Annotated in this window: 48 protein-coding genes and 1 pseudogene (1 of these 49 running past the window's edge); 22 read left to right on the forward strand and 27 right to left on the reverse strand. The window is 66.7% G+C overall.

Translation table 11 applies throughout. From position 1 onward, the window contains the following. Window positions 1-897: the 5' portion of an isovaleryl-CoA dehydrogenase gene (locus OCW50_RS06365; protein ID WP_262296853.1), read on the reverse strand. 738 nt of this gene lie to the left of the window's left edge; 897 of the gene's 1635 nt are visible here — the first part of the coding sequence; it begins with the start codon at window positions 895-897; the stop codon falls past the left edge of the window. Between the two features lie 109 nt (window positions 898-1006). Here OCW50_RS06365 and OCW50_RS06370 point away from each other — a divergent pair, with 109 nt between their 5' ends. The 4 genes from OCW50_RS06370 to dprA are packed head-to-tail and all read left to right on the forward strand — an operon-like array spanning window position 1007 to window position 5059. After that, the gene (locus OCW50_RS06370; protein WP_262296854.1) at window positions 1007-1954 is read left to right on the forward strand and encodes an aspartate carbamoyltransferase catalytic subunit; all 948 of its coding nucleotides are present in this window, start codon (window positions 1007-1009) and stop codon (window positions 1952-1954) included. A gap of 8 nt (window positions 1955-1962) precedes the next feature. Then, a complete protein-coding gene (locus OCW50_RS06375) occupies window positions 1963-3255 on the forward strand; it encodes a dihydroorotase (protein ID WP_262296855.1) in 1293 nt (430 codons plus the stop codon). A gap of 10 nt (window positions 3256-3265) precedes the next feature. Further along, on the forward strand, window positions 3266-3868 hold the full coding sequence (gene plsY, locus OCW50_RS06380; RefSeq protein WP_262296856.1) for a glycerol-3-phosphate 1-O-acyltransferase PlsY: 603 nt from the start codon (window positions 3266-3268) through the stop codon (window positions 3866-3868). A gap of 3 nt (window positions 3869-3871) precedes the next feature. Next, a complete protein-coding gene (gene dprA, locus OCW50_RS06385; protein WP_262296857.1) occupies window positions 3872-5059 on the forward strand; it encodes a DNA-processing protein DprA in 1188 nt (395 codons plus the stop codon). A gap of 104 nt (window positions 5060-5163) precedes the next feature. Here dprA and OCW50_RS06390 read toward each other — a convergent pair whose 3' ends face one another. Together OCW50_RS06390 and OCW50_RS06395 are read right to left on the reverse strand one after the other, a co-directional pair. Next, on the reverse strand, window positions 5164-5406 hold the full coding sequence (locus tag OCW50_RS06390) for a hypothetical protein (RefSeq protein ID WP_262267851.1): 243 nt from the start codon (window positions 5404-5406) through the stop codon (window positions 5164-5166). A 94-nt stretch (window positions 5407-5500) separates the two neighbouring features. Then, the gene (locus tag OCW50_RS06395; RefSeq protein WP_262296858.1) at window positions 5501-6427 is read right to left on the reverse strand and encodes an AEC family transporter; all 927 of its coding nucleotides are present in this window, start codon (window positions 6425-6427) and stop codon (window positions 5501-5503) included. A gap of 160 nt (window positions 6428-6587) precedes the next feature. Here OCW50_RS06395 and arfB point away from each other — a divergent pair, with 160 nt between their 5' ends. Then, window positions 6588-7010 (forward strand): alternative ribosome rescue aminoacyl-tRNA hydrolase ArfB, encoded by a 423-nt coding sequence (arfB, locus tag OCW50_RS06400; RefSeq protein WP_262267849.1) that lies wholly within the window; start codon window positions 6588-6590, stop codon window positions 7008-7010. 207 nt (window positions 7011-7217) lie between these two features. Here the strand turns inward: arfB and OCW50_RS06405 are convergent, their stop codons facing one another. The 4 genes and pseudogenes from OCW50_RS06405 to epmA form a co-directional block, all read right to left on the reverse strand. Continuing rightward, complete coding sequence (locus OCW50_RS06405; RefSeq protein ID WP_262296859.1) at window positions 7218-7580, reverse strand: hypothetical protein; 363 nt, start codon at window positions 7578-7580, stop codon at window positions 7218-7220. Between the two features lie 241 nt (window positions 7581-7821). Then, window positions 7822-8082, reverse strand: a pseudogene (locus tag OCW50_RS33650) (SPW repeat domain-containing protein); the annotation flags it as partial. 89 nt (window positions 8083-8171) lie between these two features. Continuing rightward, window positions 8172-9221, reverse strand: coding sequence for a lysine-2,3-aminomutase-like protein (locus OCW50_RS06410; protein ID WP_262296860.1), 1050 nt, complete (start codon window positions 9219-9221; stop codon window positions 8172-8174). After that, window positions 9218-10282 carry an EF-P lysine aminoacylase EpmA gene (gene epmA, locus OCW50_RS06415; protein WP_262296861.1) on the reverse strand — a complete coding sequence of 355 codons (1065 nt, stop codon included), beginning with the start codon at window positions 10280-10282 and terminating at the stop codon, window positions 9218-9220. The genes OCW50_RS06410 and epmA overlap by 4 nt, the downstream gene beginning before the upstream one ends. Window positions 10283-10387: 105 nt before the next feature. Here epmA and efp point away from each other — a divergent pair, with 105 nt between their 5' ends. The 5 genes from efp (at window position 10388) to OCW50_RS06440 (ending at window position 15218) form a co-directional block, all read left to right on the forward strand. Further along, window positions 10388-10990, forward strand: coding sequence for an elongation factor P (efp, locus tag OCW50_RS06420; protein WP_262267844.1), 603 nt, complete (start codon window positions 10388-10390; stop codon window positions 10988-10990). 140 nt (window positions 10991-11130) lie between these two features. Then, window positions 11131-12315 carry an aminotransferase gene (locus OCW50_RS06425; protein ID WP_262267843.1) on the forward strand — a complete coding sequence of 395 codons (1185 nt, stop codon included), beginning with the start codon at window positions 11131-11133 and terminating at the stop codon, window positions 12313-12315. A gap of 115 nt (window positions 12316-12430) precedes the next feature. Beyond that, window positions 12431-13546, forward strand: a complete 1116-nt coding sequence (locus tag OCW50_RS06430; RefSeq protein WP_373371318.1) for a Ppx/GppA phosphatase family protein — start codon at window positions 12431-12433, stop codon at window positions 13544-13546. Then, entirely contained in the window at window positions 13543-14241 is a 699-nt protein-coding gene (locus OCW50_RS06435; RefSeq protein WP_262267842.1) for an RlmE family RNA methyltransferase, read from the forward strand. Before OCW50_RS06430 ends, OCW50_RS06435 begins: the two co-directional genes overlap by 4 nt. A gap of 41 nt (window positions 14242-14282) precedes the next feature. After that, window positions 14283-15218 carry a Gfo/Idh/MocA family protein gene (locus OCW50_RS06440; RefSeq protein ID WP_262267841.1) on the forward strand — a complete coding sequence of 312 codons (936 nt, stop codon included), beginning with the start codon at window positions 14283-14285 and terminating at the stop codon, window positions 15216-15218. A 118-nt stretch (window positions 15219-15336) separates the two neighbouring features. Here the strand turns inward: OCW50_RS06440 and OCW50_RS06445 are convergent, their stop codons facing one another. Together OCW50_RS06445 and OCW50_RS06450 are read right to left on the reverse strand one after the other, a co-directional pair. Continuing rightward, the gene (locus OCW50_RS06445) at window positions 15337-16194 is read right to left on the reverse strand and encodes a dienelactone hydrolase family protein (RefSeq protein WP_262296862.1); all 858 of its coding nucleotides are present in this window, start codon (window positions 16192-16194) and stop codon (window positions 15337-15339) included. Window positions 16195-16257: 63 nt separating this feature from the next. Next, a complete protein-coding gene (locus tag OCW50_RS06450) occupies window positions 16258-17694 on the reverse strand; it encodes a DHA2 family efflux MFS transporter permease subunit (protein ID WP_262296863.1) in 1437 nt (478 codons plus the stop codon). Window positions 17695-17982: 288 nt separating this feature from the next. On the opposite strand from OCW50_RS06450, the gene guaB reads away from it, so the two are divergent. Beyond that, entirely contained in the window at window positions 17983-19476 is a 1494-nt protein-coding gene (gene guaB, locus OCW50_RS06455; protein WP_262267838.1) for an IMP dehydrogenase, read from the forward strand. A 21-nt stretch (window positions 19477-19497) separates the two neighbouring features. Beyond that, window positions 19498-19929 carry an MAPEG family protein gene (locus OCW50_RS06460; protein WP_262267837.1) on the forward strand — a complete coding sequence of 144 codons (432 nt, stop codon included), beginning with the start codon at window positions 19498-19500 and terminating at the stop codon, window positions 19927-19929. 43 nt (window positions 19930-19972) lie between these two features. Here the strand turns inward: OCW50_RS06460 and OCW50_RS06465 are convergent, their stop codons facing one another. Beyond that, entirely contained in the window at window positions 19973-20122 is a 150-nt protein-coding gene (locus OCW50_RS06465) for a hypothetical protein (RefSeq protein ID WP_262267836.1), read from the reverse strand. A gap of 122 nt (window positions 20123-20244) precedes the next feature. Between OCW50_RS06465 and OCW50_RS06470 the strand changes: the two genes are divergently transcribed. The 5 genes from OCW50_RS06470 to OCW50_RS06490 all read left to right on the forward strand — a co-directional run bounded on the left by OCW50_RS06470 (window position 20245) and on the right by OCW50_RS06490 (window position 24899). Further along, window positions 20245-21543 carry an RsmB/NOP family class I SAM-dependent RNA methyltransferase gene (locus tag OCW50_RS06470; RefSeq protein WP_262296864.1) on the forward strand — a complete coding sequence of 433 codons (1299 nt, stop codon included), beginning with the start codon at window positions 20245-20247 and terminating at the stop codon, window positions 21541-21543. Window positions 21544-21596: 53 nt separating this feature from the next. Next, window positions 21597-23153 carry a glutamine-hydrolyzing GMP synthase gene (gene guaA, locus OCW50_RS06475; RefSeq protein ID WP_262296865.1) on the forward strand — a complete coding sequence of 519 codons (1557 nt, stop codon included), beginning with the start codon at window positions 21597-21599 and terminating at the stop codon, window positions 23151-23153. A 192-nt stretch (window positions 23154-23345) separates the two neighbouring features. Beyond that, window positions 23346-23636 (forward strand): DUF1330 domain-containing protein, encoded by a 291-nt coding sequence (locus tag OCW50_RS06480; protein WP_262296866.1) that lies wholly within the window; start codon window positions 23346-23348, stop codon window positions 23634-23636. Window positions 23637-23787: 151 nt separating this feature from the next. Next, complete coding sequence (locus tag OCW50_RS06485; RefSeq protein WP_262296867.1) at window positions 23788-24135, forward strand: ArsC family reductase; 348 nt, start codon at window positions 23788-23790, stop codon at window positions 24133-24135. Between the two features lie 23 nt (window positions 24136-24158). Beyond that, window positions 24159-24899, forward strand: a complete 741-nt coding sequence (locus tag OCW50_RS06490) for a hypothetical protein (protein ID WP_262296868.1) — start codon at window positions 24159-24161, stop codon at window positions 24897-24899. A 30-nt stretch (window positions 24900-24929) separates the two neighbouring features. Here the strand turns inward: OCW50_RS06490 and OCW50_RS06495 are convergent, their stop codons facing one another. The 3 genes from OCW50_RS06495 to OCW50_RS06505 form a co-directional block, all read right to left on the reverse strand. Continuing rightward, window positions 24930-26336, reverse strand: coding sequence for a sodium:proton antiporter (locus tag OCW50_RS06495; protein WP_262296869.1), 1407 nt, complete (start codon window positions 26334-26336; stop codon window positions 24930-24932). A 155-nt stretch (window positions 26337-26491) separates the two neighbouring features. Next, window positions 26492-28387: a TRAP transporter large permease gene (locus OCW50_RS06500; RefSeq protein WP_262296870.1), complete on the reverse strand. Its 1896-nt coding sequence runs from the start codon at window positions 28385-28387 to the stop codon at window positions 26492-26494. Window positions 28388-28428: 41 nt separating this feature from the next. Continuing rightward, the gene (locus OCW50_RS06505; protein WP_262267828.1) at window positions 28429-29058 is read right to left on the reverse strand and encodes a TRAP transporter small permease subunit; all 630 of its coding nucleotides are present in this window, start codon (window positions 29056-29058) and stop codon (window positions 28429-28431) included. Between the two features lie 408 nt (window positions 29059-29466). Between OCW50_RS06505 and OCW50_RS06510 the strand changes: the two genes are divergently transcribed. The 3 genes from OCW50_RS06510 to der all read left to right on the forward strand — a co-directional run bounded on the left by OCW50_RS06510 (window position 29467) and on the right by der (window position 32181). Then, window positions 29467-30057: an NnrU family protein gene (locus OCW50_RS06510; protein WP_262296871.1), complete on the forward strand. Its 591-nt coding sequence runs from the start codon at window positions 29467-29469 to the stop codon at window positions 30055-30057. A gap of 83 nt (window positions 30058-30140) precedes the next feature. Then, a complete protein-coding gene (locus OCW50_RS06515) occupies window positions 30141-30815 on the forward strand; it encodes a tetratricopeptide repeat protein (protein WP_262296872.1) in 675 nt (224 codons plus the stop codon). A gap of 22 nt (window positions 30816-30837) precedes the next feature. Beyond that, window positions 30838-32181 (forward strand): ribosome biogenesis GTPase Der, encoded by a 1344-nt coding sequence (der, locus tag OCW50_RS06520; RefSeq protein WP_262296873.1) that lies wholly within the window; start codon window positions 30838-30840, stop codon window positions 32179-32181. A 6-nt stretch (window positions 32182-32187) separates the two neighbouring features. On the opposite strand, the gene OCW50_RS06525 is transcribed toward der, so the two are convergent. Together OCW50_RS06525 and OCW50_RS06530 are read right to left on the reverse strand one after the other, a co-directional pair. Beyond that, window positions 32188-34587, reverse strand: a complete 2400-nt coding sequence (locus tag OCW50_RS06525) for a bifunctional diguanylate cyclase/phosphodiesterase (protein ID WP_262296874.1) — start codon at window positions 34585-34587, stop codon at window positions 32188-32190. Between the two features lie 236 nt (window positions 34588-34823). Continuing rightward, window positions 34824-36809: a sensor histidine kinase gene (locus tag OCW50_RS06530; RefSeq protein ID WP_262296875.1), complete on the reverse strand. Its 1986-nt coding sequence runs from the start codon at window positions 36807-36809 to the stop codon at window positions 34824-34826. Window positions 36810-37130: 321 nt separating this feature from the next. Between OCW50_RS06530 and OCW50_RS06535 the strand changes: the two genes are divergently transcribed. After that, window positions 37131-38321 carry a helix-turn-helix transcriptional regulator gene (locus OCW50_RS06535; protein ID WP_262296876.1) on the forward strand — a complete coding sequence of 397 codons (1191 nt, stop codon included), beginning with the start codon at window positions 37131-37133 and terminating at the stop codon, window positions 38319-38321. A 112-nt stretch (window positions 38322-38433) separates the two neighbouring features. Here the strand turns inward: OCW50_RS06535 and OCW50_RS06540 are convergent, their stop codons facing one another. The 6 genes from OCW50_RS06540 to OCW50_RS06565 form a co-directional block, all read right to left on the reverse strand. Next, complete coding sequence (locus OCW50_RS06540) at window positions 38434-39222, reverse strand: LysE family translocator (RefSeq protein ID WP_262296877.1); 789 nt, start codon at window positions 39220-39222, stop codon at window positions 38434-38436. A gap of 54 nt (window positions 39223-39276) precedes the next feature. Next, the gene (locus OCW50_RS06545) at window positions 39277-40020 is read right to left on the reverse strand and encodes an SDR family NAD(P)-dependent oxidoreductase (protein ID WP_262296878.1); all 744 of its coding nucleotides are present in this window, start codon (window positions 40018-40020) and stop codon (window positions 39277-39279) included. An 8-nt stretch (window positions 40021-40028) separates the two neighbouring features. After that, window positions 40029-41516 carry an amidophosphoribosyltransferase gene (gene purF / locus OCW50_RS06550; protein ID WP_262296879.1) on the reverse strand — a complete coding sequence of 496 codons (1488 nt, stop codon included), beginning with the start codon at window positions 41514-41516 and terminating at the stop codon, window positions 40029-40031. A gap of 472 nt (window positions 41517-41988) precedes the next feature. After that, window positions 41989-42594: a CvpA family protein gene (locus OCW50_RS06555; protein ID WP_262267818.1), complete on the reverse strand. Its 606-nt coding sequence runs from the start codon at window positions 42592-42594 to the stop codon at window positions 41989-41991. 137 nt (window positions 42595-42731) lie between these two features. Then, the gene (gene curA / locus OCW50_RS06560; RefSeq protein ID WP_262296880.1) at window positions 42732-43748 is read right to left on the reverse strand and encodes an NADPH-dependent curcumin/dihydrocurcumin reductase; all 1017 of its coding nucleotides are present in this window, start codon (window positions 43746-43748) and stop codon (window positions 42732-42734) included. Window positions 43749-43934: 186 nt separating this feature from the next. Continuing rightward, window positions 43935-44801 (reverse strand): calcium-binding protein, encoded by an 867-nt coding sequence (locus OCW50_RS06565; RefSeq protein ID WP_262296881.1) that lies wholly within the window; start codon window positions 44799-44801, stop codon window positions 43935-43937. A 182-nt stretch (window positions 44802-44983) separates the two neighbouring features. Between OCW50_RS06565 and OCW50_RS06570 the strand changes: the two genes are divergently transcribed. After that, complete coding sequence (locus OCW50_RS06570; protein ID WP_262267815.1) at window positions 44984-45211, forward strand: hypothetical protein; 228 nt, start codon at window positions 44984-44986, stop codon at window positions 45209-45211. Here OCW50_RS06570 and OCW50_RS06575 read toward each other — a convergent pair. The 6 genes from OCW50_RS06575 to OCW50_RS06600 all read right to left on the reverse strand — a co-directional run bounded on the left by OCW50_RS06575 (window position 45204) and on the right by OCW50_RS06600 (window position 52551). Beyond that, complete coding sequence (locus OCW50_RS06575) at window positions 45204-46406, reverse strand: putative Ig domain-containing protein (RefSeq protein ID WP_262296882.1); 1203 nt, start codon at window positions 46404-46406, stop codon at window positions 45204-45206. The two genes, OCW50_RS06570 and OCW50_RS06575, sit on opposite strands and share 8 nt — an antisense overlap. A 123-nt stretch (window positions 46407-46529) precedes the next feature. After that, window positions 46530-47930, reverse strand: coding sequence for a DNA repair protein RadA (gene radA, locus OCW50_RS06580; protein ID WP_262267813.1), 1401 nt, complete (start codon window positions 47928-47930; stop codon window positions 46530-46532). After that, on the reverse strand, window positions 47930-49096 hold the full coding sequence (alr, locus tag OCW50_RS06585; RefSeq protein ID WP_262296883.1) for an alanine racemase: 1167 nt from the start codon (window positions 49094-49096) through the stop codon (window positions 47930-47932). Before alr ends, radA begins: the two co-directional genes overlap by 1 nt. Continuing rightward, complete coding sequence (locus OCW50_RS06590; RefSeq protein ID WP_262267811.1) at window positions 49093-50586, reverse strand: replicative DNA helicase; 1494 nt, start codon at window positions 50584-50586, stop codon at window positions 49093-49095. The genes alr and OCW50_RS06590 overlap by 4 nt, the downstream gene beginning before the upstream one ends. A 412-nt stretch (window positions 50587-50998) precedes the next feature. Further along, window positions 50999-51565, reverse strand: coding sequence for a 50S ribosomal protein L9 (rplI, locus tag OCW50_RS06595; RefSeq protein WP_262296884.1), 567 nt, complete (start codon window positions 51563-51565; stop codon window positions 50999-51001). Window positions 51566-51588: 23 nt separating this feature from the next. Next, window positions 51589-52551: a DUF2232 domain-containing protein gene (locus OCW50_RS06600; RefSeq protein ID WP_262296885.1), complete on the reverse strand. Its 963-nt coding sequence runs from the start codon at window positions 52549-52551 to the stop codon at window positions 51589-51591. Between the last annotated feature and the right edge of the window lie 155 nt (window positions 52552-52706).

The following is a 52706-nucleotide window of genomic DNA, read 5'->3' on the forward strand; positions in this document are numbered from 1 at the left end:
CCGGGTCAGCTGCACCATGTCGATGATGGTGCGCACCCCGCGACCCTCCTCGCCGATCCGCCAGCCGAAGGCCTCCTGGAACTCGACCTCGGAGGAGGCGTTCGAGCGGTTCCCGAGCTTGTCCTTCAGCCGTTGCAGCCGCAGGGCGTTGAGGGAGCCGTCAGGCCGGAAGCGGGGGGCGAGGAAGCAGGTGAGCCCGCCGGGCGCCTGGGCGAGCACGAGGAAGGCGTCGCACATGGGGGCAGACATGAACCACTTGTGACCGGTCAGCTCGTATTCGTCTCCGGCTTTGGGTTCGGCGCGGGTCGTGTTCGCCCGGACGTCGGTGCCGCCCTGCTTCTCGGTCATGCCCATGCCAAGCGTGACGGCCTGCTTCTCCCAAAAGGGGATGAAGCGGGAATCGTATGCGCGCGAGCGGATTTTCGGCAGCCACTCGGCGAGCCGGTTCGGCGAGGCGGCGAGCGCCGCGACCGACGCATGGGTCATGGTGATGGGGCAGACATGCCCGCTCTCGACGCCTGCCGCCGTATGGAGCCGCGCGGCCCGCGCCACATGGGCATGGCCGGTCCGCGGCTCGTCCCAGGTCGAGGCGTGCAGGCCGTCCTCCATGCTGGCCCGCATGAGCAGGTGATAGGCCGGGTGGAACTCCACCGCGTCGATCCGGTAGCCCCGCGAATCATGGGTGTGCAGCTTGGGCGGGTTCTCGTTGGCGAGCCGGCCGATGTCGAGCCGCTCCGCCGATCCCCAGGCCGCGCCGAAGTCCAGGAGCCGCTCTCCCTCCATTGCGACGCCGCTGGCCGTCAGGGCGTCGAGCAGGGGCCGGTTGGCGGCGATCAGGTTCACGTCGCCGAACGGGGGCGGCTGATTGATGACGTCGTGGGTCTCGAACGCGTGCATGGTGACCGCCCTTCAGCACAATCCCTGATGATTCTAGGGTTGAAGCGCGTCCCGCGTAGAGACCCTGCTTGCGGCGGTTTCCCGGAGCGCCTATAGCCATCGCTTTAAGATGACTGACGCCCCCCGATCCGTTTTTCCCCACCGGCATCTCCTCGGCATCGAGGGGCTGTCTCCCCTGGACATTCAGGCGCTGCTCGATCTGGCCGACGAACAGGTCGAGGTGAGCCGCCAGATCGAGAAGAGCAAGTCGACCCTCAGGGGCCGGACGCAGATCAACCTGTTCTTCGAGGCCTCCACCCGCACCCAATCGTCCTTCGAGATCGCCGGCAAGCGGCTGGGCGCCGACGTGATGAACATGCAGGTGGGCTCATCCTCGGTGAAGAAGGGCGAGACCCTCATCGACACGGCCGTGACCCTGAACGCCATGCGGCCCGACATCATCGTCGTGCGCCACCATGCGGCCGGCGCGGTGCATCTTCTCGCCCAGAAGGTGGATTGCGCGGTGGTCAATGCGGGCGACGGCGCCCACGAGCATCCGACGCAAGCTCTGCTCGACGCTCTCACGATCCGCCGCAACAAGGGACGGATCGAAGGCCTGACCGTGGCGATCTGCGGCGACATCCTGCATTCCCGCGTCGCCCGCTCCAACATGATCCTGCTCGCCGCCATGGGCGCGCGGGTGCGCCTCGTGGCGCCCTCGACCCTGCTGCCGCCCGGGATCGCCCGGCTCGGGTTCGAAACCTTCACCAGCATGGAGAAGGGGCTCAAGGATGCGGACATCGTCATGATGCTGCGCCTGCAGCGCGAGCGCATGAACGGGTCCTTCGTCCCCTCCGTGAAGGAGTATTTCCGCTTCTACGGCCTCGATCAGGAAAAGCTTGCCTTCGCGAAGCCCGATGCGCTGGTGATGCATCCCGGCCCCATGAACCGGGGCGTGGAGATCTCGTCGGACGTCGCGGACGGCGCGCAGTCGCTCATCCGCGAGCAGGTCGAAATGGGCGTCGCCGTGCGCATGGCGGTGCTGGAGGCTCTGGCGAGCCATCTGCCGAACCGGTGAGGCGCGTCATGAGCAACCAACCCGTCCTCTTCAAGAACGCCCGTCTCATCGATCCCGCCCGCGACCGCGAAGAGCGGGGAGGCGTGCTGGTGCGCGATGGCCTCATCCAGGCGGTCGGACCGCAGGTGAGCGAGGCTTCCGACGCGCAGGTGATCGATTGCGGCGGGCAGGTGCTGGCCCCTGGCCTCATCGACATGCGCGCCTTCATCGGCGAACCCGGAGGGCCGTACCGCGAGACGCTCAAGAGCGCCGGCGAGGCGGCGGCGGCCGGCGGCGTGACCACGGTCGTGTCCATGCCCGACACCAGCCCTGCGCTCGACGATCCGGCCGTCATCGACTTCATCGTGCGCCGCGCACGGGACACCTCCATGGTCAATATCCGCCCCGCGGCGGCGCTGACGAAAGGGCTCGAGGGGCGGGAGATGGTCGAGATCGGCCGCCTCAGGGAGGCCGGCGCGATCGCTTTCACGGACGGTGCCCGCTCGGTCACGAACGCCCAGGTGATGCGGCGGGCCCTCACCTATGCGGGCGATTTCGACGCGCTGATCATCCATCACGTCGAGGATCCCGACCTCGTCGGGCAGGGAGTGATGAACGAGGGCGAGTTCGCCTCGCGGCTGGGGCTCCCGGGCATCCCGCGGGAGGCCGAGACGGTGATGCTCGAACGTGACGTCCGGCTCGTGCGCCTCACGGGCGGGCGTTACCACGCGGCGATGATCTCCTGCGCCGATTCGGCCGAGATCATGCGCCATGCGAAGGATCGGGGGCTGCCGGTGACCTGCGGGGTCTCGATCAACCATCTGGCGCTCAACGAGAACGATATCGGCGATTACCGCACCTTCCTGAAGCTCTCGCCGCCCCTGCGCCACGAGGACGACCGCCAGGCCGTGATCGACGCCCTGGCCGACGGGACCGTCGACGTGATCGTCTCCGACCACAATCCACAGGATGTGGAAAACAAGAGGCTGCCCTTCGCCGAGGCGGCCGACGGGGCCGTGGGGCTGGAAACGCTGCTCTCGGCGGCCCTTCGGCTCGTCCATTCGGGCCGGCTTTCCCTTCCGAGGCTGCTGCGGGCCATGTCCTTGCGGCCCGCTGAAATCCTGGGGCTTCCGTCCGGCCGGCTTTCGGCGGGCGCTCCGGCCGATCTGTTCGTCTTCGATCCGGACGCGCCCTACGTGCTCGACAAGCGCCACCTCAGGTCCCTGTCCAAGAACACACCCTTCGACGAGGCGCGGCTGGAGGGGCAGGTCTCGACCACGATGGTTGGGGGCAGGGTGGTCTTTCGGCGCGATACGATGTAACGAGAAGAGAATGTCCGACGAAGTCAACCTCCTCCACCTGCTGGCCGCCCTGCTCTTCGGCTATCTTCTGGGCTCGATTCCGTTCGGCCTGATCTTCACCCGCATGGCCGGCCTGGGCGACGTGCGCAAGATCGGCTCCGGGAATATCGGCGCCACCAACGTGCTGCGCACGGGCCGCAAGGGTCTCGCCGCGGCGACGCTCGTAGCCGACGCCCTCAAGGGCACGGTCCCGGTGGTGATCGCCGCGCAGTGGGGGCCGCAATTTGCGACGGTCGCCGCCCTCGGCGCCTTTCTGGGCCACCTTTTTCCCGTCTGGCTCGGGTTCAAGGGCGGCAAGGGCGTGGCCACCTTCATCGGCGTGCTGATCGGCCTGAAGCCGCTGGCGGCGCTCATCTTCTGCCTGATCTGGCTCGGAGTGGCATTCGCCTCCAAGTACTCCTCGCTCTCCGCTCTGATCGCCAGCGCGGCCACCCCGATCGTCCTGTGGCTGCTGGGCGAGCCCGGCATGGCCGGGATGGCGGTCATCCTCGTGGCGCTGCTGTGGTGGAAGCACAGCCAGAACATCAGCCGCCTTCTGGCCGGGACAGAAGGCAAGATCGGCCAGAAGGGATAACCCATGATTCTCACGGATGAGCAGCGGCTCGATTGGCTTCGCCTCATCCGCTCAGAGAAGGTCGGACCGCGCACCTTCCGCGCGCTGATCAACCAATACGGGGGCGCCGCCGGCGCCCTGGAGGCCTTGCCCGATCTCGGACGTCGCAGCGGAAGCCCGGGCCTGAAGGTCTGCACCCGGGCGGAGGCCGAGACGGAGATGGCCGGGGCGGCGCGCCTCGGCGTCCGCTTCATCGCCATGGGCGAGCCCGATTACCCGAAGACCCTTCAGGCCGTGGATACCGCGCCGCCGCTGATTGCGCTCCGGGGTTCGGCCGGGATTCTGGCCAAACCTTCGGTCGCCGTCGTGGGATCGCGCAACGCGTCCGCGTCGGGCCTCACCTTCGCTGAGCGCCTGGCGCGGCAGCTCGGCGAAGCCGGCTATTCGGTCGTGTCGGGCCTGGCGCGCGGCGTCGACACGAGGGCCCACAGGGCGAGCCTGGCAACCGGCACCGTCGCGGTGCTGGCCGGCGGACATGACCGGATCTACCCGGTTCAGAACGCACCGCTCGTCGAGTCCATCGTGGAGCAGGGCGGGGCCGTGCTCTCCGAGATGCCCATGGATTGGGAGCCTCGCGGGCGGGACTTTCCGCGCCGCAACCGGATCGTGTCGGGCCTCTGCTACGGCGTGGTGGTCGTCGAGGCGGCGCGGCGCTCGGGTTCTCTTATCACGGCCCGGTTCGCCCTGGAGCAGGGACGCGAGGTCTTCGCCGTGCCGGGTTCACCCCTCGATCCCCGCGCGGAGGGAACGAACGATCTGATCCGCGAAGGTGCCACCCTGTGCGCCAGCGTCGAGCATGTGACGAGCGTCCTGGAGCCGCTGATCGCATCCGGCCCCCGCCTCGATCAAGGTGCGGAGGAGCCGATCCATGTCCTCGGTTCGGAAGAGCTCTGGGACGAGCTGGATCTTCCCGACGTCCTCCGAGCGCCCGTGCGCCCGATCATGCCCGAGGCCGGGGCGGACGATGCAACCGGTGACGTCCAGTCCGACCTGGTGGCGTTTCTCGGCCCTTCGCCGGTGACGGTTGACGATCTGGTCCGGCAATCCGGCCTGTCGATCCGCAACGTTCAGATGGCTCTCCTGGAACTTGAGATCGCCGGACGGCTCGAGCGGCACGGCGGCAACGCGGTCTCGTTGATCGCCAGCCCCTAGCGCATCGATCCCGAAAGTGCGGCCACTTTTGCGCCCGATGCTTTTGGCTTTTGCCTGAAGCATCTTTTCACGCAAAACCGGTTCCCACTTTTGCGCCCGATGCTCTAGCGGTCCTCGCCGGGAGCCTCGCGAACGCGGACGGCTTCCAATCTGGCCATGTCCAGCAGGTAGGCCAGGAGATCGAGCTTCGCCTCTCGGGCGAGGGAAGAGAGCACGGCGGAAAACTCCGAAATGTACTCGGCCGTCTCGGTGACCGACATCTCCGGCCGGCCCGCATCGGCCGCCTGGCCTCCGGGCTGTTCGTTCGCCAGGGAGGGGAGGAAGGATCGGTGCGGAGGTTTGGCCATCGATGCCGACGCTGTCTCTATGTTTCACTGGCTCTAGATAGCAGCACAACCAAAAATAAGACAAGGCCGTTTAATTAAGCTGCAAGTTGTATCATCAACCGAGCACTGAAATCAGGAGTGGCATCGAGATCAGGGCCAGCAGGGTCTGCAGGGTCAGGATCTCGGCCATGAGGCCTGCATTGCCGCCCATCTGGCGTGCCAGCACGAAGGCGGCGCTGGCCGAGGGTACGGACGATGCGACGATGGTCACCGTCAGGTCGTCGCCTTCCACGCCGATGAAACCCGCGTAGGCGACGGCCATCACCGGCATCAGGACGAGCTTCAGGCCGGCTGTCAGCAGGTGCGGGATTCCGGGACGGGCGAGCCTGCGGATGTCGAGGCCCGCGCCGACGATCAGCAGACCGGCCGCGAGCGCCGCGCGCCCCATGACGTCGATATACGCGGCCAGAGGCTTGGGCAGCGGCGGCACCAGGACGTTCAGCAGAAGGCCGATGGCGCAGGACCAGATGAACGGATTGGTGACGAACGAGCGCAAGATGTCCCAAGGGCTTTGCTTGGGCCTGCCGGCGAAACGGATGAAGACGTAGAAGGCGAGCAGGTTGAGGAGCGGCACCATGGCCGCGATGGCAACTGCGATCAGGGCGATCCCCCGCTGGCCGTAGAGACTTCCCGCGACCGCCAGCCCGACGAAGGTGTTCCAGCGGGTCGCGCCCTGGAAGATCGACGTGAAGCTCGGGCCGTCGATCCCGAGCCTGCGCTCGAGGATGGGGCGCAGCCCCAGGACCAGCACGGCCATGGTCAGGATGGCGCCGACCAGCGCACCGCCGACACCGAGGACGGGGACCGAGGTCAGATCGGCCCGGGAGAGGGTGTCGATGATGAGGGCCGGGAAGAAGATCACATAGGTGGCCCGCTCGAGACCGGCCCATTGCGGCTCACTGACGAAATTCGTCACCCGGCAGAGCCATCCGGTGGCGATGATCAGGAAGGTGGGGATCAGGCTGGCGAGAATGGCAGACATGGAGAGCCATGGGAGAGGCCGGACCTTGCGATCCGGAAAAGCGGGGTGCATGAGGCGCTTAAGACGTCTCGAGCCCATCGACAAGCGCCGGATAAGCTTGCATTGGAATTCCGCTCCGATGCTCCACTTGTCCTAATCCGCGTCCGGTCCGAGGCCCTTGATGATCCAGGTGACGAATTCCATTGCCCTCGACGAGGCGGAACTCCAGGAAAGCTTCATTCGCGCGTCCGGACCGGGAGGCCAGAACGTCAACAAGGTCGAGACCGCGGTCCAGTTGCGCTTCGACGTTCGCCACTCTCCTTCGCTGCCGGATTTCGTGAAGGAGAAGCTGGAACGGCTTGCCGGGAAGCGCATGACCAACGACGGTGTTCTCGTGATCACGGCCCAACGCTTCCGCAGTCAGGACCGCAACCGCGAGGATGCGGTCGCGCGTCTGGTCGAACTGATCCGGCAGGCGACGGAGCGCCCCAAGCCGCGCCGGCCCACCCGCCCGACCCTGGCTTCGAAGAAGCGCAGGCTCGAGGCGAAAGGGCGGCGGTCCGAGATCAAGAAAGGGCGCAGCGGCAAGCCGGGCTTCGACTGAAGCATCGGACGTGAAAAGTGGACTTGCACTTTTGGGATCCATCCGATGCTTTCTTCTTGAATGAGAGCATCGGTCAGAACGGACCCAGCGGGCCGCGCCAGCGACCCGAAGGGCCACGTCAGTGAAAACCGGATCCACTTTTCCGTCCGATGCTCTAGAGGACTGGACCCAGAGAAGGTTTCACTTTTGGGTCCGGTGCTCAGGCCGTCATCCCTGAAGGACGATGCCGCCGAATCCGAGCAGGTCGGCGAAGACGGCCAGCACCACGCCCAGGCCGACCAGGCCGAGACCGGTCAGAAAGTACCGGACCGAGCGGTTGTACCGCTTGAGCTGGAGCGACGAGACAAGGAGCAGGTCGGCCAGGGCCTTGACCTGAAGGGCCAAGCCGACCGTGATCAGCGCGACCGACACCAGATCCGAATGGGCCCATTCGCCGGGCAGCGCCGACCAGCGGCTCAGAAAGCTCAGAGAGAATCCGACGACCACGCCGATCGCCGTGATCGAGCCGTTGCGGAATGTGGAATCGACGCGCTGGTGCTCTTCGGCCGGCTTGGCCGCATCGTTCGCCATCGTCGGGCTCCGCCTCCGGCAGGTTCCGATGAACCCGCTTCGCGGCGATCTTAGCGCACTTTCCCGCGAGGGTCCTCCCGCGACGGCCGAACCGGGTCTCAGTCGTAGTCGCGGGTCACGCCGATTTCCGTCGTTCCGGCGACGGGGTTCGTCGTGAGGGCGACGGCGATCTCGAACACGCCGAGGATGAGATGGGGCCAGGACACCTGATCGGAAAAGCCGAAGAGCCAGGGGAGGCCGCCAGAAGCAGTCCGCCGGCCCCGTCGACCCCAAGATGAGCCCGCATGGGGATCAGCCGTCCCGGCGACAGCTCGTCGTCCGTTATGGGGCTCATGACCAGGATGGCCGCCCCGAGGATCATGGGCACCCATCGGGCCGGCCCATTGTCGGCGAAGCCGAGCACGAAGGGCGCCATGATCAGGGCGAGCCCGGTCGGGCAGTCGATGGCAGCGTGGATACGGGTCGGGATGAAAGGCACGAATGAACGATCCTCATCCGGCATGGCCGCACAGGTGCAAGGGCGCGGCGATCAAAGCACGCCCGCCTGAAATGTTCTCGGGCTGAACGGATAAGTCTATGAATGGACTTATGTTATCGGTCCGGCGGATAGGTGTGCTCGCGGCCCCTGTAGTCCGAGACCGAGTAACAGCCCTCTCGGCCCTGGATCGCATCGGGACCGATGACCGCCTTGCCGTGACCGCCCGGGATGTCGAGGATGTAGGTCGGCTGGCACAGTCCCGAGATTCGACCTCGCAGACCGGCGACGAGGGCCCGGCCTTCCTCGATCGTCAGGCGGAAGTGGCTCGTCCCGGGGGCCAGGTCCGGATGATGCAGGTAATAGGGCTTTACCCTCGTCTCCACGAAGGCGCGCATGAGGGCCGCGAGCGTATCGGGATCGTCGTTGACCCCTCTCAGCAGCACGGACTGGCTGATCATGACGATGCCTGAATCGACGAGCCGCGCGCAGGCGGCCCGGGCCTCGGCCGTTAGCTCGCGCGGGTGATTGGCGTGAAGGGCCACGTAGGTTGTCTTGCTGCTCGCCTTCAGGGCCGCGATCAGGGCTTGGTCGACCCGCTCCGGCTCGACCACGGGCACGCGGGTATGGAAACGAACGATCTTCACGTGATCGATGGCGGAAAGCCGCTCCATGATCTCCGCGAGACGACGAGGGGACAGAACCAGCGGATCACCCCCGGTCAGGATCACCTCCCAGATCTCCGGGTTGCCGGCGATATAGGCGAAGGCTCGGTCCATGGCGTCCGGCGACAGGGTGCCGAGCCCCTGGGGCCCGACCATTTCGCGGCGGAAGCAGAAGCGGCAATAGACCGGGCAGACATGCACGGCCTTGAGCAGGACCCGGTCCGGGTAGCGGTGAACGATGCCTTCGACGGGGCTGTGCGAAAGATCGCCGATCGGATCGGCACGCTCGTCCGGCATGATCGTCAGTTCGGCGGCATCCGGCACGAACTGACGGGCGATCGGGTCCTGCGGATCGCCCCGGTCGATCAGCGCGGCCATGGCGGGGCTGATCGCGATCGCGTAGCGCTCGGCCACGGCTTCGATCGCCGCGCGCTCGTCCGGACCGACGAGGCCCGCCTCGGTGAGTTCGACAGGGGTGCGGATGGGGCGGATCGCGTTCAACGGCCCGTCTCCGGCACGGGCGCCCAGAGCACCTGGTCGATGCGCGCGGCCCCGGTGGCGAGCATCACGAGGCGGTCGAAGCCAAGAGCAATGCCGCTCGCCTCGGGCATTCGGGCCAGCGCTGCCAGGAAATCCTCGTCCACCGGATAGCTCTCGCCGTAGATCCGCATTTTTTCCGCCATTTCCGCCCCGAAGCGCCGCCGCTGCTCGGCCGCGTCCGTCAGTTCGCCGAACGCGTTGGCGAGCTCGACCCCGCAGGCATAGAGCTCGAACCGCTCCGCCACCCGCCGGTCGCGGGCGCTCGGGCGGGCGAGGGCCGCTTCCGCGACCGGGTACTCGTCCAGGATCGTGGCGCGACCGAGGCCGAGATGGGGCTCGACACGCTCCACGACGACGCGGCTGAACAGGTCCGCCCAGGTGTCGTCCCCGGCCACCCGAATGCCCGCCGCCTTCAGGCCGGCGGCCAAGTGGTCCCGATCCGTCGCGCCGCTCGCGTCGATGGAGGCGAGGAGGTCGATTCCGGCAAAGCGGTCGAACGCCTCGGCCACGCTCAGGCGCTCCGGCTCACGGAACGGATCGGCCTCGCGGCCGCGCCAGGCGAGGGTGCGGGTTCCGGCGGTTTCCGCCGCCAGGCGCAGGATCTCTACGCAGTCGCGCATGAGAGCCTCGTAGCCTTCGCCTGCGCGGTACCATTCGAGCATGGTGAATTCCGGATGGTGCAGGGGGCCGCGTTCCCGGTTGCGGTAGACATGGGCGAAGCAGGCGATGCGGGTCTCGCCGGCCGCCAGGAGCTTCTTGCAGGCGAATTCCGGAGAGGTGTGCAGGTAAAGGGGCGCCCGCGAGCCGTCGAGGCCGACGGCCTCCGTGACGAAGGCGTGAAGATGCGCCTCGTTGCCCGGCGAGGTCTGGAGCGTAGCCGTGTCGACTTCCACGAAATCCCGTGAGGCGAAGAACGCCCGGACGCCGGCCTGGATCCGATTCCTGCTCAGAAGGAAGGGCCGGCGGTCCGCATGGACGTGGGGCATCCACCAGGGAGAGGGGGAAGGTACGGGTCGATCCATTCCAGAGGGCTCATCAAGGTCGGACTGGCGATTTTCGCGAAGATAGGCTACTGCGGCTCGGAAAACCGGTTTCGGTGCTCCTGAAGGCTCGGCGACCCGACCCTCATGACGCGCCCCTATCTGTCACAAGGAAAGCTTCCCGTGAAGGTCATCGCCTCAACGCTCCGCAAAGGCAACGTCGTCGACATCGACGGCCGACTCTATGTGGTTCTCACCGCTCAGAATATCCACCCCGGCAAGGGAACGCCGGTCACCCAGCTCGACATGCGCCGCATCTCCGACGGCGTGAAGGTGTCCGAGCGCTACCGCACCACCGAGCAGGTCGAGCGGGCCTTCGTGGAGGACCGCGAGCACACCTTCCTCTACGAGGACGGCGAGGGGTTCCATTTCATGAACCCGGAGACCTACGACCAGGTGACCGTGCCCGAGGACATCATCGGCGACCAGAAGGCCTATCTCCAGGAAGGCATGGCCGTGATGCTCTCGACCCATAACGGTGTTGCCATCGCCATCGAGCTGCCGGCCCGCGTCACCCTCGAGATCACCGACACGGAGCCGGTGGTCAAGGGTCAGACCGCGTCGTCGTCCTACAAGCCCGCCATGCTGTCCAACGGCGTGCGCACCCTGGTGCCGCCCCACATCACGGCCGGCACCCGCGTCGTGATCATGACGGAAGACGGTTCCTACGTGGAGCGTGCGAAGGACTGATCCTTCGCTCCTGGCCTCGTGGCCGGCATCCGCCGGCCGAGGAGGCAGGCGGACCAATCAGGTCTTGAAGGGCAGGACGTTTGGGTGAACCCTCACCGGACATCCTGCCCTTTTCTCTTTTGTCGGAATCGGATGGCCTCATGACCCGCGGTCTCGCGAACCCCATCAACCCTCTCGTCGCCGATGTCGGCTCTCCGCCGATTCCCGAGGCTCAGGCCTGGACGAAGCGCTATGACGGCTCCCTGGGTCCGCTGATCAACCTGTCGCAGGCCGTCCCGGGCAATCCGCCCCATGCCGAGCTGCTCGCCCGGATGGGGGCTGCCGCGGGCTCTGCGGCCGGCTCGCAATATGGGCCGATCAATGGGGACGCGGATCTGCGACAGGCCTACGCGGCGGATCTGTCCCGCTTGTACGAGGGCCGGATCGGACCCCAGGACACGGCGGTGACCGCCGGCTGCAACATGGCGTTCTTCGCCGCCATGATGCTGCTCGCCCGCCAGGGCGACGCGGTGCTCCTGCCGACGCCCTGGTACTTCAACCACCAGATGACGCTCGACATGCTCGGCATCGAGCCGCGCCCGCTCCCGTGCCGGGCGGAGAACGGGTTCGTGCCCCGGGTGGAGGATGCGGAGCCCCTGCTCGACGGGACGGTTCGGGCCATCGTTCTCGTCACGCCCAACAATCCCACCGGCGCCGTTTATCCCGCGCATGTGATCGAAGGCTTCGCACAGCTCTGCGCCAGACGCGGCATTTATCTCGTGATCGACGAGACTTATCGGGACTTCCTGCCGCAGGGCATGAACCGCGCGCACGGTCTGTTCATTGGCGAGGAATGGCGCAACACGGTGATCCAGCTCTATTCCTTCTCGAAATCCTACGCGATCCCGGGTCATCGCACGGGAGCCATCACGGCCGATGCCCCGCTCATCGACCAGATCGCCAAGATACTCGACTGCATCCAGATCTGCGCGCCCCGGACGGCCCAGGCTGGGCTGCCCTGGGCCATCGACGCCCTGCGCGACTGGCGCGAGGACAACCGGGCCGAGATCAACCGGCGTGCACAGGTTTTTCAGGAGGCGCTCGCGCCGCTGCCGGAATGGAAAATCGAGTCGGTCGGGGCCTATTTCGCGTATCTGCGTCACCCGTTCCCGCAGGCCAAGGCCCAGCAGGTTGCGGAGAAGCTTGCGACGGAGCGAGGGGTCCTGTGCCTGCCGGGGAGCTATTTCGGGCCCGGTCAGGAAGGACATCTGCGCGTTGCCATCGCCAATGTCGGAGCCGATGTCCTGAAGGGACTCACGGATCGGTTCAAGGAGTTCCGGCTCTGACCGTCCCGGAAGGGGTAGGGTACAATCTGCGGCGGCTGCCCTTGGCAGGAGCGCACGGCGATGGTTACTCTCTTGATCGAATACGGCGTCCGATCGGGACGCCCGGGGATTCGTTTTGACCGTCAAAGTGGACGCGACAGCAGAACCAGGAGACCGACATGCGGACCCGCTGAACGGGTCCGCAAACGGCGCCTCCCTGGTCGCGGAGCGTCCCGCGCCGGCCCGGACCGGTACGCGCCGGCGGTCTTCCAAAAGCTACGCCGCGCTCGATCTCGGCACGAACAATTGCCGCCTTCTCATTGCGGAACCGGCCCATTTCGGCTTTCGCGTCGTCGACGCGTTCTCGCGCATCGTCCGGCTCGGCGAAGGCCTCGGCCTCGGCAACCGGCTGAGTGACGACGCCATCGCCCGTACGCTCGACGCCCTGCGCGTGTGCCGCGAGAAGATGGCCGCGAAGGACGTCACGCGGGCGCGCCTCGTCGCCACGGAGGCGTGCCGTCTCGCCGAGAACGGCCCGTCCTTCATCGAGCGCGTGCGCGACGAACTCGACCTCGATCTCGAGATCGTCGACCGCAAGACCGAAGCGTATCTGGCCGTGACCGGATGCGCGTCCCTGGTCGATCCCAAGGCGCATTCCGTCATCGTGTTCGACATCGGTGGCGGATCGACGGAAATCGCCTGGCTCGACGGTCAGGCGCCGCATGCCTTCGCGGATCCCTGCAAGCGGATCCGCGCTTGGGATTCGCTTCCCGTGGGCGTCGTGACCCTGGCCGAGCGCTGGGGCGGCATCGATGTGACGCCGGAAACCTTCGAGGGCATGGTCGAAGAGGTGTCCGATCTTCTGCTCGATTTCGCCCTGGTGGCGGCGCAGGCGGGACGGGCCCGGCATTTCCACCTCCTCGGGACCTCGGGAACCGTCACCACGGTCGGCGGCATTCACTTGGGACTCGCGCGCTACGACCGGCGCCGCGTCGACGGAATGTGGATGCGCAACGGCGAGATCTCGACAGTGATGCAGCGTCTGCTGCATTCGGACTTCACGCAGCGGGCCGAGAATCCCTGCATCGGCAGGGAGCGCGCCGATCTGGTTCTCGCGGGCTGCGCCATCTTGGAAGCGATCCGGCGGGCATTCCCGTCGGAGCGCCTGCGCATTGCGGATCGCGGATTGCGCGAAGGAATTCTGATGAAGATGATGCGAGAGGATTTCGTGTGGCGAGGGGGGCAGCGGTGAGCGCGAAAGCGGGATCCGGGACCCGCAATCTCAAGCAGCGCGTGAAGACCGCCCACAAGCGGACGCTTTCCTCGCAGAAGTGGCTCGAACGCCAGCTCAACGACCCTTACGTCGCGCGCGCGAAGCGCGAGGGCTATCGCTCGCGCGCGGCCTTCAAGCTCCTGGAGATCGACGAGAAGTACCATCTCCTCAAGCCCGGCCAGCGCATCGTGGACCTCGGCGCCGCGCCCGGCGGCTGGTCGCAGATCGCCGCCACGAAGGTCGGCCCGAAGGGAAAGGTGGTCGGCATCGATCTTCTGCCGATCGACCCCATGCCGGGCGTCGAGTTCATCCAGCTCGACTTCCTGGACGAGAGCGCTCCCGGCCGGCTGATCGAGATGCTCGGCGGTCCGGCGGACATCGTCATGTCGGACATGGCGGCCAATACCACCGGCCACAAGAAGACCGATCACCTGCGCATCATCGGCCTCGCGGAAGCGGCGATCTATTTCGCCCGCGAGATTCTGGCGCCGGGCGGCGCCTTCGTGGCCAAGGTGTTCCAGGGGGGCACCGAGAACCAGCTGCTGGCCGATCTCAAGCGGGATTTCGCGGTCGTGCGCCACGTGAAGCCGGCGGCGAGCCGTGCCGACTCGGCGGAACTCTACGTGATGGCGACCGGTTTCCGGGGGCGGGCCGACGGGACGCCCGCCGCCTGACGGGTCTTGCCCGGGGCCTGATTTTCGCAAAGGACACGACCATGGCAGCGCACCAGATCGGCATCATCGGCCTCGGCAAGATCGCACAGGATCAGCATCTGCCGGTCATCAAGGCCAACCCGGACTTCGAGCTCCTGGCCGTCGCGAGCCAGCGCGGGCTGCAGCCGGACGAGGCGAAGTACAGCTTCCAGGATTACCGGGACCTCCTGAAGATCCCCGAGGTGGAGGCGGTGGCGATCTGCACGCCGCCCCAGGTCCGCCACCAGATTGCCCGCGAGGCGCTCCTGGCGGGCAAGAGCGTGCTGCTCGAAAAGCCGCCGGCCGCCACCTTGAGCGAGCTCGAGGACCTGAAGGAGCTCGCCGCCAAGGTGGGGAAGGTCGTGTTCACCACCTGGCATGCCCAGTACAACAAGGCCGTCGAGGAGGCCAAGAAGGCCCTCGCCGGATGGACGATCAAGCGCCTTCTCGTGACCTGGAAGGAGGACGTGCGCCACTGGCATCCGGGCCAGCAATGGATCTGGCAGCCGGGGGGCTTCGGCGTGTTCGATCCCGGCATCAACGCGCTCTCCATCGTCACCCGCATCATGCCCGAGCCGGTCTTCATCAAGGCTTCGGATCTCGAATTCCCGGCCAACCGCGACGCGCCGATCGCCGCCCATCTGACGTTCTCCATGAGCCACGGACAGGGGGACCTGCAGGCCGTGTTCGACTGGCGCCAGACCGGACCGCAGACCTGGGACATCGAGGTCGAGACGGAAGCGGGCCTGAGCCTCAAGCTCTCCCATGGCGGCAGCTGCCTGGAGATCGGCGGCCGGCAGGTGGTGCAGGAGGAGCCGGCGGAATACCAGGGGATCTACCGACGCTTCGACGAGTTGCTGAACGCCCGCCAGTCCGAGGTGGACGACGCGCCTTTCCGCCTCGTGGGCGATGCCTTCATGATCGGCAGGCGGGTTCAGGTCGAGGCCTTCGAGGACTGATCGGGCGACCCGTCTGTCATCGCCGACCCTTTGCCGGTGGTCCCGGTCGATCGAGGCGCCGCATTCTTCAGGATCGGGATGGCCGGGACAAGCCCGGCCATGACGGGAAGGGGAACGCTTACGCCAGGCTCTTCTTCAGGAATCCGATCGTCCGGCTCCAGGCCAGGTCGGCGGCTTCCTTGTTGTAGCGGGCGGCCCCGGTATCGTTGTTGAAGGCGTGGTTGGCCCCCTCGTAGACGTAGATCTCGTAGGTCTTGCCCGCCTGCTTCAGAGCCGCCTCGTAGGCCGGAATGCCGGCATTGATGCGCTCGTCCAGTCCGCCGTAATGCAGCATCATGGCGGCGTTGATCCTCGGCACGTCCTCGGCCTTGGGCTGTCCGCCGTAATACGCCACGCCTGCATTGAGGTCCGGCTCGTTGACCGCCAGGTTGTTCACCGCGCCGCCGCCCCAGCAGAAGCCGATGGCTCCGACCTTGCCGTTGCTGTCCGGGCGGCCTTTCAGAAAGGCCACGGCCGCCTTGCCGAAGGCGATCACGTCCGGCTGCTTCAACTGGCCGATCATCTCGCGGCCTTTGTCCTCGTCGGCCGGGGTGCCGCCCATGGGCGAGAGACAGTCGAGGCCGAGCGCCACGAAGCCCTGGGTGGCGACCCGGCGGGTCACGTCCTTGATGTGCGGGTTGAGCCCGCGGTTCTCATGAATGACGATCACGGTCGGCAGCTTGCCGGTGGCGTCCTTCGGCCTGACGAGATAGCCCTTCAGCCCCGGGACGCCCGGGATGTCCACGGTTTCCGTCGTGATCCGCGGGTCGCTCTCATCGACGGTCTGAGCCTGCGCGTAGTTGCTCTGCAGGACCGACAGGAGGGTCGTCGCGGCGGCGGTACTGCCGGCCAGGGCGGCGAGCTTGTCGAGGAAGTTGCGGCGGCTCATGCCGCCATGGGTGAAGTCGTCGTAGAGATCGATGATGCGTTGATCCATGCGGGCCTCCCGAAGGGCCGGATTGGTCCGGCGCCTTTATTCCCAACCGGAAGGTAGCGCGGCCTAGCGTCCCGACATACCGTCTCCGAGACCCGTGGAGGCAGGTTTCTCCTTCACAATCCTGTGTCCCGACATCTCGGCGCCGGCGGTCGGCGACAGGCCGATGAAGACGAAGCCGGCGAGAGCCGACACGGTCGCGACGGCCCAGAACGCCGGGCCGAAATCCGCCGCCGTGATCGTGGCGTCGCCGTCGAGGCTGGCCGCCGTCTCCAGCACGAAGGCCCCGAAGGCGACGCCGATGCTCAGCGAAACCTGCTGGAGGGCGCTCGACAGGCTCGTGGCGTAGCTCATCTCCCGGTTGGAGATTTCCGCATACCCGATGGCGTTGAGGCTGGTGAACTGGAGCGAGCGGAAGCAGCCGCCGACCAGCAGGATGATCATGATCAGCCAGTGGGGCGTCTCCGGGGTGAAGAAGCCGTTGGCGGCGACGAAGGCCGCCCCGATGAACGCGTTGACGATCAGGAGCCGGCGAAACCCCGTCCGCTCCAGGATGCGTTTCGCCATGGTCTTCATGAACAGGGCGCCGACCGCCGCGATGAAGGTGAGCGATCCGGACGCGAGCGGGCTGAGACCGAAGCCCACCTGGAGCATCAGCGGCAGCAGGAACGGGATCGCCCCGATGCCGACCCGGAACAGGAAGCCGCCGACCACGCTGATGCGGAAAGTCGGGACTTTCAGGAGCCTGAGTTGCAGCACCGGGTAGGGGGTCCGCCGGGCATGGAAGACGTAGAGGACGAGGCAGATCGCGCCGATCACCACGCAGCCGGTCGAGATCTCGGCCGGAATGAGATGCCGGCCGCCCGAGGCGAAGCCGAGCATCAGCAGGGCGAACCCGAAGCCGGAGAGCAGGAACCCGATCACGTCGAGGGGCGGCGTGTCCTCCTCCCTGATGTTCGGCACGTAGATCGTCGCCAGGACGATGCCGAGGATCCCGATGGGGATGTTGATGAAGAAGATCCACCGCCAGTGGAAATAGGTGGTGATGAAGCCGCCGAGCGGCGGGCCCACGATGGGGCCGACCAGGGCCGGGATCGTCAGGGTCGCGAGGGCCTGAACCACCTCGCTGCGGGCGACGCTGCGCAGCAGAACGAGGCGGCCCACGGGAACCATCATGGCGCCGCCGGCCCCCTGGATGAACCGGGCGATGACGAACCATTCCAGGGAATTGGCGCCCGCGCAGGCGAGCGATCCCGCCATGAAGACCCCGATGGCCGCGGTGAAGATCGTCCGGGCCCCGTACTTGTCGGCCATCCAGCCGGAGATCGGGATGAAGATCGCAAGGCTCACCAGATAGGAGGTCAGGGCAAGCTTGAGGGCGATCGGATCCGTCCCGAGGCTCTGCGCGATCATCGGCAGCGACGTGGAGATGACGGTCGAATCCGTGTTCTCCATGAACAGGGCAGTCGCGATGATCAGCGGGAGAAGGCGGGATTGACGCATGACTCGCAGGACCTAGCGCATCGTGCGGAAAAGTGGATCCGATTTTTCCGCGGAAACGATGCGCTGCTTAAAAAATGAGCATCGAATCGATCCCGAAAGTGGTCGCCACTTTCGGGTCGGATGCTCTAGCGCCCGGCAACCCCGTTGCAAAGAGCGAAATGGCGCAGAGCAGGTCTACGGGGGAAGCGCCTCTTCGACCCTTTGCGAATTGACAAGCCCGTGCTACGGACCCGTGCCAACTCGCCAAAGCGTTATTCTCTCATATCCGAACCCTTGAAGGAGTTGGTCATGGCCTCTGCATTCGCCGATAAGTTCATCGAAGGACTGACCTTCGATGACGTGCTCCTCCGGCCCGGCCGCTCCGAAGTCCTGCCCGGCGACGTGGATGTGGCGACCCGTCTGACCCGGACCATCCGCCTGAACATGCCGATCATCGCGTCCGCCATGGACACGGTCACGGAAGCCCGCATGGCCATCGCCATGGCCCAGAACGGCGGCCTCGGCGTGATCCACCGCAACCTGGAGCCGGACGCGCAGGCCGAGCAGGTCCGCCTGGTCAAGCGCTACGAGTCGGGCATGGTGATGAACCCGATCACGATCCATCCGGACGAGACCCTGGCCGATGCCCTCGCGATGATGAAGCATCACGGCATTTCCGGCATTCCGGTGGTCGAGCGCGGACCGGGCGGGACCAAGGGCAAGCTCGTCGGCATCCTGACCAACCGGGACGTGCGCTTCGCCAACAATCCCGGTCAGCCGGTCTCCGAGCTGATGACCAAGGACCGCCTGATCACCGTCCGCGAGGGCGTGAGCCAGGACGAGGCCCGTCGCCTTCTGCATCAGTTCCGCATCGAGAAGCTCCTGGTCGTCGACGACCATTACCGGTGCATCGGCCTGATCACCGTGAAGGACATCGAGAAGCAGGTCGCCTATCCCAACGCGGCCAAGGACGCCCAGGGCCGTCTCCTCGTGGCCGCCGCCACCACGACCGGCGAGCAGGGCTTCGAGCGCGCCGAGCGCCTCATCGATGCGGGCTGCGACGTGGTCGTGGTCGACACCGCCCATGGCCATTCCGTCAAGGTGCTGGAGAGCGTCACCCGCGTGAAGAAACTCTCCAATGCCGTCCAGGTCGTGGCCGGCAACGTCGCGACGCGGGAGGGAGCCCAGGCCCTGATCGACGCCGGCGCCGACGCGATCAAGGTCGGCATCGGGCCCGGCTCCATCTGCACCACCCGGATCGTGGCGGGCGTCGGCGTGCCCCAGCTCACCGCCATCATGGAGGCGGTCGAGGCGGCGTCCCAGGCGGATGTTCCGGTGATCGCCGACGGCGGCATCAAGTTCTCGGGCGATCTCGCCAAGGCGCTCGCAGCCGGCGCCTCCTGCGCCATGGTGGGATCGCTCCTCGCCGGCACGGACGAGACCCCGGGCGAGGTTTTTCTCTACCAGGGCCGGTCCTACAAGTCCTACCGCGGCATGGGATCGGTCGGGGCCATGGCCCGCGGCTCGGCGGACCGCTACTTCCAGGCAGAGGTTCGCGACACCCTCAAGCTCGTGCCAGAAGGCATCGAGGGGCAGGTGGCCTACAAGGGCCCGGTCTCCGCGGTGCTGCACCAGCTCACCGGAGGCCTGCGCGCCTCCATGGGCTATGTGGGCGCCGCGACCCTGCCGGAATTCCAGGAAAAGGCCCGGTTCATCCGCATCACCAGCGCGGGCCTGCGCGAGAGCCACGTTCACGACGTGACGATCACGCGGGAAAGCCCTAATTACCCGACTCGCAGCTAAGCTTCAGTCGAGTGAGCGCCCATGAGCATCAGTGCCGTCATCCTGCCCGCCCTCGTCCAGGTCGGGCTCACCTTCCTGCTTCTCCTGTGGCTCGGCCGGTCCCGGGTCGGGCGGCTTCGCGCTGGAGACGTGAAGGCGAAGGACGTTGCGCTGGGCGAGCGCAACTGGCCAAGCCATATCCTTCAGATCCAGAACTCGTACCACAATCAGTTCGAGCTTCCGGTTCTGTTCTATGTGCTGGTGGTGCTGGCGCTCATCACCCGCAAGGCGGACATGCTGTTCGTGGTCATGTCCTGGATGTTCGTGACGAGCCGTCTGGTTCACGCGGCCATCCACACGACCTCGAACAAGCTGTCCCAGCGCTTCATGGCCTTCGTGGTCGGCGTGCTGATCCTCGCCGCCATGTGGGTCATCTTCGGCATCCGCATCTTCGCGGCGGAAGCGGGCGTCTGAACAAGCGGACGGGACGGGCCTTGCGCCCATCCCGCTGATCGCATCAGTACTTGCGGCCGCTCTCGAGCTGGGTCTTGGCGTCAGTCTGCTTCATGGGGGGCGGGGTCAGGTCGGCGGCCGGGGCCGTGGCGCAGGCCGCGATGGTCAGGGTGAGGCCGACGGCCATCAGGCCGCGGGTCAGTCGGGTCAACATCGAGAGTGGCTCCAAAGAGGAAACGTGCGGAATGCACGCGGCCTCACCATGTTCTCTCGATGAGGACGAAAAGTAGGTAACAACGTGTCGTTTCCACGGCCAAGCTTGAGTGTGCCCTTTCGATGACGCCAGCCGCCCGCATCTCCGCCGCCATCGAGGTTCTGACCGACATCGACGCCCGGCGCCGCCCGGCCACCGATGCCCTCAAGGATTGGGGCCTCTCCCATCGTTTCGCCGGCTCCAAGGACCGGGCCGCCATCGCGAGCCTCGTCTACGATGCCCTGCGCCGAAAGGCCTCCGCGGCCTGGATCATGGGAGAAGCCACGCCCCGGGCCATCGTCCTCGGCATGTTGAGGCTTCAACGCGGCCTCGATGCCGCGGCCGTCGCGGCCCTGTGTTCCGGCGAGCGGTTCGCCCCCGAGCCCCTGACCGCCGACGAGCGCTCCAGGCTTGAAAGCGCCGACCTCGGCGGCGCGCCGGCTCCTGTGGCGGGCGACTTCCCGGACTGGATCGAGCCCTCGCTCCGGCGTCTCTTCGGCGATGATCTCGTGCCCGAGATGCGGGCGCTCACCGCCCGGGCCCCGCTCGATCTGCGGGTGAACACCTTGAAGGTGCCCTCGCGGGAGGAGGCGCACGACGCCCTGCCGCATCTCGGCGCCGTCGAGACCCCGCTCTCGCCCCTGGGTCTTCGCATCGCACCGGGCGAGGACGGGCGCGGCCCGGCCGTCCAGTCCGAACCCGAATTCCTCAAGGGGTGGATCGAGATCCAGGACGAGGGCTCGCAGCTCGTGGCGCTTCTCGCCGGGGTCAAGCCCGGCGAGCAGGTGGTCGATCTCTGCGCCGGCGGCGGCGGCAAGACCCTGGCGCTTGCGGCCATGATGGAGAACCACGGTCAGATCTACGCCACCGACAACGATGCCCGCCGCCTCGCGCCGATCCACGACCGCCTGGCCCGCGCGGGCGTCCGCAACGTCCAGGTCCGCACCCCGCGGGCGAAGGCCGATGCGGTGACCGATCTCGACGGGAAGATCGACTGCGTGCTGGTGGACGCGCCCTGCACGGGGGTCGGCACCTGGCGGCGCAACCCGGACGCCAAATGGCGCCTGCGCCCCGGCAGTCTGGATGTGCGGCGCAAGGAGCAGGAGGCGGTCCTCGACCGGGCGGCCCGGCTCGTGCGACCGGGGGGACGCATCGTCTACATCACATGCTCGATCCTGCCGGAGGAGAACGACGATGCCCTGACGGCGTTCATGGAGCGCCACGACGGGTTCACGCCTCTGCCGCCGGCCGCGGTCCTGGACGCGGCGCGGCTCGGCCCCCTCGAGAAGGCCGTGCGCCCGACCGCCCACGGGCTCCAGCTGACGCCGCTCAGGACCGGGACGGACGGCTTTTATGCCGCGATCCTGGTGCGAAACCCATGAAAAGCCTCATATTTCGATTGTCGCCCCGACCCGGAAACCCGTAAGAACCCGCCATGACCCAGACCCACGACAAAATCCTCATCGTCGATTTCGGCTCCCAGGTGACCCAGCTCATCGCACGGCGCGTGCGTGAGGACGGGGTCTATTCGGAGGTGGTGCCGTTCCAGAAGGCCGCCGAGGCGATCCGGACCATGAAGCCGAAGGGCGTGATCCTCTCGGGCGGACCGGAATCGGTCACGGCGGACATGTCGCCCCGGGCTCCTCAGGAGCTGTTCGACACTGACCTCCCGGTCTTCGGCATCTGCTACGGCCAGCAGACCATGGCGGCGCAGCTCGGCGGCGAGGTCGAGAGCGGGCACCATTCGGAGTTCGGCCGCGCCGAGGTCGAGGTGCTCACCGAGAGCCCGCTGTTCCAGGGCGTGTGGCAGGTCGGCAAGAAATATCCGGTCTGGATGAGCCACGGCGATCGGGTCACCAGGCTTCCCGAAGGATTCGAGGTCCTTGCCGCGTCCGAGAACGCCCCCTTCGCGGTCGTGGCCGACGAAGAGCACAAGTTTTACGGCGTGCAGTTCCATCCCGAGGTGGTGCACACGCCCCAGGGCGCGCAGCTCATCCGCAACTTCGTGCGCGACATCGCGGGCTGCAAGGGCGACTGGACCATGAAGGCCTTCCGCGAGGAGGCCATCGAGCGCATCCGCACCCAGGTCGGCACCGGCCGGGTGATCTGCGGCCTGTCCGGCGGCGTCGATTCCGCCGTCGCGGCGGTCCTGATCCACGAGGCGATCGGCGACCAGCTCACCTGCGTGTTCGTCGATCACGGCCTGCTGCGCGCATCGGAAGCCGAGCAGGTGGTGACGCTCTTCCGCGACCACTACAACATCCCGCTCGTTCACGTGCAGGCGCAGGATCTCTTCATCGGGGCCCTGGAAGGCGTGTCGGACCCGGAGGTCAAGCGCAAGACCATCGGTCGGCTCTTCATCGACGTGTTCGACGAGGAGGCCAAGAAGATCGGCGGGGCGGATTTCCTGGCCCAGGGCACCCTGTACCCGGACGTTATCGAAAGCGTTTCCTTCACCGGCGGCCCTTCGGTCACCATCAAGAGCCACCACAATGTGGGCGGCCTGCCCGAGCGGATGAAGATGAAGCTCGTGGAGCCCCTGCGCGAGCTGTTCAAGGACGAGGTGCGCGTGCTCGGCCGCGAGCTCGGCCTGCCCGACGCCTTCGTGGGCCGCCACCCGTTCCCGGGCCCGGGCCTCGCCATCCGGGTTCCCGGCGAGATCACCCGCGAGAAGCTCGACATCCTGCGCAAGGCCGATGCGATCTATCTCGAGGAGATCCGCAACGCCGGCCTCTACGATCAGATCTGGCAGGCCTTCGCGGTGCTGCTGCCGGTGAAGACCGTGGGCGTCATGGGCGATGCGCGCACCTACGATCACGTCTGCGCGCTGCGCGCCGTCACGTCCATCGACGGCATGACGGCGGATTTCTACCCCTTCGACATGGGCTTCCTCGGCCGGGTCGCGACCCGGATCATCAACGAGGTCAAGGGCATCAACCGTGTCACCTACGACATCACCTCCAAGCCGCCCGGCACCATCGAGTGGGAGTGAGGTGACGTCTCCTGCTCGGCGCTCCCGGCACAATAGTAGGTCAGCCGAGCGGCGAACAGGCGTCCCAATCCTGTTCGCCCAAGAGCCTGTTAGCCCAAGAGCCGGATCGCGAGCACGAGCGGTCGTCCCGAGCGTGACGTTTCGGGCGAATTCCCTTATCGTCGGACAGAACACGCGGAGGGACCGGGGACCATGGCCAAAGCCTATTGGGTCGCAACCTATCGTTCGGTCAGCAATCCCGAGGCCTTGGCGGCCTACGCCGCCCTCAGCGGCCCGGCGATCGTCGCAGCCGGCGGCCGTATCCTGGCGCGGGGAATACCCGCTCACCTCTACGAGGGAGGGCTTCAGCAGCGCACGGTCGTGATCGAGTTCGACTCGGTCGAGCAGGCCCGGGCGGCCCATGACAGCCCGGCCTATCAGGAGGCCTTGGCTGCCCTGGGCGGCGGAGCGGAGCGCGACATCCGCATCGTCGAAGGCGTTTGACGGGTCCGCAAGCCCGACGAGTTGGGCATTTCACGGGGCGCCGTCAGCCTCGAAAGTCCTTCAAGGCGGCTCCATCGCTGTCGATGAAACCGCTCGGCAGGATGTGTTGGAGGATCCGGCGTCCTCGACGATGAATGGATTGGAGTGGACGATGGCGATGACCCTCTACGGCATCAGGAACTGCGACACGGTGAAGAAGGCGCGCGCCTGGCTCGATGGCGAGGGCGTGCCCTTCGCGTTCCACGACTACAAGTCGGAAGGGATCACCCGGGCGCGGCTCGAATCCTGGGTGTCGCAGGTCGGCTGGGAGACGCTTCTCAACCGTGCCGGCACCACCTTCCGCAAGCTCCCGGAGGCAGACAAGCTGGGTCTCGATCAGGCCAGGGCCATCGCGCTCATGCTCGATCAGCCCGCGATGATCAAGCGCCCGGTGCTCGACCGCGGCGGGCGCATCCTGGTCGGCTTCAAGCCGGAGCTTTATGCGGAAGAAGTTCAGTAACCTGGAATATGACGGGGATCGCCATGGCCCGAGGGCCGAAGACGACATTGGCGGCCGTTTTGCTCCTGCTGACGGGCTGGGCCGGGCCCTCTCGTGCCGAGGGTGCCGGATGCTTCCACTTCGGCTACGAGCTCCAGGACCTCGAGGCGAACCGGGACGTCTATCTCGGGCGCATCAACGCTCTCGCGCCACGGGTGAATTTCGTGAAGCGCGCCGTCTTCGGGAAGGGCTGCCCCAACAGCAGCGCCGCCTGCAAGGATAAGGCTTATCTCGTCCCCGGCGACGAGGTGGTGATCTCGGGCGGCGACGGAGATTTCCTGTGCGCCAGCTATCCCGGCCGGAAAGGCGTTGTGACCGACGGCTGGTTGCCGCGTGGTGCGGTGTCCGCCGTGCCCGAGGAGCCCGTGGCGGCGCCCCACGGCTGGATTGGAACATGGGACAGCGGTCCGGAGCAGACGATCCGGATCGAGGCCGGCGCGCAAGGGACGCTGAGGATCAAGGGCGACGCCACCTGGGGCGCGTCCGATCCGGGCCGCGTCGCGCGCGGCGCCGTGAATATCGGTGAACTCGACGGCGAAGCGCCGGTGCGCGGCGCCATGCTCTCCTTCGGCATGGGAGAGGACGGGCCGCTGCCGTACGACGAAGCCGACGAGGCCGATTGCCGGGTCCAGCTGCGCCGTCTCGGCGCCTACCTGCTCGTCAGGGACAACGCCATGTGCGGCGGCCACAACGTGACCTTCACCGGGATCTACCGGCGCCGGTAACGAGGCCGCGCCGGCAGGTCCCGTCGACGCTCACCCCCTGAAGAACAGGAGCGTCAGGAGCATGAAGGTCGGGATCAGGATGGCGCCCGACCAGAGCAGATAGCCGAAGAAGCTCGGCATCTTCACGCCGCCTTCGCGGGCAATCGCATAGACCATGAAGTTGGGCGCGTTGCCGATATAGGAGTTCGCCCCCATGAACACGGCGCCGGCCGAGATGGCCGTGAGCGTCAGCGCCCCGGTGGTCATCAGCTGCTGCGGATCGCCGCCGGCCAGCTCGAAGAACACCAGATAGGTCGGGGCGTTGTCGAGGAACGAGGACAGCCCGCCCGACAGCCAGAAATAGGCCGCGTTGTTGGCGCTGCCGTCCGGGTTGGTCACGAGCGCGACGAGCGGCGCGAAAGCCCCGTGCGCTCCGGCCTTGAGCATGGCGAGCACCGGGATGATCGCGATGAAGATGCCGGCAAACAGCTTCGCCACCTCCTGGATCGGTCCCCAGGAGAAGCCGTTCTCGATCCGGTTTGCCTTCGAGGTCGTCTTCAGGGAGATCACCGTCACGACGATCATGATCAGATCGCGCAGGGCGTTGGCGAGCTCGATCTCCACGCCGAGCACGGTGACACGGCCGAGATCCGTGGTGGCGCTCATGAGGATCGCCGCGATGATGATGAAGATCAGGAGGAAGTTGATGCCGCCCGTGACCCGCACCGGGTTGTCGGGCGTCGGGTCGGGCCGGACGCGCCCTTCCTTCCGGTAGACCACGAGATCGATCACGAAGAACAGGGCGAGCAGCAGGAGGCTGGCGAACAGGGTCTCCGGCAGCAGGTGCGTGGTGGTCCAGAAGAAGTCGACGCCGCGCAGGAAGCCCAGGAAGAGCGGCGGGTCGCCGAGGGGCGTGAGCGAGCCGCCGATGTTCGACACCAGGAAGATGAAGAACACGATCACATGGACGTTGTGCCGCCGGTCGTCGTTGGCCCGCATGATCGGGCGGATCATCACCATGGAGGCGCCTGTCGTGCCGATGAAGCTCGCCAGGACGGTGCCGAGGCCGAGGAGCATCGTGTTGGTGCCGGGCGCCCCGTGGATGTTGCCGCGCACGAGAATGCCGCCCGCCACCGTGAACAGCGCCAGCAGCAGGAGGATGAAGGGGATGTATTCGAGCAGCGCCGTATGGGCGAGGGCGTGGATTGCCGTGGTCGGCCCGAAGGCGACCGCCATGGGGGCCAGGACCAGCAGGCCCCAGCCGGCTGCGATCTTTCCCTGGTGGTGCTCCCAGACATGGGGGGCGAGAAGCGGGAACAGCGCGATGGACAGAAGGATGCCGGCGAAAGGCAGGGCCCAGGCGAAGCCGAGGCTCGCCCCGTCGAACTCGGCCGCGAAGGCCGCCTGAGGCAGGAGGGTGAGCACGCCGGTCAGCGCCAGGCTCGTGATGCGAAGCATATCGTCGGTTCCCCCTCAGGTGCCGCTCGGACCGGCATGGTTTTTCTCGGTCGCGCCGTGGTTCTATGGGACGGGCGACCGGTCCGCAACGGTTCGCCCGTTAGCAAAAAGGCGGGCTCCGAAGCCCGCCTTTTCCTGTTTTGCCCGAGCGTCCGTTACTGGATCTTCGGAGGCTCGTCGAAGTTCAGGCCCGGGAGGCCGCCCGGTTCGCTTCCCGGCGCGCCCAGGCCCGGCACCAGGAGTTCGTCGAGCTTCTGCTGCACCGCCGCCGGATCGACCACGGGACCGGCCGCCTTGTAGTGGGTGACGAGGCCCGGGAAGGCGATCACGATACCCACCATGATCAGCTGGATGATCACGAAGGGAACGGCGCCCCAGTAGATCTGCCCCGTGGTCACGGGCTCCATCTTCTTGCCCGTCACGCGGTCGATATACGGGATCTTCGGGGCCACCGACCGCAGGAAGAAGAGCGCGAAGCCGAAGGGCGGGTGCATGAACGAGGTCTGCATGTTCACGGCCAGGATCACGCCGAACCAGATCAGGTCGATGCCGAGCTTGTCGGCCGCGGGCCCGAGGAGCGGGATGATGATGAAGGCGAGCTCGAAGTAGTCGAGGAAGAAGGCCAGGAAGAACACCAGCGCGTTCACGAAGACCAGGAAGCCGACCTGGCCGCCCGGAAGCGAGGTGAGCAGGTGCTCGACCCAGATGTGGCCGTTCACCCCGTAGAAGGTGAGCGAGAACACGCGTGCGCCGATCAGGATGAACAGCACGAAGGCCGAGAGCTTCGCGGTGGCTTCCGTCGCCTGGCGGACCAGGGTCCAGTTGAACCGCGCCGGGTTGTTGTCGAGCTTGCGCTTGATGGCCGCGAGGATCACCGAGCCCAGGGCTCCCATGGCGCCGCCTTCGGTCGGCGTCGCGAGGCCGATGAAGATGGTGCCCAGCACCAGGAAGATGAGCAGGAGCGGGGGCACCATGACGAAGGTGACCTGCTGGGCCATGTTCGACATGAGGCGAAGGCCCGTGAAGCGCTCGACGATTCCGACGATGAGCGCATAGATCACCCCGGCCAGGATCATCTCGAAAGTGAGGGCGAAGTTTTCGTGGCCCTGGCTGTGCAGATAGGCGTAGATGCCCGCCAGGACGGCCGCGAGGACGACCGAAATGGCGACCCGCTTGGCGCCCAGCATCTTGTTCATGAGCGCGCAGATCAGGGCCACGACGGTGGCCACGCAGATCGTCAGGATGACGAAGTCGGCGCCGGCCTTGGTTCCGGTTTGCGACATCACGTAGTAGCCGACCAGCCCCGAGAAGACGACCAGGATGCCCAGCTGCCACACGCCGCGCGCCCCGTCGGGCTCGCGGTAGCCGATCGCCTCCGGGGGCAGGCCGGGGGCCGATTTCGGGTACACGATCGACATCAGCATGACATACCCGGCGTAGAGCGCGGTCAGGATCAGGCCGGGGAGGAACGCGCCTTCGTACATGTCGCCCACCGACCGGCCGAGCTGGTCGGCCATGACGATGAGAACCAGCGAGGGCGGGATGATCTGGGCTAGGGTGCCCGAGGCCGCGATCACGCCGGAGGCCAGCCGGCGGTCATAGCCGTAGCGCAGCATGATCGGCAGGGAGATGAGGCCCATCGAGATCACGGAGGCGGCCACGACGCCCGTGGTGGCCGCCAGCAGCGCGCCCACGAAGATCACCGCATAGGCGAGGCCGCCGCGCACGGGGCCGAAGAGCTGGCCGATCGTGTCGAGCAGATCCTCCGCCATGCCGGAGCGTTCCAGCACCAGTCCCATGAAGGTGAAGAACGGGATTGCCAGCAGCACCTCGTTCGACATGGTGCCGAAGATGCGGTCGGGCAGGGCCTGGAGGAGGGGCCAGGAGAGGGTGATCGTCTCGGGTGCGTAGGGAGCAAGCTCCACCGCGATGAAGAAGAACAGGAGGCCGTTCGCGGCGAGCGCGAAAGCCACCGGATAGCCGAGCAGGAGGAAGATCACGAGCGCCGCGAACATGATCGGCGCGAGGTTCTGGGCAATCAATGCAGCCATTGATGGAAACTCCGAAAACTTGATGTCAGGCGCCGAAAGGATCAGCTCACGCCGTCGCCGGGGGGCGTGCCGCCCTTGCCCGGCGTGTTGACGGTGCCGATCTCCTGGATGAGGCGCTCCGCCTCCGCCTCAGCGCTGTGAGCGCCGGCGCTGTCCTGCTCGTCCACGAGCTCGCCCTTCATGATGGCCACGCGCTTGATCAGCTCGCTCAGCCATTGGAAGAACATCGAAATGAAGCCGAGCAGGATCAGCCCCTTGGCCGGCCAGATCAGAAGGCCGCCCGCATTCGACGAGACTTCGCCCGACCGGTACGAGTTGAGGAAGAACGGGACGCACAGCCAGAGCAGCAGGGCCACGAAGGGAAACAGGAAGAACAGGTGCCCGAAGACGTCGATCGTGTCCCGACCGCGCTTGGAGAGCCTGCTCGAGACGATGTCGATGCGGATGTGCTCGTTCGCCTTCAGGGTCCAGGCCGCGCAGAGCATGAAGACCGCGCCGAACAGGTACCATTGCAGCTCGAGCCAGGCATTCGAAGAAACACCGAAGATGCGCCGGATGAACGCGTTGATCGCGGAGACCAGGATGGCCGCCACGATGGCCCAGGCGGCGATCTTGCCGAGGCGCTCGTTGATCGAGTCGATGACACGGGATAGCCCAAGAAGTGCCGTCACCTGTCTCCCCCTTGAAAACTTGTTGAGATCTTGCGGCCTAGCTATCGGACTTGGAGCGGCCTCGCTAGTGCCGATTTAGTCTAAAGCAAGGTTTGAGCCGTCCGTAGCGGAGAAATTTTCAGGCTGCAAGCGGCCCCTTTGTTAAAAGTTTAGGCAGTCCAAGGGTTTGATGACGATAGGAAACTTGCGGGTCCGAGCCGGGGGTTTTTTGTCCCAGGGCGATCCTCCCGGTCCTGCGGGTTGGTTTTCCTCGACGGCAATGGCTATAAGTTCCTAGAGCATCGCACGGAAAAGTGGCCCCGGTTTTCCGTTCCGACCGATGCTCTCATTCAAGAAGAATGCATCGGATGGATCCCAAAAGTGCAAGTCCACTTTTGGGTCCGATGCTTTAGCAACCGGAGACCTCCCGTGACGCTTCTGATCCTTGGCCTCGTGATCTTTCTCGGCATGCATGCCTTCAGCATGGCGCGGGGCGTCCGGGCCGGCCTGATCGGGAGGATCGGGGAGGGGCCCTACAAGGGTCTCTACTCCCTCGTGTCCCTGCTCGGGGTCGTGCTGATCGCGATCGGGTTCGGCCAGTACCGGGAGGGCGGGTACATCCCGGTCTGGGATCCCCCGGTCTGGACCCGCCATCTCGCCCTCCTGCTGGTCTGGGTCGCCTTCGTGTGCTTCGTGGCGGCCTATCTGCCGGGGCGCATCAAGCGCGGGCTGAAGCATCCGATGCTCGCCGGCGTGAAGATCTGGGCCTTGGCGCACCTTCTCGCCAACGGGGACCTGGGGTCGATCCTGCTCTTCGGCTCCATCCTGGTCTGGGCGGTGCTGGCCCGCATCAGCGCGAAGCGCCGGGACGTGGCGGCCCAGCACGGGGGCACGGCGGCCCCGGCCGGATGGCGCAACGACGTGCTGGCGGTGGCGATCGGCACGGCGGCGTATCTGGCCTTCGTGTTCTGGCTCCATCCCTGGCTGATCGGCGTTCCCGTCCTGCCCATGCGGGCATGAAGCCTCTCGCCATGCGCGGTCGTCTATGTTAGGCGACCTCCTTCGATGCAGGAGGCGGCCGCCCGAGCCGCATGAGAGACACGATGGCCCCGAACGACGAGTTCATTCGCGAAGTCGATGAGGAATACCGCCGCGACCGGATCGCCCAGATCTGGAATCGCTACAACGGAATCATCATTGCCGTCGTGGTTCTGATCGTGGCGGGCGTCGGCGGGTGGCGCTTTTGGCAGCACACCCAGGAACAGCGCGCCCAGGAAGCGGCCGTGCGCTACGAGGAGGCCCTGCGCCTCTCTTCGGAGGATAAGGGACAGGAATCCCAGGCCGCCTTCGAGACCGTCGTGAAGGAGGACGGCGCCACCGGCTACGCCATGCTGGCCCGCTTCCGCCTGGCCGCCGAGCTGGGGCAGCAGAACGCCGAGAACGGCGCCTCCGCGTTCGACGCGCTCGCCAACGACGGCTCCGTCCCGCCGCTGTGGAAGGACCTTGCGCGTCTGCGCGCCGCGTGGCTGCGCATCGACACCGCCGAACCGGCCCGCCTGCGCCAGGCCGTGGAGCCGCTGGCGGCTCCCTCCAACGCGTGGCGTCATTCGGCCAGGGAACTCTTGGGATTATCCGGCCTTAAGGCCGGTGATATGGATTATGCGGGTCGATGGTTCGACCAGATCGCCGCCGACCGCGAGACGCCCTCTTCCCTGAGGCAGCGCCTCGCAGTCTATACCGCGCTCGTGGCGGGCGGTCCGGTCCAGGCGACCCAGTGAGACCAGCAGGATAGGACAGGACATGACGGCGACCGTCGCCATTGTCGGGCGGCCGAATGTCGGCAAATCGACTCTCTTCAACCGGCTCGTCGGCAAGAAGCTGGCGCTCGTGGACGATCGCCCGGGCGTGACCCGGGACCGCCGCGAGGGCGAGGCCAGGCTCGGCGACCTGGAATTCCGCATCATCGACACGGCGGGTCTCGAAGAGGCCACCGAGGAATCGCTCCTCGGCCGCATGCGCGCGCAGACGGAAGCGGCCATCGCCGATGCGGACGTCATTCTCTTCGTGATCGACGCCCGCGCGGGCATTCTGCCGGCCGACCGGCCGTTCGCCGAAATGGTCCGCCGCTCAGGCAAGCCCGTGATCCTGATCGCCAACAAGGCGGAGGGCTCGGGCGGCATGGCGGGCGCCTACGAGGCGTTCGGACTGGGGCTCGGGGAGCCCGTTCCCCTGTCCGCCGAGCACGGGGAGGGAATGGCCGACCTGTTCGAGGCCCTGATGCCTCACTTCCCCGACCCGGACGACGTCGAGGAGGAGGACGATCCGAACAAGCCGCTCCAGGTCGCCATCGTGGGTCGGCCGAACGCCGGCAAGTCGACCCTCATCAACCGCATGGTGGGCGAGGAACGGCTGCTCACCGGCCCCGAGGCCGGCATCACCCGCGATTCGATCTCCCTCGACTGGGAGTGGCGGGGGCGTCCGATCAAGCTGTTCGACACGGCCGGCCTGAGGAAGCGCGCCCGGGTCGAAGACAAGCTCGAGAAGCTCTCCGTGGCCGACGCGCTGCGTGCCGTGCGCTTCGCCGAGGTGGTGGTCGTTCTGCTCGACGCCACGATTCCGTTCGAGAAGCAGGACCTCTCCATCGTCGATCTGGTGGAGCAGGAGGGCCGCGCCCTCGTGATCGGCCTCAACAAGTGGGATCTCGTCGCCGACCAGCAGGGGATTCTGAAGGATTTGAAGGAGAAGGCCACCCGCCTCCTGCCGCAGGTGCGCGGCGCCCCGGTGGTGCCGCTCTCGGGTCTCGCCGGCAGCGGCATCGATCCGCTCATGAAGGCGGTCTTCCAGGTCTACGAGACGTGGAACTCCCGGATCCCGACCGCGAAGCTCAACCAGTGGCTCTCCGAAGCGCTGGAAGCCAATCCGCCGCCGGCCGTGTCCGGCCGGCGCATCAAGATCCGCTACATGACCCAGGTGAAATCGCGCCCGCCGCATTTCGCCGTCTTCGGCAACCAGCTCGACGCCCTGCCGAAAAGCTACACCCGGTATCTCGTCAACGGCCTGCGCGAAGCCTTCAACCTTCCGGGGACACCGATCCGCGTCTCGCTGCGCATGGGTCAGAATCCGTTCGACAAAGAGCGGAAGTAGGCGAGATCAGTTCCAGGCCGCTTTGACCTGAGGCTGCGGCAACGCCACGACGTTCGCCGCGATCAGCGGCACGAACTCCTTGATGGGCGCCGGGCGGCCGAACAGGTAGCCTTGCGCCTCGGCACATCCCTCGAGCCCGAGGAACCGAAGCTCTTCCGTCGTTTCGACGCCCTCGGCGATCACGGGAAGGCCCAGGCCGCGTCCGAGGCCGAGCACGGCGCGCACGATGGCGGCCGCCTGAGGGTTCGCATGGACGGCCTGGATGAAGGATCTGTCGATCTTGATCTTGTCGAACGGGAAAGCGCGCAGGTTCGACAGGGAGGAATAGCCCGTTCCGAAATCGTCCATGGCAATGTTGACGCCGAGCGCCTTCAGCCGCTGGAGCGAGTGGAGCGCCCGGCTGGGATCCCGGACCAGCGCCGTCTCGGTGATCTCGATCTCGAGGCGATGCGGCGGCAGATTCATCTCGCCCAAGGTCGCCTCGACGAACTCGACGAAGCCGTCGCTGGTCAGCTGAAGCGCCGAGACGTTGACCGCGATGGTCAGGGGACGCATCCAGGTGGCGGCCTCGCGGCAGGCTTCGCGCATCACCCATTCGCCGAGCTTGAGGATCAAGCCGCTCTCCTCGGCGATCGGGATGAAGACGGACGGCGGAACATTGCCGCGCACAGGGTGGTTCCACCGCAGCAGAACCTCGAACCCGTTCACCTCACCCGTTTCGACCTGTGCCTGCGGCTGGTAGACCACGCTCAGTTCGTTGTTCGCGATCGCGCCGCGCAGATCATGCTCGATGCTGCGACGCTCCCGGATCTGGACCCCCATGGCAGCCTCGAAGAAGCGATAGGTTCCCTTGCCCTCGGTCTTGGCGCGATACAGCGCCGCGTCGGCGCTGGAGAGAAGCTCGGTGCGGTCCTTGCCGTCCGACGGATACAGGGCGACGCCGATGCTGACGGAGACGAGGCCCGCGGGAATGCCGTCCTGCTCCCAAGCGAGGCTTTTCAGCAGGGTGTCGGCGAGCCGCCCCACCTGAGCCGGATCGGTCACGAGGGGAGCGATAATGGCGAATTCGTCGCCGCCCAGACGCGCGAGCATCTGTCCCTCGCCGAGGACCGAGGAGAAATGCTTGGCGATGTCCTGGAGCACGCGGTCGCCGGCGGCATGACCGTAGATGTCGTTGACCTCCTTGAAGCCGTCCAGGTCGAGACACAGGAGGGCGAGCTGCCGACGGGCCCTGCGATGGAAGCGGATCTCACGGTCGAGGCGGTGGTCGAAGCTGGCCCTGTTGCCGAGGCCGGTGAGGGGGTCGTGATGGGCGAGATAGCGGATCTGGGCCTCCGCATCCCGACGGTCGCGGAGGTCCCGGAACGCCACCACGTTGTGCGGCGCGCCGTTGTAGCTGATCTGGCGCGCGATCAGTTCGACGGGCATCAGCGCACCGTCCGCATCCCGCAATTCGGTTTCGATGGCGCGGCCCAGGGAGGCGAACAGCGTGTCGCGCTTGGCGGCGTCGGGAACCCATTCCGACAGGTCCCGGCCGGCGATCTGCTCGGCCGTCAGGCCTGTCAGCCGGGCGAAGCTCTGGTTGACCGTCACGATGACGTCGCCGGCACAGACCACGAGGCCTTCCACCGCGGCATCGGTCAGGTCCCGCATTCTCTCGATCTCCAGGGAGGCGCGCCGGCGATCCCGGATATCGAGGCTCAGCGCAACGACCGCGATGAGGAGAATGGCAAGGCTGACGAGCGCCACGCCGGCCGCCAGCCAACCCGAATGGATCGAAGAGGCCGACAGGGCAATGGACGGATCGGGCGTGATGGCGACCGCTCCCATGGCGGTGAAGTGGTGGCTGCAGATCGCAAGGGTGAGCAGCAGCGCGCCCGACAGCTTCGTGCGCAGCGTCGTGCCGCCGAGCGCAACGGACAAGGCTGCCGCGCCGATCGCCGCTCCGAGCCCGATGGACGCCGCCACCAGCCCATGGTTCCACGCGATCGTGCCCGCGACCTCGAAGGCGGCCATGCCCGTATAATGCATGACCGCGATGCCGCCGCCGACGAGTGCCCCGCCGATCCAGGGCGCCGCGACATGGCCCGGCCGGAGCGCCGCGCCGAACCCGAGGCCGGTCAGCAGAACCGCCGCGATCAGGGAGACCACGGTCAGGACGACGTTGTAGGCGGTCGGCACGGACGGGGAAAAGGCCAGCATCGCGATGAAATGCGTGGCCCAGATGCCGAATCCGGTCGAAGCTGCCGCGATGCCGAGCCAGGTTGCGCGATTGCCGCCGTCCGAGCGGCGCACGTGGTGAAGCAGGTTGACGGCCGTCAGCGAGGCGAGCGCACAGACCAGGGCCGCGAGAGCGACGAGGCGGAGATCGTGGTCGGAAACGACGCAGTCATAGACGGTCAGCATAACGGGCCTTCGCTGGCGATCCGCTGCGGCAACGTCGCCGCCTGCCGAAAAGCCTGTCGGTATAGATCGATGGAAACGAGGCATCCGGTCTTTCACCGGGATGGCGGGGCGGCATCATGCCTTTGGACCGGCCTCGCGGAGAGGCGCCAATCCGCCATGGGTCTCGGGATTTTTCCCGCCCGGTAAGATGAGCCATCACCCGGCCAAGTCAACGAGGCGGCGGGCTGCGGCCGTGGCTATCGAGGGTCAGGGTTAACGCCGGATGTCGCAACATTCCCGATGGCCCGGTTCATCGTCAGGGGAAGTTCGATGTGAGCCTCCAGTCCCCCCGGCTCGAAGGAGAGCCGCACCGTCGCCCGACACTGGGCCTGAAGCACACGCTCGAGCAGGGTGAAGCCGAAGCCGTGGTGAGCGGGAGGCTCCACGGGAGGGCCGTTCCGCTCGACCCAGGTGAGGCGGAGCGCCCGCATGCCATCGGTGGTCTCGACGCCCCACCTCACCGCGACGCAGCCCTTGCGGACGGAAAGCGCACCGTAGCGCGCCGCATTGGTCGCCAGCTCGTGCAGCGCCATGCTCAGGGGGATCGCCAGGTCGGCCGTGAGGTTGACCTCGGGACCCTCGAGCGTGAAGCGCTGATGCCGTTTCTCCTCGAACGGCTGGAGCTCGCAGAGCAGCATGTCGCGCAGGAGCGCGGTCTGCCAATAGTCGTCCGTCAGCAGGGCCTGGGTCCTGGCGAGAGCCGCGATCCGTGACGAGAACGTCTGATTGAACTGCCTCACATTCGTCGCGCTGCGCGCCGCCGCGCTGGCCAGGGCCTCGACGACCGCGAGCGTGTTGCGAACCCGGTGGTGGAGCTCGCGCACCAGCAGGGACTGCCGCTGTTCGAACCGCTTGCGCTGGTCGATATCCTGGATCACCCGCACGCTGTACTGGAACTGCCCATGCTCGCCGAAAACCGCGGTCGACGAAACGTGAAGCCAGACATTCGTGCCGTCCTTGCGGATGCAGCGACGCTCCAGCGTGTAGGTCTTCAGCTCGCCTCCGACCTGGCGGTCATACAGGGCCTTCTCGGCCTCGACGACGTCCGGCGGAACGAGATCGAAGACGGTCATGACCAGCAGTTCGTCGCGGGAATAGCCGGTGATCGACGACAGGCCCTTGTTGACTGTCAGAAACCGCCCGGACGCGTCGGTCTCGCCGATGCCCACGCTGGCATGCTCGTGAGTGGCCCAAAGGCGTTCGCGGCTTTCGCGCTCGGCGCGCTTGCGGACCGCATTCTCCGCCGCGACGGAAGCGATCTGCGACAGCTGGACGAGGATCGCCTCGTCATCGGCCGTGAAGTCGCCGTGTTCCTTGTCCGATAGCATGAGCACGCCGAGCATCCCGCCCGGCGCGGCGGGAATGGGCACGGCGATCAGCCCCTCGGTCACGAGGATGTCGGCCTCCGTGTTGCGTACGCCCTGGAGCTCCGGAAAATGGGAGAGCTCTTCCGAGGTCATCCGCAGCGGCCGCTTCGTCTGAACCACGTGCGTGTAGATGCCGACGCCGCTCTCCGCGATGGCGGCGCGCGCGAATGCGCGATACTTGTCGGAGACAGACACGATGATCGGATCCTCGGGCCATAGAACATACGGGATCGTGTGGGTCGAGGCCCAATGGGCGCCCACGATCCGCCGGGCCTGCTCGGTCACTTCGCGGAAAATCGTCGCTGGCATCTCCTCCGAGGTGATCCGCGCACAGGTCGCCGCAAGGGACCTCAGCTGCTCCTGGTGGCGGTGGGCCCGGGCCAGAAGGGCCTGGCGTTCCTGCTCGATCAGGACGCGGTCCGTGATGTCGTGATGGGCGGCGACCGCATAGGTCACGCCGTCGTGAAGAAGGCGGGAGACCTGAAGCCTGAACCAGCGCGTCACGGTGGGCGAGTGGCAGGGATATTCGAGCGAGAAGGTGCTCTTGCCGGCGAGGACGGCCCGGATTCCCGCCGCGGCGGCCCGGGCGCAGGGACCGTCCGCACCGACCGCACGGTCGCAGATCTCGAGATAATTGACGCCGCCCGCGACGGCTGTCGGAGCTCCGTTCGCCGCGCCGAAATCGTGCCACGCCCGGTTGACCGCAATGATGATTCCGGTCGGATCCAGCACGGCCACGGGTCCCGTGATGGCGTCCAGGATGGTCTGAGCCGGGGGCGCCGCAGGAAGACCGTTCTGCTCCGACAGCCGATTCATCGCACTTCATCTGTGATGACGGGTGAGAACAGGGGGAAAACGGCCAATCCGCCGTCCGGTTCATTCACCGGACGGGTCGGCGTTTTCGCCGACGTCCGCACCGCCCCCAACGGCCGGTCGCAAGCTCGGCCGTTCCGGCGGGGACGGCCCGTGCCGGCTCGCGCTTGATCGAACGGGACGCGATTCTTGTGCCTTGTCGACGTCCGGTGCGCTGAAACCCTTGCGTAACAAGGATTTCCTTGGAATAATTTCGTCCTTGGATGGCTTTCGAGGCCTGGATGCGCCCCATTGGGAAAAGGTCCAGCCCGGGAGGGAAAGCCGATGGGCGAGGTGCTGTCGCATCGCAGGCTGTCGGAGCTGATCGGGTCAATCTACGATTGCGCCCTCGATCCTGGCCGCTGGGACGGAACTCTGGCCGACGTCGCCGAGACCTTCGACTGCGCGGTCGTATCCCTGACCCTCAACGATCTTCACAGCAACCGTTTCCTCATCAACAAGGCGGCCGGCTGGGAGCCGGCGCTGTTGCGGCTGAAATCGGAGCGCCACGTGCCCGAGATCAACGCCCGCCTGACCGAGTGGCTCGCCCGGCAATCGTCCATCGACGAGATGTTCGTGACCTCGGCCCATCTCCCTCCCGACTACATCCAGGCCTCGCCCTATGTGGAGGAGTGCCTGAAGCCGCAGGGTATCGTGGACATCATGCACATGTTCCTGATGCACACCCAGCGGCAGTTCGCCGAGGTCGGCCTGGGGCGCCACGCCCGGCAGGGAGTCATCACGGCCCGGGAGCTCGAGTTGGGCCGCCTGCTTCTGCCTCACCTGCGCAAGGCCGTGACGATCAGCGATATCCTGGATGTGAGCTCCATCGAGCAGGCTCACATGGCCGAGGCGCTCGACGCGCTCCGGTGCGGTGTCGTGCTCACCGACGAGCGCGCCGGTATCCTGCACGCCAACCGGTCCGCCGAGCGGATGATGAGCAAGGGTGCTCCCATCCGCAGCATCCGGCGCGTCCTGGCGGCAGGCACGTCCGCCGCCAGCCGGGAGCTGCGCAGGGCGATCCTGCACGCGGCCCGCAACGGGACGCACCCGGGCGAGACCAATGCCGCGATCCGCCTCAACGATGCCGACCAGCCGCCCGCCTATGCGCACGTGCTGCCCATGGTGACGGGAGACCTGCGGACGCGGCTTCAGCCCAACGCGGTCGCGGCGATCTTCGTCGGCGCCACCGACGAGCAGACCGGCATCGGCCTGCTGGCCAAGGCCTACAACCTGACCGCCGCGGAGGTCAGGATCCTGGAGAGCCTCATGGCCGGCCATACCTTGGCCGAGACCGCGCAGCATTTCGGGATCGCACGATCGACCGCCAAGACCCATCTCGACCACATCTTCGCCAAGACGGGCGTGTCCCGGCAGACCGAGCTGGTTCGGCTGACCATGCAGCTGACCCAGCCGGTCCACGGCCCCCTCGACATGGCCCATCCCTGGCCGCATCAGTTCGGTCCTCCGAGCTAGCGCACCGTGCGAAAAAGTGGACCCGGTTTTTCGCGTCGAACGGTGCGCCCCTCAAGGGATTGAGCATCGGATCCGATCCCAAAAGTGGATTCCACTTTTCCCGTCCGATGCTCTAGATCCTCATCTCCCAGGCATTCGCCGCCATCAGCACGCCGAGCGCCCCGAGGATCAGGCCCGACGCCTTGTTGATGAAATTGAGGACCGTCACGTTCAGCTTCGAGCGCAGGGCCGCGACGCTTCCGCTCACGATCAGCCACCAGGTGACCGATGCCGCGAAGACCCCGGCGATCATCGTGGAAGCGGCGGCCGGCGCGGGCGACGCGACGGCCGGGAGGACCGCCGCGAGGAGCGCCGGCGTCAGCGGATTGAGCAGGGCGCAGGCGACGGCGCTGCAATAGGACGACAGGGCTCCCTGATCCTGGGCGATCGAACCGGCCAGCGACACGGTCCGCCGCAGCACGCGCGCGCTGAACCAGAAGAGAAGGCAGGCCGAAACGGCGCACAGGAACCCCTGGCTCTCGCCCAGGACCGGGGAGATCGCCGGTCCGACGCCCAGGATGGCACAGGTCGTGTAGATCACCAGGACCGTGGCGGCCCCGAGCCCGGTGGCGAAGCCCGTCACGGCTCCGTAGATCAGGGCCCGCTGAATGCAGAGGACGCTCATCGGGCCGATCGGCACCGTGATCACGAATCCCACTGTCGCTCCGGAGATGAATGCCGATGTGCCCGTCATGATCGTGCCTCGCCATGCCGTGTCGAGGCGGATCTTCGTCCCGGCGCGGGCCGGTCGACGCACCGCCTCATTCAGGAGAAGCGAGGCTAACGTGGCAAGGCCCGGCGCCGCGTCCACCGTTTGGTGGAGACGGGACCATCCGGGCCAGGGCGAGGGCAGGGCTGCCACCCCGCCTCGTCCGGCTCTCAACCCTTTCGGCGCGCGAATGTTCGGGCGGGACGGTCAGGCCGGGGGCTGCGGCTCGATGATCTTCCCGTCCTGCGTGAAGTCGTAGATCTTGCCGGTCTCGGTCCAGGACGGCAGGGCGAGCTTCACGATGTGCGGGGCGAGATCGTCCGGCGTCTTCAGAGTCAGCGGATCCTCGCCGGGCATGGCCGTGCGGCGCATGGCGGTGCGCAGAGGGCCCGGATTGAGCAGCATGGCCCTGACCGGGGTCGTGGCGGTTTCCGCCGCATAGGTGCGCACCAGCGCCTCGAGGGCCGCCTTCGAGACCGAATAGACGCCCCAATAGGCGTTGTGCTTGTGGGCGGCCCCGGAGGTGATGAAGATCGCGCGGCCGGCGTCGGACTTGCGCAGCAGCGGGTCGAGGGAGCGGATCAGGCGGTAATTGGCCGTCACGTTGACGGCCATGACCTCGTCCCAGACCGGCTGGTCGATATGCGTGATGGGCGCCAGCTCCCCGAGCTGGCCGGCATTGCCGAGCAGGATGTCGAGCTTGCCCCAGCGCTCGAAGATGGCGGCGCCCAGGCGGTCCAGGGCCTCGAGGTCCTTCAGGTTGACCGGCACCAGGGTCGCCGACGAGCCCTTGGCGCGGATCTCGTCGTCGAGGGATTCGAGCGCGCCCTGGGTCCGGGCCAGCGCGATCACATGCGCGCCGGCTTCCGCGAGGGCGAGCGCCGCCGCGCGGCCGATGCCGCGCGAGGCGCCGGTGACGACCGCGACGCGGTCCTGAAGAGGCTTGTCCATGAAAACGCTCAGTCGGCTTCGGCGAGGACGGCGAGACGGCGCGGGGTCGCGACCGTGAGGTCGGTCAGGGGCGTCGGGTAGTCGCCCGTGAAGCAATGGTCGGTGAATTGCGGCTGAGCCGGGTTGCGGCCCGTCTCGCCCATGGCCCGGTAGACGCCATCGATGGACAGGAAGGCCAGCGAATCCGCCCCGATATACTGGCGCATCTGCTCCAGGTCGTGGGTGGCGGCGAGCAGCTTCTCCTTCTCCGGCGTATCGATGCCGTAGAAGTCGGGATGGGTGATCGGCGGGCTGGAAATGCGGAAATGCACTTCCTTGGCGCCGGCCTCGCGCATCATGCGCACGATCTTCACCGAGGTCGTGCCCCGCACGAGGCTGTCGTCCACGAGCACGATGCGCTTGCCGGTGATCGCCGAGCGGTTGGCGGAGTGCTTCATGCGCACCCCGAGCTCGCGGACCGACTGGGTCGGCTGGATGAAGGTGCGGCCCACGTAATGGTTGCGGATGATGCCGAGCTCATAGGGCAGGCCGCAGGTCTGGGCGAATCCCAGAGCGGCCGGCACGCCGGAATCCGGCACGGGGATCACCACGTCGGCATCGGCGGGCGATTCGAGCGCGAGCTCGCGGCCCATGCCCTTGCGGACCTCGTAGACGCTGCGGCCGTTCACGACCGAGTCCGGGCGGGCGAAGTAGATGTACTCGAAGATGTCGGGACGGGCTGGCTGCTCAGGCACGAACCGGAAGGACTCGAGGCCCTCGTCCGAGATGACCACGCATTCCCCGTTCTCGACGTCGCGGATGAAGCGGGCGCCGATGATGTCCAGCGCGCAGGTCTCGGAGGCCAGGATGTAGCGGCCGTCGAGCTCGCCCAGCACCAGCGGGCGGATGCCGAGGGGATCGCGGGCGCCAATCAGCTTCTTGTTGGTGAGCGCCACGAGGGCATAGGCTCCCTCGAGCTTCTGGATCGCCTCGACGAAGCGGTCGACCACCCGGTCCTTGCGGCTGCGGGCCACGAGGTGGACGATGACCTCCGTGTCCGTGGTGGACTGGCAGATGGCGCCGTCGCGGATGAGATTGCGGCGCAGCGTCAGGCCGTTGGTCAGGTTGCCGTTATGGGCGACCGCGAAGCCGCCGCCGTCGAGTTCGGCGAACAGGGGCTGCACGTTGCGCAGGACCGTCTCGCCGGTGGTCGAGTAGCGGGTATGGCCGATGGCGGAGAGGCCCTCCAGGCGCTCGATGGTCGCCCGGTCGGAGAAGTTGTCGCCCACGAGGCCGAGCTTGCGCTCGGAATGGAAGACCGAGCCGTCATAAGAGACGATGCCCGCCGCCTCCTGGCCGCGGTGCTGCAGAGCATGGAGGCCGAGCGCCGTGATGGCGGCCGCGTCGGGATGGCCGTAGATGCCGAAGACGCCGCATTCTTCGCGCAGGGTATCGCCGTCGAGGTCGAGGTTCACCTGCTTCGGGGTGACCTGCCACGTCTCTGACAAAGCAGACATCGATCAAATCCTTGGGATTCGCGCCCCCACCGGCGCCGCCCTTATGTAGTCGGCATCAGGCCAAACGCCAATGGCCAATCTGACGCTGTCGGAAACGTGATCCGGGCGCTCGAGGATCGGACGTGAAACGTGGACCCCGGTTCGGGATCGGATCCGATGCTCGACTCTTGCCTGGCGCATCGTCCGGGACCCGGTCTTGATTCCTCGGCCGGATGGTCACCCCTTCGTCATCACCGGGTCACACCACCCTCTCACGTCATCACCGGGCTCGTCCCGGTGATCCCGCTTCCGAGAGGCGCCGCGCTTCACCGGATCGGGATGGCCGGCACAAGGCCGGCCATGACGTGCGGAGGGTCGTGGGAGGGTGTTCGCACTGGCCCGTGCCACCCTCGACGTCATCATCGGGCTCGTCCCGGTGGTCACGATTGCCGGGAACGCCGCACCTCACCGGAGCGGCGCATCGTTCGGCGCGCTAGCTGCGCCGCTGTGGGGCTGGCGGTGCCGCCGGGGCAGCCGGAGCGGCCGGCCGCTGCGGATCGGGCTCGGCCGGCTCGGCATCCGCCGGCGCTTCCTTGTTGCGCAGCCGCTGGATCAGGGCTTCGGCATTTTCCGGCAGCATGGCGATGATGTTGTCGCGGGTGTTCTCCATGGCCGGACGGGTGCGCGACGAGGCCGCCCATTCGGGCTCCTTGCCCTGGAGCAGCCAGCCCAGGAAGGCCCAGCCGATCACGCAGATGAGGAAGCCGCGGGCCGCCCCGAAGAAAAGCCCCAGCGTCCGGTCGAGGGCCCCGATGCGGGAATCGAGGATCAGATCGGAGATCTGCACCGTGATGATCGACACGATGATCAGGGTGACGACGAAAATGCCTCCGATCGAAGCCACGAGAGCCACCGTGTTGCTGCTGATATATTGCTGCGCGATCGGCAGAGCCGTCGGATGCAGGTACCAGGCTGCGGCCGCCGCCACGACCCAGGCGACAATCGCGAGCACTTCGCGGGTGAAGCCGCGCACGGCAGCGAGAAGGGCCGAGATCAGGACGATACCGATGACGACGAGGTCCAGAACGGAAACGGGCATGGGCCGGGCCTACGCAATAGAACAGGAATGGAGCCGCCTTCGCGGGTTCGAAGCCTTGGCTCTATAGCGTTAAGAAAGGCTTTCGTCACCCTTGAACGCGCGCAGGCTGTGCGAAGAGGGCCGGAGGCGGCAGCCGCTCAGGAAACCTGCACGATCAGCTTGCCGAAATTCCTACCCTCGAGCATTCCGATGAAGGCCTCGGGCGCGCTCGCGAGCCCGTCGACGATGTCCTCCTGGTACTTGACGCGGCCCTCGGCGATCCATTGCGCCATGTCCCGGTAGAAGTCCGGGCGCTGCGCATGGAATTCCCTCTGGATGAAGCCGCGGATCGTCAGGCTTTTGGTGAGCACGTCGCGCATCAGGACCGGCAGACGGTCGGGCCCGTCGAACGGACCCGTGCTGTTGTATTGCGCCACGAGGCCGCAGACCGGAATGCGCGCGAACGTGTTCAGCAGGGGAAACACCGCCTCCCACACCCTGCCGCCGACATTCTCGAAATAGACATCGATTCCGTTGGGGCATGCGCTGCGCAGATCCTCCGCGAAGGTCGGGGACCGGTGATCGACGGCGGTGTCGAATCCGAACACGTCCCGCACCAGCGCACATTTGTCCGGTCCGCCCGCGATGCCCACCGCCCGGGCTCCCTTGATGCGCGCGATCTGGCCGACCGCCGATCCCACCGGGCCGCTCGCCGCGGCCACGACGACCGTCTCGCCCGGCTTCGGCTGTCCGAGGGTGAGCAGCCCGGCATAGGCGGTGAAACCCGGCATCCCGAGCACCCCCAGGGCAGTCGTGACGGGCGCCTGCCGCGGATCGAGCTTGCGCAGGTCGGTCCCATCGGAGAGGGCATAGGATTGCCAGCCCGAATAGGACAGGACCCAGTCACCCGCGGCATAGTCGGGGTGGCGGCTCTCCAGCACCTCGGCCACGGTGCCTCCCTCCATGACCTGCCCGATTTCCACCGAAGCGGCATAGGATTTCGCGGCGCTCATCCGGCCGCGCATGTAGGGGTCGAGGGAGAGATAACGGATTTTGAGCAGGACCTGTCCTTCGCCGGGGCTCGGGATCGGCGTCCGCACGAACTCGAAATTGTCCGGCGACGGGCGCCCGGTCGGACGCGAGGCAAGGAGGACTTGGAGGTTCTGCTCTGTCACGGTGAGACTCCTGCTGCAGGCGGGCTCGTGCCGCCATCGCCCACGGCGCGGGGACGGCGGGCACCATAACGGATGGGGTGCCGGTCCCGTTCGTCAAGCCTTCGAGGGGTCTTCCGGGCGAGCGCTCTCCTATGAAAAAGCCCCGGCGGAGACCGCCGGAGCCCGAGCTCGTAGCCTCTTGGGACCTCAGATGAACAGAATGTCGCCGAAGGCGAGGGCGGCGCCGGGTTTCAGCTTGAGGATCTCGATCGGCTTGGCACCGCCCGAACCATCCACGTCGAGAGAGACCGTCGCGCTCTTCTTGCTGTAGACGACATAGTCGTTCCCGTCCTTGGACGCGGTCCCGACGGTGAAGAACTTCTTCTCCAGCTTGCCTTCCTTGAAGACCTTGTCGAGGCCGACCGAGGATTTCTTGTCGGGCTTGCCCTTCTTGGCGAAGTCGAGGACATCGCTCTTCGACGCCTTGACCTTGAAGGTCTTCAGGGCGTCGAGATCGAACACGATCTTGTCCTGTCCGGACTTGAAGTCCTCGATGTGGTCGAAATGGCCCTTCTTGAAGGGGGCGTCGAACACGAAGGTATCCGCGCCGTCGCCGCCGAAGAGGAAGTCCTTGCCGGCGCCTCCGTTGAGGGTGTCGTCGCCGGCAAATCCCTTGAGCCTGTCGTTGCCGGACAGGCCGTTGATGATGTCGGCGTCGGCGCTTCCATAGAGCTTGTTGTCGTTGCCGGTGGTGCCGGTCACGATTTCCGCGCCGTTGGTGACGTTGACCGTGACCGAGACAGTCTCCACCGTGGTCGGCGTGACGGTGCTTGTGCTCGTGGCCGCGATCGAGAGCGTGAACACATTCGGGCTCGACTCGTAATCGAACAGACCCGGCGTCTTCACCCGCAGTTCGCTGCCGGCGATCTCGAACCGGTCGTCCAGGTCGTCGGACAGAGTGAACGTGAAGGTTTCATCGGCTGTGGCGCCGTTGACGGTGAGGGTTGCAATGACCCGGCCGGGCTCCGGGTTCTCCGGCACGTCCAGAATGGGCGAAATGACAATGGTCGCCATGGAATTCCTGTAAAATGGCTTGCGGACTGGTCCGATACTTCTTTCGAGGTACCCTGAACGGGCACCGAAGGACCACTTTCCTGGAGCGGTTCTAAGGTGTCAATGCGGCCGAAAGGTCTAGTCACATGCCTGCCCGGACCTAGGCCCCTGCGGTTGTCTGTCGGTCAGCCTCGATCTGAACCATGAGCCCGCCGATTGGGGCGACGATGTCGTGCCGCCGGACGGCCGATCCCGCTGCCCAGGCCCGTCTGCGCCTCCTCGACAGCCAGCGGCCCGGTCCGCCGAAGCGGAACGTGTCGGGCGGGAGAGACGCGACCGGCGGCTGGAGCACCACGACCGGGTCCGCGGCTGGCTCGGTTCTGCGCGGGCCGCGCATGGGCAAGGTCGAGACGCCGTCCGCCTTCAGATGAACAGGAAGTCGTCGGCGCCGAGCGTCGTGCCCGGCTTCACCTTCAGAATCTCGATCCCTTTGGCTTTGCCGGAGCCGTCGAGATCCAGGTACACGATGCCGCTCTTCTTGTTGTAGAAGACGTAGTCGTCCGCGCCGCCGGGACCTTCACCGGATTTCGTGCCGATGTCGAAGAACTTCTTTTGAAGCTTGTGGCCCTTGCGGAAGACCTTGTCGAAGCTGACGCCCTTCGTGCCGCCCTTGTCGTCCGAGCCGCTTTTCGCCGTCCCATCGCCCTCCTTGGCTCCTTTCGCCTTGTACGCCTTCAGGGCGGAAAGGCTGATCTGGATCGTATCGTCGGCGGCGTTGAAATCTTCGATCCGATCGAAATGGCCTTTCTTCACGGGGGTATCGAAGACGAACACGTCATGACCGTCGCCGCCGTAGAGCCGGTCCTTGCCGGCGCCGCCATTGAGCGTGTCGTCACCGGCAAAGCCGTAGAGCGTGTCGTTGCCTGACAGCCCTGTGAGCAGGTCCGCCCCGGCCGTGCCGAGGAACCCGTCCTTCGCCGCCAGGTCGCTCCGGATGTCCACCGCATCCGACACGTCGACGGTCAGACTGGTCGTATAGGCATTCCCGTCGGAATCTCTCACCTCCACGGTGATCTGGTGCGATTGCGCGCTCGTGTAATCGAGCATCGAGCCGTCCTTCACGACGAGATTGCCGTCCCTGATGGCGAAGCGTCCGCCGGCATCGTCGGTCAGGGTAAAGGTGAAGGTGTCGTCGTCGTCGGGATCGGACGGCCAGAGGGAGCCGATCACGGTCCCGGCTTGCGCATGCTCGACCACGGAACTGTTCGACAGGATGAGTCCGGTCGGAGCCGTGTTGTCCGTCACCGTGACGGTGAGGGTCGTCGTTCCGATGGGCGTTCCCCCGTCGGTGGCGGCGATCCGGAAGGTGAAATGATTGAGGGCGTCGTTCTCGAAGTCGAACAGGCTGCTGCCGTCGCCACTGACGTTGTTTTTGACGACCAGCACGAAATTCACGATGCCTTCCTGGTAGAGCTCCTTGATCTCGAAGCGTCCGCTGCCCGGATCGATCAGCCTGAACCGGGCATTCTCGGTGGCGCCCTCTCCGGTGACGCCGATGAAGCCCACGATGGTGCCGATCCGAGGGTTCTCGATCACCGTCGCGTTCGAAAGGTAAACCGTCGCCATGTCGCCTCCAGAATCGCGGGCCGGTCGCGGCGTCCGCCAATGAATATCTAGTACAATATGTTACATCATATCATTTGTCGATCAAGTCAGCCGGTCGGCCTAGGACGCCTGGCGGGACGGAGCTCAGGAGGCCTTGCGCCGGCGCGCGGCGATGCCCGCGACCAGATCGGTGATATGCCCGATGGAGGATGCCGCGAGGGGCAGTCTCTCCGGCTTGCCTTTCTCCACGCGCGGCGCCGGTGCGACGGCGCCTGAAAAGCCGAGCTTCGCCGCTTCCTTCAGACGCGCCTGCTCCTGGGCCACCGGCCGGATGGCCCCGGAGAGGCCCATTTCGCCGAAATAGACCGTATCGGGCGGGAGCGGATTGCCGGAGAGCGACGAGACCAGGGCCGCCGCGGCGGCAAGGTCCGCGGCGGGCTCGGTGATGCGCAGGCCCCCGGCCACGTTGAGGTAGACGTCGTGCATGCCGAGCTTCAGGCCGCCATGGGCCTCGAGCACCGCAAGCACCATGGACAGGCGGCTCTGGTCCCAGCCGACCACGGCGCGCCGCGGGGTGCCGAGCGAGGACGGCGCCACGAGGGCCTGGATCTCCACGAGGAGCGGGCGGGTGCCCTCCATGCCGGCGAAGACCGCCGTCCCGGGCGTCGCCATGTCGCGGCCGGCCAGGAACAGTTCGGACGGGTTCGAGACCTCGCGCAAGCCCTGGTCGGACATCTCGAACACGCCGATCTCGTCGGTCGGGCCGAAGCGGTTCTTAACCGCGCGCAGGATCCGGAAATGGTGGCCCGTGTCGCCCTCGAAGGAGACCACCGCGTCGACCATGTGCTCGACCACGCGCGGGCCGGCGATCTGCCCGTCCTTGGTCACGTGGCCGACGAGAATCACGGCGGTTCCGGTGGTCTTGGCGAAACGGATCAGGGCCTGGGCGGAGCCGCGCACCTGGGTGACCGTGCCGGGGGCCGATTCCACCGTCTCGGTCCACATGGTCTGGATGGAGTCGATGATGGCCAGCGCCGGCGGACGCCCCTGGCTCAAGGTCGCGATGATGTCCTCGACATTGGTCTCTGAGGCGAGCTCGACCGGCGCCTGCCCGAGGCCGAGGCGCTCGGCCCGCAGGCGCACCTGCGCGACCGCCTCCTCGCCCGAGATGTAGGCGACCCGCTCGCCCCGATTGGCGAGCGCGGCCGAGGCCTGCATGAGGAGGGTCGACTTGCCGATGCCGGGATCGCCGCCGAGCAGGATGATCGAGCCATGCACGAAGCCGCCGCCGGTGACCCGGTCGAGCTCGGCGATGCCCGAGGGCGTGCGCGGCGCCTCCTTGGTCTCGCCGGAGAGGCCTTCGAGCGGGAAGATCCGGCCCTTGGCGCGGGAGGGGCGGGTCGAGACCGGGCCTGCCATGGGGGACGCGGAACCGGCCTCCTCGGCGATGGTGTTCCAGCCGCCGCAGGCCTCGCACTTGCCTTTCCAGCGGTTGTAGACCGCGCCGCATTCCTGGCACACGAAGGAGGGGTGACGCTTGGCCATCAGCCCTGGCCTCCGTGGTAGGCGCGGGCGTAGCGTGACCCGAGACCGGTCAGGATCTCGTATCCGATGGTGCCGGCCCGGCGTCCGACCTCGTCGACGGTGAGATCGCCTCCGATCAGGGTCACGGTGTCGCCGCGCCGGATCTCGTTCTCGGGCACGTCCGTCACGTCGACGGTGATCAGGTCCATGGAGACGTTGCCGGCGAACGGGCAGGGCCGGCCCGCCACGAGGGTCATGCCGGCGAGCAGCTCGTCGCCGCTCTTGCCCCGGGCGCTCGCCGCGCGCGGATAGCCGTCCGCATAGCCGACCGACAGGGTCGCGATGCGGCGCTTTTCCAGCGCGAGCCAGCGGCCGTTATAGCCGACCGTTTGGTCGGCCTCGACCCAGCGCAGCTGCACGATGCGGGCCTCGAGGCCCACGACCGGCTTCATGGGATTGTCCCGGTCCGGGGTCGGGTTGCCGCCGTAGAGCGCGTAGCCCGGACGCACGAGATCGTAGCCGGGCCTGTCGGGGAGGAAGATGCCGGACGAGTTCGGGAGCGATGCGGGAATGCCGGGCAGGGACGACCGGACGGCCTCGAAAGCCTCGATCTGCTGCCGGTTCAGCGGGTTGGCGCTCTCCTCGGCGCTCACGAAATGACTCATGAGAAGGGAGGTGTCGAAATCCTTCAGCTCCGACCGGCCCTTCAGTTCCAGTCCCTGCGGGACGGTGAGGCCGAGGCGGTTCATGCCGGTATCCACATGGATCGCGGCCTTCCGCTTCCGGCCTTCGGCCCGGCAGAACCCGGCCCATTCCTCGATCTCCTCGAAGGAGCCGAGAACGGGACGCAGGTCGAACTCGGCATAGGTCGGGCCGGTGCCGGAAAACAGGCCGTTCAGCACGTAGACGGCAGCCCCGGGCGCGACCGCGCGCACGCGGACCGCCTCGCTCAGATGCGCCACGAAGAACGTCCGGCAGCCGGCCCCCGCGAGGGCCGGAACGGCCTGCTCGATGCCGATGCCGTAGGCGTTCGCCTTGACGACGGCGGCGGTCTCGGCGCCGCCCGCCTTGTCACGCAGGGTGCGCCAGTTCGACGCCAGACCATCGAGATCGACGTGCAGGATGCCGCCGGCGGCGGTCTCGGGGATGCTGCCGGCCGTGGTTTTGTGGGAGGTGAGTTCGGTCAATCGCCAATCCGTTCGGGAAGTTTGTCTTCATCCGCAAGGTCGGTGAAGCGGGTGATGTCGGCTTGGAAGGCCAGCTGCACGGTGCCCGTGGGACCGTGACGCTGCTTGCCGATGATGACCTCGGCTTTGCCGTGGACCTGATCCATTTCCGACTGCCACTTGAAATATTCCTCGGTGCCGGGCTTCGGCTCCTTGTTCTTCAGATAGTACTCCTCGCGGTAAACGAACATGACCACGTCCGCGTCCTGCTCGATCGAACCCGATTCACGAAGGTCGGCGAGCTGCGGCCTCTTGTCGTCGCGGGCCTCCACCTGACGGGAGAGCTGAGACAGGGCGATGAGCGGGACCGCCAGTTCCTTGGCGAGCGCCTTGAGCCCCGTGGTGATCTCGGTGAGCTCCTGCACCCGGTTCTCGCCCTTCTTGGCCGAGCCGGACAGAAGCTGGAGGTAGTCGACGATCAGGATGTCGAGGCCGCGCTGGCGCTTCAGGCGCCGGGCGCGGGCGGTGAGCTGCGCGATGGAGATGCCGCCGGTCTGGTCGATGTAGAACGGGATCGACTGCATCTCGCGGGCGGCCTCCGTGATCTTGTAGAAATCGTCCTCCCGCATGTCGCCGCGTCGGATCTTGTAGGACGGCACGCCGGACTGCTCCGCGATGATGCGGGTCGCGAGCTGCTCGGCGGACATTTCGAGGGAGAAGAAGCCCACGATGCCGCCGTTCACGGTCTTCAGATGGCCGTCCTGCTGCTTCTCGGCCCGGTAGGCCTTGGCGATGTTGAACGCGATGTTCGTCACCAGCGAGGTCTTGCCCATGGCCGGGCGCCCGGCCAGGATGATCAGGTCCGAGGGCTGCAGGCCGCCCAGGGACTTGTCGAGATCGATCAGCCCGGTCGAGACGCCCGAGAGCGCCCCTTCGCGCTTGTAGGCCGCCGCCGCCATGTCGATCGCCGAGGTCAGCGCGTCGGAGAAGCGCTGGAAGCCCCCGTCGGACCGGCCCGTCTCGGCGATCGCGTAGAGGCGCCGCTCCGCCTCCTCGATCTGCTCCCGGGGCGAGTTCTCGACCGGCGCGTCGAAGGCGTTGTTGACGATGTCCTCGCCGATATTGATGAGGTTGCGGCGGATCGCCAGGTCGTAGATCGTGCGGCCGTAATCCTCGGCGTTGATGACCGTGGTCGCCTCGGCGGCGAGGCGGGCGAGGTACTGGGACACCGTGATCCCGCCGAGATCCTGGTCGCCCAGGAAGGTCTTCATGGTGATCGGGGTGGCGATCTTGCCGGCCTTGATCAGGCTCGTCGCCACCTCGTAGATGCGCCGGTGCAGATCCTCGATGAAGTGGCCGGCCTCGAGGAAGTCGGAGACCCGGTAATAGGCGTCGTTGTTGACCAGAATCGCTCCCAGCAGAGCCTGTTCGGCCTCGATGTTGCTGGGGGGCGTCCGAAACTGCGGCTCGGCGGTTTCGAGGCGGGCGATCAGGGCATTGGCGGTGGCCATCGGGCGCTCCGAAAACAGGAAAGGGTTAGAGTCTCTTAGACCGCAATTGGTGTCCTAAAGGTTGCCGGGCGGACACGAAGCCGGGACTCTCCCCGAGCTGTCCTCGCTGTCCTCGATTCTCACACCGTTCCTCCTTCTGCGGGCGTCGCAGCTTGACTCTCGCGCAAGCCTCGAACCCAAAAGAAAAACGCTCCCCGTCGAATCGACGGAGAGCGCGATTTTAGAACAAATCAAGAACTCGAGCAATCGCTCCAGCTTGGATCTCCACACCTGCCGTCATGGCCGGGCTTGTTCCGGCCGTCCCGGTCGGAGGAGCTCGGCGCTCCCTGGGATCGGGATCACCGGCACAAGGCCGGTGATGACGTGGGGCGGGTGCTATCGAGGTCCTGCCGCCGGAGACGGCAGCGAATCCTCAGAGCTCCTCGTCGCCACCGGCCTCGGCCAGGGCGGCGCCGACCTCCAGGCCGAGGTCGTCGAGGTTCGTCTCCTCGCGGGTCGTGACCTGCTCGCCGCGGGCCTGACGCTCGGCTTCCTCGGGGCTGCGGGCGACGTTGATCGTCACCTGGACCTCGACCTCCGGGTGGAGGACGACCGGCACATTGTGCAGGCCGATGGTCTTGATCGGCTGGTTGATGGCGATCTGGTTGCGATCAACCGTGAAGCCGTTCTGGGTCATGATCTCGGCGAGGTCGCGGGTCGAGACCGAGCCGTAGAGCACGCCGGTCTCGCCGGACTGGCGCAGAATGATGAAGCTCTGGCCGTTCAGCTTCTCGCCGACGACTTCGGCTTCCTTGCGGCGCTCGAGGTTGCGGGCCTCGAGCTGGGCGCGCTGAGCCTCGAAGTGCTTCTTGTTGGCATCCGTGGCGCGCAGGGCCTTGCCGCGCGGCAGGAGGAAGTTGCGTGCGTAGCCGGAGCGGACCTTCACGGTCTCGCCCATCTGACCGAGCTTTGCGACGCGCTCGAGAAGGATCACTTCCATGGTTGTCTCCTTTAGGTTCGTGATCAGGTGGAAAGGGTTGGCGGTGGGTTCGGACGCGAGCCGAAGCGGCGGCGCAGCCCGAAGACGGTGTCGGCGATGCCGAACAGGGCCAGGGCGACCATCAGGATGCCCTGGGTGACGAAGATCAGCACGTAGAGGGCCGACAGGATGAAGGAACGGCCAGACTTGCCCCGCGTGCGGTCGTGAATGGCGGCGAGGCCCTGAAGGGCGAACGCCATCAGGAAGGCGCCGGACAGGGCCATGCCCAGGGCGCCGATGAAGCCCTCGAAGCTGGCGACCACGAGGGAGCCGATCAGGATCAGCCCGGCGGAGCGCGGCATCACCAGTTCCGGCACGGACGGCCAGGGGCGCGGCAGACGCTTAGAGGCCTGCACGATCCGGGCGGCCGCCCAGAGATAGAGCGCCAGCACGGTGGCGAAGCCCTGGGCCGACAGGAACGGCGTCAGGCGGGCGAAGAGGCCGACGAGTTCCTCGCGGGTCTCCGCGTCGAGCGCGCCGGGTCCCGAGGTGCCGAACTGGGAATTCACGAAGGTCTCGGCGACCGCGCGGGCATTCTGGTCGAAGGCGCTGAAATCGCCCGCCGTCGAGATCACGCCCGCCGCCATGATGGTGAGCGCGGCCGTGGCGGCGATCCAGGCGAGAAGCCGGCCGACCGGATACCATTCCAGGGTCCCGTCCGCCCCGGAGCGCCCGAGAAGGGCGAGATAGGACAGCCACCAGGCGGGCAGGGCGGTGATGAGGGCGAAGCCCAGTCCGCTGAGCGGGGACAGGATCAGGGCGATCGCGAGGCCGCCCACGAGAGCCGCCACGAGGCCGGACCGGTGGTCCCAGCCGAGCGACACGATCAGAACGGGAATGGGAGCCAGGAGATACAGCACGGCGGCCAGCGGCGTCGCCTTGACGATCACCGCGGTCAGAAGGGCCGATACGAGGCCCGCGCCTATGCCTGTCGCTACAAAGTTCATCGTCTCGCTGTCCCGCTGCTCATGGGCAGGGTTAGGGGCCTCGGCCCCAACTGACCCGGCGGATTCGCACCGCTGGGCGATCTGAAGGAGGAGCGGCGGGGGGCCCCGCGCCCCCCCCCGGGGGGTGGGGTGAGCATCCAAAAACACCGCCGCGC

The organism is Microvirga sesbaniae (assembly GCF_025460805.1).
Taxonomy (GTDB): domain Bacteria; phylum Pseudomonadota; class Alphaproteobacteria; order Rhizobiales; family Beijerinckiaceae; genus Microvirga; species Microvirga sesbaniae.

Bases quoted from the DNA above. Each gene is read 5' to 3' on its own strand.
- OCW50_RS06500 (WP_262296870.1), bottom strand. From the start codon at position 28,387: ATGGCTGCATTGATTGCCCAGAACCTCGCGCCGATCATGTTCGCGGCG.
- OCW50_RS06490 (WP_262296868.1), top strand. From the start codon at position 24,159: ATGGCCCGAGGGCCGAAGACGACATTGGCGGCCGTTTTGCTCCTGCTG.
- OCW50_RS06600 (WP_262296885.1), bottom strand. From the start codon at position 52,551: ATGAACTTTGTAGCGACAGGCATAGGCGCGGGCCTCGTATCGGCCCTT.
- OCW50_RS06495 (WP_262296869.1), bottom strand. From the start codon at position 26,336: ATGCTTCGCATCACGAGCCTGGCGCTGACCGGCGTGCTCACCCTCCTG.
- OCW50_RS06440 (WP_262267841.1), top strand. From the start codon at position 14,283: ATGGCAGCGCACCAGATCGGCATCATCGGCCTCGGCAAGATCGCACAG.
- epmA (WP_262296861.1), bottom strand. From the start codon at position 10,282: ATGGATCGACCCGTACCTTCCCCCTCTCCCTGGTGGATGCCCCACGTC.
- OCW50_RS06425 (WP_262267843.1), top strand. From the start codon at position 11,131: ATGACCCGCGGTCTCGCGAACCCCATCAACCCTCTCGTCGCCGATGTC.
- efp (WP_262267844.1), top strand. From the start codon at position 10,388: ATGACGCGCCCCTATCTGTCACAAGGAAAGCTTCCCGTGAAGGTCATC.
- OCW50_RS06395 (WP_262296858.1), bottom strand. From the start codon at position 6,427: ATGTCTGCCATTCTCGCCAGCCTGATCCCCACCTTCCTGATCATCGCC.
- OCW50_RS06570 (WP_262267815.1), top strand. From the start codon at position 44,984: ATGAGCCCGCCGATTGGGGCGACGATGTCGTGCCGCCGGACGGCCGAT.
- OCW50_RS06515 (WP_262296872.1), top strand. From the start codon at position 30,141: ATGGCCCCGAACGACGAGTTCATTCGCGAAGTCGATGAGGAATACCGC.
- plsY (WP_262296856.1), top strand. From the start codon at position 3,266: ATGTCCGACGAAGTCAACCTCCTCCACCTGCTGGCCGCCCTGCTCTTC.
- der (WP_262296873.1), top strand. From the start codon at position 30,838: ATGACGGCGACCGTCGCCATTGTCGGGCGGCCGAATGTCGGCAAATCG.
- OCW50_RS06450 (WP_262296863.1), bottom strand. From the start codon at position 17,694: ATGCGTCAATCCCGCCTTCTCCCGCTGATCATCGCGACTGCCCTGTTC.
- purF (WP_262296879.1), bottom strand. From the start codon at position 41,516: ATGTCTGCTTTGTCAGAGACGTGGCAGGTCACCCCGAAGCAGGTGAAC.
- OCW50_RS06445 (WP_262296862.1), bottom strand. From the start codon at position 16,194: ATGGATCAACGCATCATCGATCTCTACGACGACTTCACCCATGGCGGC.
- OCW50_RS06525 (WP_262296874.1), bottom strand. From the start codon at position 34,587: ATGCTGACCGTCTATGACTGCGTCGTTTCCGACCACGATCTCCGCCTC.
- OCW50_RS06375 (WP_262296855.1), top strand. From the start codon at position 1,963: ATGAGCAACCAACCCGTCCTCTTCAAGAACGCCCGTCTCATCGATCCC.
- OCW50_RS06390 (WP_262267851.1), bottom strand. From the start codon at position 5,406: ATGGCCAAACCTCCGCACCGATCCTTCCTCCCCTCCCTGGCGAACGAA.
- OCW50_RS06405 (WP_262296859.1), bottom strand. From the start codon at position 7,580: ATGGCGAACGATGCGGCCAAGCCGGCCGAAGAGCACCAGCGCGTCGAT.
- OCW50_RS06480 (WP_262296866.1), top strand. From the start codon at position 23,346: ATGGCCAAAGCCTATTGGGTCGCAACCTATCGTTCGGTCAGCAATCCC.
- OCW50_RS06535 (WP_262296876.1), top strand. From the start codon at position 37,131: ATGGGCGAGGTGCTGTCGCATCGCAGGCTGTCGGAGCTGATCGGGTCA.
- OCW50_RS06530 (WP_262296875.1), bottom strand. From the start codon at position 36,809: ATGAATCGGCTGTCGGAGCAGAACGGTCTTCCTGCGGCGCCCCCGGCT.
- OCW50_RS06545 (WP_262296878.1), bottom strand. From the start codon at position 40,020: ATGGACAAGCCTCTTCAGGACCGCGTCGCGGTCGTCACCGGCGCCTCG.
- OCW50_RS06485 (WP_262296867.1), top strand. From the start codon at position 23,788: ATGGCGATGACCCTCTACGGCATCAGGAACTGCGACACGGTGAAGAAG.
- guaA (WP_262296865.1), top strand. From the start codon at position 21,597: ATGACCCAGACCCACGACAAAATCCTCATCGTCGATTTCGGCTCCCAG.
- dprA (WP_262296857.1), top strand. From the start codon at position 3,872: ATGATTCTCACGGATGAGCAGCGGCTCGATTGGCTTCGCCTCATCCGC.
- OCW50_RS06565 (WP_262296881.1), bottom strand. From the start codon at position 44,801: ATGGCGACCATTGTCATTTCGCCCATTCTGGACGTGCCGGAGAACCCG.
- radA (WP_262267813.1), bottom strand. From the start codon at position 47,930: ATGGCCAAGCGTCACCCCTCCTTCGTGTGCCAGGAATGCGGCGCGGTC.
- OCW50_RS06465 (WP_262267836.1), bottom strand. From the start codon at position 20,122: ATGTTGACCCGACTGACCCGCGGCCTGATGGCCGTCGGCCTCACCCTG.
- OCW50_RS06575 (WP_262296882.1), bottom strand. From the start codon at position 46,406: ATGGCGACGGTTTACCTTTCGAACGCGACGGTGATCGAGAACCCTCGG.
- OCW50_RS06460 (WP_262267837.1), top strand. From the start codon at position 19,498: ATGAGCATCAGTGCCGTCATCCTGCCCGCCCTCGTCCAGGTCGGGCTC.
- arfB (WP_262267849.1), top strand. From the start codon at position 6,588: ATGATCCAGGTGACGAATTCCATTGCCCTCGACGAGGCGGAACTCCAG.
- OCW50_RS06555 (WP_262267818.1), bottom strand. From the start codon at position 42,594: ATGCCCGTTTCCGTTCTGGACCTCGTCGTCATCGGTATCGTCCTGATC.
- guaB (WP_262267838.1), top strand. From the start codon at position 17,983: ATGGCCTCTGCATTCGCCGATAAGTTCATCGAAGGACTGACCTTCGAT.
- OCW50_RS06470 (WP_262296864.1), top strand. From the start codon at position 20,245: ATGACGCCAGCCGCCCGCATCTCCGCCGCCATCGAGGTTCTGACCGAC.
- OCW50_RS06590 (WP_262267811.1), bottom strand. From the start codon at position 50,586: ATGGCCACCGCCAATGCCCTGATCGCCCGCCTCGAAACCGCCGAGCCG.
- OCW50_RS06370 (WP_262296854.1), top strand. From the start codon at position 1,007: ATGACTGACGCCCCCCGATCCGTTTTTCCCCACCGGCATCTCCTCGGC.
- rplI (WP_262296884.1), bottom strand. From the start codon at position 51,565: ATGGAAGTGATCCTTCTCGAGCGCGTCGCAAAGCTCGGTCAGATGGGC.